This window comes from Kribbella catacumbae DSM 19601 (genome assembly GCF_000372465.1).
In the GTDB taxonomy this organism is placed as follows: Bacteria; Actinomycetota; Actinomycetes; order Propionibacteriales; family Kribbellaceae; genus Kribbella; species Kribbella catacumbae.
This window is the reverse complement of sequence record NZ_AQUZ01000021.1, coordinates 55,555-110,822: the sequence shown is the minus strand read 5'-3', so window position 1 is coordinate 110,822 and position 55,268 is coordinate 55,555. Positions and strand designations below refer to the sequence as shown.

General features: G+C 66.9%; 58 protein-coding genes and 1 riboswitch (2 of these 59 only partly in view). Of the genes, 36 read left to right on the top strand and 22 right to left on the bottom strand.

Annotation, left to right across the window (positions count from 1 at the left end; all coding sequences use genetic code 11):
• The 3 genes in view from A3ES_RS0122125 to A3ES_RS0122115 are tightly spaced (each overlapping or abutting the next) and all read left to right on the top strand, a layout consistent with a single transcriptional unit that may run on beyond the window.
• Positions 1-617 carry the 3' portion of an NAD(P) transhydrogenase subunit alpha gene (locus A3ES_RS0122125; protein WP_020389031.1) on the top strand. Its footprint begins 508 nt before the window's first position, so only the last 617 of its 1,125 coding nucleotides appear in the window; its start codon lies off the left edge, out of view; the stop codon is at positions 615-617.
• Positions 614-919 carry an NAD(P) transhydrogenase subunit alpha part 2 gene (locus tag A3ES_RS0122120; protein WP_020389030.1) on the top strand — a complete coding sequence of 102 codons (306 nt, stop codon included), beginning with the start codon at positions 614-616 and terminating at the stop codon, positions 917-919. The genes A3ES_RS0122125 and A3ES_RS0122120 overlap by 4 nt, the downstream gene beginning before the upstream one ends.
• Positions 916-2,286 (top strand): NAD(P)(+) transhydrogenase (Re/Si-specific) subunit beta, encoded by a 1,371-nt coding sequence (locus A3ES_RS0122115; protein ID WP_020389029.1) that lies wholly within the window; start codon positions 916-918, stop codon positions 2,284-2,286. Before A3ES_RS0122120 ends, A3ES_RS0122115 begins: the two co-directional genes overlap by 4 nt.
• On the opposite strand, the gene A3ES_RS0122110 is transcribed toward A3ES_RS0122115, so the two are convergent.
• The 5 genes from A3ES_RS0122110 to A3ES_RS0122090 are packed head-to-tail and all read right to left on the bottom strand — an operon-like array spanning position 2,273 to position 8,659.
• Positions 2,273-4,045: an ABC transporter ATP-binding protein gene (locus tag A3ES_RS0122110; RefSeq protein WP_020389028.1), complete on the bottom strand. Its 1,773-nt coding sequence runs from the start codon at positions 4,043-4,045 to the stop codon at positions 2,273-2,275. The two genes, A3ES_RS0122115 and A3ES_RS0122110, sit on opposite strands and share 14 nt — an antisense overlap.
• 1 nt (position 4,046) lies before the next feature.
• Positions 4,047-4,967 carry an ABC transporter permease gene (locus A3ES_RS0122105; RefSeq protein WP_020389027.1) on the bottom strand — a complete coding sequence of 307 codons (921 nt, stop codon included), beginning with the start codon at positions 4,965-4,967 and terminating at the stop codon, positions 4,047-4,049.
• Positions 4,964-5,959 (bottom strand): ABC transporter permease, encoded by a 996-nt coding sequence (locus tag A3ES_RS0122100; protein ID WP_020389026.1) that lies wholly within the window; start codon positions 5,957-5,959, stop codon positions 4,964-4,966. Before A3ES_RS0122100 ends, A3ES_RS0122105 begins: the two co-directional genes overlap by 4 nt.
• A gap of 1 nt (position 5,960) precedes the next feature.
• Entirely contained in the window at positions 5,961-7,643 is a 1,683-nt protein-coding gene (locus tag A3ES_RS0122095) for an ABC transporter substrate-binding protein (RefSeq protein ID WP_020389025.1), read from the bottom strand.
• 23 nt (positions 7,644-7,666) lie between these two features.
• Entirely contained in the window at positions 7,667-8,659 is a 993-nt protein-coding gene (locus A3ES_RS0122090) for a LacI family DNA-binding transcriptional regulator (RefSeq protein ID WP_020389024.1), read from the bottom strand.
• A gap of 49 nt (positions 8,660-8,708) precedes the next feature.
• On the opposite strand from A3ES_RS0122090, the gene A3ES_RS47975 reads away from it, so the two are divergent.
• Complete coding sequence (locus tag A3ES_RS47975) at positions 8,709-11,300, top strand: beta-galactosidase (RefSeq protein WP_157630667.1); 2,592 nt, start codon at positions 8,709-8,711, stop codon at positions 11,298-11,300.
• Between the two features lie 2,989 nt (positions 11,301-14,289).
• On the opposite strand, the gene A3ES_RS0122075 is transcribed toward A3ES_RS47975, so the two are convergent.
• Complete coding sequence (locus tag A3ES_RS0122075) at positions 14,290-15,273, bottom strand: helix-turn-helix transcriptional regulator (protein WP_157630666.1); 984 nt, start codon at positions 15,271-15,273, stop codon at positions 14,290-14,292.
• A 269-nt stretch (positions 15,274-15,542) separates the two neighbouring features.
• Between A3ES_RS0122075 and purF the strand changes: the two genes are divergently transcribed.
• Positions 15,543-17,105, top strand: coding sequence for an amidophosphoribosyltransferase (gene purF / locus A3ES_RS0122070; protein ID WP_020389020.1), 1,563 nt, complete (start codon positions 15,543-15,545; stop codon positions 17,103-17,105).
• A gap of 26 nt (positions 17,106-17,131) precedes the next feature.
• The gene (gene purM / locus A3ES_RS0122065) at positions 17,132-18,223 is read left to right on the top strand and encodes a phosphoribosylformylglycinamidine cyclo-ligase (protein WP_020389019.1); all 1,092 of its coding nucleotides are present in this window, start codon (positions 17,132-17,134) and stop codon (positions 18,221-18,223) included.
• A gap of 268 nt (positions 18,224-18,491) precedes the next feature.
• Here the strand turns inward: purM and A3ES_RS0122060 are convergent, their stop codons facing one another.
• From A3ES_RS0122060 to A3ES_RS0122050, 3 genes are all read right to left on the bottom strand, one after another.
• Entirely contained in the window at positions 18,492-18,680 is a 189-nt protein-coding gene (locus tag A3ES_RS0122060) for a DUF3073 domain-containing protein (protein ID WP_020389018.1), read from the bottom strand.
• Positions 18,681-18,896: 216 nt separating this feature from the next.
• Positions 18,897-19,712, bottom strand: a complete 816-nt coding sequence (locus A3ES_RS0122055; protein WP_020389017.1) for an ABC transporter permease — start codon at positions 19,710-19,712, stop codon at positions 18,897-18,899.
• A gap of 130 nt (positions 19,713-19,842) precedes the next feature.
• Positions 19,843-20,730: an ABC transporter ATP-binding protein gene (locus tag A3ES_RS0122050; protein WP_020389016.1), complete on the bottom strand. Its 888-nt coding sequence runs from the start codon at positions 20,728-20,730 to the stop codon at positions 19,843-19,845.
• 143 nt (positions 20,731-20,873) lie between these two features.
• Here A3ES_RS0122050 and A3ES_RS0122045 point away from each other — a divergent pair, with 143 nt between their 5' ends.
• Together A3ES_RS0122045 and A3ES_RS0122040 are read left to right on the top strand one after the other, a co-directional pair.
• Positions 20,874-22,019: a sensor histidine kinase gene (locus A3ES_RS0122045; protein ID WP_020389015.1), complete on the top strand. Its 1,146-nt coding sequence runs from the start codon at positions 20,874-20,876 to the stop codon at positions 22,017-22,019.
• 66 nt (positions 22,020-22,085) lie between these two features.
• Positions 22,086-22,742 (top strand): response regulator, encoded by a 657-nt coding sequence (locus A3ES_RS0122040; RefSeq protein ID WP_020389014.1) that lies wholly within the window; start codon positions 22,086-22,088, stop codon positions 22,740-22,742.
• A gap of 122 nt (positions 22,743-22,864) precedes the next feature.
• On the opposite strand, the gene A3ES_RS52720 is transcribed toward A3ES_RS0122040, so the two are convergent.
• Positions 22,865-23,725, bottom strand: coding sequence for a C40 family peptidase (locus tag A3ES_RS52720; protein WP_020389013.1), 861 nt, complete (start codon positions 23,723-23,725; stop codon positions 22,865-22,867).
• Positions 23,725-23,918, bottom strand: a riboswitch (cyclic di-AMP (ydaO/yuaA leader). Its footprint overlaps the gene before it by 1 nt.
• A 260-nt stretch (positions 23,919-24,178) precedes the next feature.
• Positions 24,179-25,141: a threo-3-hydroxy-L-aspartate ammonia-lyase gene (locus A3ES_RS0122030; RefSeq protein ID WP_020389012.1), complete on the bottom strand. Its 963-nt coding sequence runs from the start codon at positions 25,139-25,141 to the stop codon at positions 24,179-24,181.
• 88 nt (positions 25,142-25,229) lie between these two features.
• Here A3ES_RS0122030 and A3ES_RS0122025 point away from each other — a divergent pair, with 88 nt between their 5' ends.
• On the top strand, positions 25,230-25,592 hold the full coding sequence (locus A3ES_RS0122025) for a YciI family protein (protein WP_020389011.1): 363 nt from the start codon (positions 25,230-25,232) through the stop codon (positions 25,590-25,592).
• A 75-nt stretch (positions 25,593-25,667) separates the two neighbouring features.
• Here A3ES_RS0122025 and A3ES_RS0122020 read toward each other — a convergent pair whose 3' ends face one another.
• Together A3ES_RS0122020 and A3ES_RS0122015 are read right to left on the bottom strand one after the other, a co-directional pair.
• Entirely contained in the window at positions 25,668-25,853 is a 186-nt protein-coding gene (locus tag A3ES_RS0122020; protein WP_020389010.1) for a YegP family protein, read from the bottom strand.
• Positions 25,854-26,052: 199 nt separating this feature from the next.
• On the bottom strand, positions 26,053-26,772 hold the full coding sequence (locus tag A3ES_RS0122015; protein ID WP_020389009.1) for a TetR/AcrR family transcriptional regulator: 720 nt from the start codon (positions 26,770-26,772) through the stop codon (positions 26,053-26,055).
• An 85-nt stretch (positions 26,773-26,857) separates the two neighbouring features.
• On the opposite strand from A3ES_RS0122015, the gene A3ES_RS0122010 reads away from it, so the two are divergent.
• Entirely contained in the window at positions 26,858-28,285 is a 1,428-nt protein-coding gene (locus tag A3ES_RS0122010; RefSeq protein WP_026163101.1) for an MFS transporter, read from the top strand.
• 22 nt (positions 28,286-28,307) lie between these two features.
• Here the strand turns inward: A3ES_RS0122010 and A3ES_RS0122005 are convergent, their stop codons facing one another.
• From A3ES_RS0122005 to A3ES_RS0121995, 3 genes are all read right to left on the bottom strand, one after another.
• Positions 28,308-28,775, bottom strand: coding sequence for a class I SAM-dependent methyltransferase (locus A3ES_RS0122005; RefSeq protein WP_237745021.1), 468 nt, complete (start codon positions 28,773-28,775; stop codon positions 28,308-28,310).
• Between the two features lie 156 nt (positions 28,776-28,931).
• Positions 28,932-29,198, bottom strand: a complete 267-nt coding sequence (locus A3ES_RS0122000) for a DUF6247 family protein (RefSeq protein ID WP_020389006.1) — start codon at positions 29,196-29,198, stop codon at positions 28,932-28,934.
• A gap of 18 nt (positions 29,199-29,216) precedes the next feature.
• On the bottom strand, positions 29,217-29,963 hold the full coding sequence (locus A3ES_RS0121995) for a phytanoyl-CoA dioxygenase family protein (protein ID WP_026163099.1): 747 nt from the start codon (positions 29,961-29,963) through the stop codon (positions 29,217-29,219).
• A 70-nt stretch (positions 29,964-30,033) separates the two neighbouring features.
• Here A3ES_RS0121995 and A3ES_RS0121990 point away from each other — a divergent pair, with 70 nt between their 5' ends.
• Complete coding sequence (locus tag A3ES_RS0121990; RefSeq protein WP_020389004.1) at positions 30,034-30,879, top strand: helix-turn-helix domain-containing protein; 846 nt, start codon at positions 30,034-30,036, stop codon at positions 30,877-30,879.
• On the opposite strand, the gene A3ES_RS0121985 is transcribed toward A3ES_RS0121990, so the two are convergent.
• Positions 30,872-31,714: a TolB family protein gene (locus tag A3ES_RS0121985; protein WP_026163098.1), complete on the bottom strand. Its 843-nt coding sequence runs from the start codon at positions 31,712-31,714 to the stop codon at positions 30,872-30,874. The genes A3ES_RS0121990 and A3ES_RS0121985 overlap by 8 nt on opposite strands.
• A 192-nt stretch (positions 31,715-31,906) precedes the next feature.
• Between A3ES_RS0121985 and A3ES_RS0121980 the strand changes: the two genes are divergently transcribed.
• The 4 genes from A3ES_RS0121980 to A3ES_RS0121965 all read left to right on the top strand — a co-directional run bounded on the left by A3ES_RS0121980 (position 31,907) and on the right by A3ES_RS0121965 (position 36,178).
• Positions 31,907-33,007: a serine hydrolase domain-containing protein gene (locus A3ES_RS0121980; RefSeq protein ID WP_040455220.1), complete on the top strand. Its 1,101-nt coding sequence runs from the start codon at positions 31,907-31,909 to the stop codon at positions 33,005-33,007.
• A gap of 161 nt (positions 33,008-33,168) precedes the next feature.
• Positions 33,169-35,367 (top strand): RNA polymerase recycling motor ATPase HelR, encoded by a 2,199-nt coding sequence (gene helR, locus A3ES_RS0121975; RefSeq protein ID WP_051084769.1) that lies wholly within the window; start codon positions 33,169-33,171, stop codon positions 35,365-35,367.
• A 43-nt stretch (positions 35,368-35,410) separates the two neighbouring features.
• Positions 35,411-35,779 (top strand): HNH endonuclease, encoded by a 369-nt coding sequence (locus A3ES_RS0121970; RefSeq protein ID WP_040455218.1) that lies wholly within the window; start codon positions 35,411-35,413, stop codon positions 35,777-35,779.
• On the top strand, positions 35,780-36,178 hold the full coding sequence (locus tag A3ES_RS0121965) for a YkvA family protein (protein ID WP_020388999.1): 399 nt from the start codon (positions 35,780-35,782) through the stop codon (positions 36,176-36,178).
• Between the two features lie 30 nt (positions 36,179-36,208).
• Here A3ES_RS0121965 and A3ES_RS47970 read toward each other — a convergent pair whose 3' ends face one another.
• The gene (locus A3ES_RS47970; RefSeq protein ID WP_020388998.1) at positions 36,209-37,057 is read right to left on the bottom strand and encodes a carbon-nitrogen hydrolase family protein; all 849 of its coding nucleotides are present in this window, start codon (positions 37,055-37,057) and stop codon (positions 36,209-36,211) included.
• Between the two features lie 349 nt (positions 37,058-37,406).
• Positions 37,407-37,766, bottom strand: coding sequence for a mycothiol transferase (locus tag A3ES_RS56165; protein WP_237745020.1), 360 nt, complete (start codon positions 37,764-37,766; stop codon positions 37,407-37,409).
• A 353-nt stretch (positions 37,767-38,119) separates the two neighbouring features.
• Between A3ES_RS56165 and A3ES_RS0121950 the strand changes: the two genes are divergently transcribed.
• Positions 38,120-38,332: a hypothetical protein gene (locus A3ES_RS0121950; protein WP_020388996.1), complete on the top strand. Its 213-nt coding sequence runs from the start codon at positions 38,120-38,122 to the stop codon at positions 38,330-38,332.
• Between the two features lie 35 nt (positions 38,333-38,367).
• A complete protein-coding gene (locus tag A3ES_RS0121945) occupies positions 38,368-38,880 on the top strand; it encodes a DinB family protein (RefSeq protein ID WP_040455216.1) in 513 nt (170 codons plus the stop codon).
• 78 nt (positions 38,881-38,958) lie between these two features.
• Here the strand turns inward: A3ES_RS0121945 and A3ES_RS0121940 are convergent, their stop codons facing one another.
• Positions 38,959-39,498: a GNAT family N-acetyltransferase gene (locus A3ES_RS0121940; protein ID WP_020388994.1), complete on the bottom strand. Its 540-nt coding sequence runs from the start codon at positions 39,496-39,498 to the stop codon at positions 38,959-38,961.
• 126 nt (positions 39,499-39,624) lie between these two features.
• On the opposite strand from A3ES_RS0121940, the gene A3ES_RS54165 reads away from it, so the two are divergent.
• The 5 genes from A3ES_RS54165 to A3ES_RS54160 all read left to right on the top strand — a co-directional run bounded on the left by A3ES_RS54165 (position 39,625) and on the right by A3ES_RS54160 (position 44,845).
• Positions 39,625-40,044 carry a hypothetical protein gene (locus A3ES_RS54165; RefSeq protein ID WP_157630665.1) on the top strand — a complete coding sequence of 140 codons (420 nt, stop codon included), beginning with the start codon at positions 39,625-39,627 and terminating at the stop codon, positions 40,042-40,044.
• A gap of 391 nt (positions 40,045-40,435) precedes the next feature.
• Positions 40,436-40,714, top strand: coding sequence for a hypothetical protein (locus A3ES_RS0121925; RefSeq protein WP_020388991.1), 279 nt, complete (start codon positions 40,436-40,438; stop codon positions 40,712-40,714).
• Positions 40,715-40,728: 14 nt separating this feature from the next.
• Entirely contained in the window at positions 40,729-41,703 is a 975-nt protein-coding gene (locus tag A3ES_RS0121920) for an MvdC/MvdD family ATP grasp protein (protein WP_020388990.1), read from the top strand.
• Positions 41,700-42,803 carry a methyltransferase domain-containing protein gene (locus A3ES_RS0121915; protein ID WP_020388989.1) on the top strand — a complete coding sequence of 368 codons (1,104 nt, stop codon included), beginning with the start codon at positions 41,700-41,702 and terminating at the stop codon, positions 42,801-42,803. The genes A3ES_RS0121920 and A3ES_RS0121915 overlap by 4 nt, the downstream gene beginning before the upstream one ends.
• 626 nt (positions 42,804-43,429) lie before the next feature.
• Positions 43,430-44,845 carry a hypothetical protein gene (locus A3ES_RS54160; RefSeq protein ID WP_157630664.1) on the top strand — a complete coding sequence of 472 codons (1,416 nt, stop codon included), beginning with the start codon at positions 43,430-43,432 and terminating at the stop codon, positions 44,843-44,845.
• A gap of 25 nt (positions 44,846-44,870) precedes the next feature.
• On the opposite strand, the gene A3ES_RS52715 is transcribed toward A3ES_RS54160, so the two are convergent.
• Both A3ES_RS52715 and A3ES_RS0121905 read right to left on the bottom strand, forming a co-directional pair.
• On the bottom strand, positions 44,871-45,548 hold the full coding sequence (locus tag A3ES_RS52715) for an HAD family hydrolase (RefSeq protein ID WP_157630663.1): 678 nt from the start codon (positions 45,546-45,548) through the stop codon (positions 44,871-44,873).
• Positions 45,545-46,396: a GntR family transcriptional regulator gene (locus A3ES_RS0121905; protein ID WP_020388987.1), complete on the bottom strand. Its 852-nt coding sequence runs from the start codon at positions 46,394-46,396 to the stop codon at positions 45,545-45,547. The genes A3ES_RS52715 and A3ES_RS0121905 overlap by 4 nt, the downstream gene beginning before the upstream one ends.
• Positions 46,397-46,569: 173 nt before the next feature.
• Here A3ES_RS0121905 and A3ES_RS0121900 point away from each other — a divergent pair, with 173 nt between their 5' ends.
• The 14 genes from A3ES_RS0121900 to A3ES_RS47955 all read left to right on the top strand — a co-directional run.
• On the top strand, positions 46,570-46,896 hold the full coding sequence (locus A3ES_RS0121900; protein ID WP_020388986.1) for a hypothetical protein: 327 nt from the start codon (positions 46,570-46,572) through the stop codon (positions 46,894-46,896).
• Positions 46,897-46,987: 91 nt separating this feature from the next.
• Positions 46,988-47,236: a DUF6284 family protein gene (locus tag A3ES_RS0121895; protein ID WP_020388985.1), complete on the top strand. Its 249-nt coding sequence runs from the start codon at positions 46,988-46,990 to the stop codon at positions 47,234-47,236.
• A complete protein-coding gene (locus A3ES_RS0121890; RefSeq protein WP_020388984.1) occupies positions 47,233-47,700 on the top strand; it encodes a DUF3307 domain-containing protein in 468 nt (155 codons plus the stop codon). The genes A3ES_RS0121895 and A3ES_RS0121890 overlap by 4 nt, the downstream gene beginning before the upstream one ends.
• Positions 47,697-47,939, top strand: a complete 243-nt coding sequence (locus tag A3ES_RS0121885; protein WP_020388983.1) for a hypothetical protein — start codon at positions 47,697-47,699, stop codon at positions 47,937-47,939. Before A3ES_RS0121890 ends, A3ES_RS0121885 begins: the two co-directional genes overlap by 4 nt.
• Positions 47,936-48,151: a hypothetical protein gene (locus A3ES_RS0121880; protein ID WP_020388982.1), complete on the top strand. Its 216-nt coding sequence runs from the start codon at positions 47,936-47,938 to the stop codon at positions 48,149-48,151. Before A3ES_RS0121885 ends, A3ES_RS0121880 begins: the two co-directional genes overlap by 4 nt.
• Positions 48,148-49,110 carry a hypothetical protein gene (locus A3ES_RS0121875; RefSeq protein WP_020388981.1) on the top strand — a complete coding sequence of 321 codons (963 nt, stop codon included), beginning with the start codon at positions 48,148-48,150 and terminating at the stop codon, positions 49,108-49,110. The genes A3ES_RS0121880 and A3ES_RS0121875 overlap by 4 nt, the downstream gene beginning before the upstream one ends.
• A gap of 17 nt (positions 49,111-49,127) precedes the next feature.
• Positions 49,128-51,377 carry an ATP-binding protein gene (locus A3ES_RS0121870; protein WP_020388980.1) on the top strand — a complete coding sequence of 750 codons (2,250 nt, stop codon included), beginning with the start codon at positions 49,128-49,130 and terminating at the stop codon, positions 51,375-51,377.
• 246 nt (positions 51,378-51,623) lie between these two features.
• Positions 51,624-51,884, top strand: a complete 261-nt coding sequence (locus A3ES_RS47965; protein WP_020388979.1) for a hypothetical protein — start codon at positions 51,624-51,626, stop codon at positions 51,882-51,884.
• 20 nt (positions 51,885-51,904) lie between these two features.
• Positions 51,905-52,186 carry a hypothetical protein gene (locus A3ES_RS0121860; RefSeq protein WP_020388978.1) on the top strand — a complete coding sequence of 94 codons (282 nt, stop codon included), beginning with the start codon at positions 51,905-51,907 and terminating at the stop codon, positions 52,184-52,186.
• Positions 52,186-52,626, top strand: coding sequence for an RRQRL motif-containing zinc-binding protein (locus tag A3ES_RS0121855; protein WP_237745019.1), 441 nt, complete (start codon positions 52,186-52,188; stop codon positions 52,624-52,626). The genes A3ES_RS0121860 and A3ES_RS0121855 overlap by 1 nt, the downstream gene beginning before the upstream one ends.
• 25 nt (positions 52,627-52,651) lie before the next feature.
• Positions 52,652-53,530, top strand: a complete 879-nt coding sequence (locus A3ES_RS0121850) for a bifunctional DNA primase/polymerase (protein ID WP_020388976.1) — start codon at positions 52,652-52,654, stop codon at positions 53,528-53,530.
• Positions 53,527-54,837 (top strand): DUF3631 domain-containing protein, encoded by a 1,311-nt coding sequence (locus A3ES_RS0121845; protein WP_020388975.1) that lies wholly within the window; start codon positions 53,527-53,529, stop codon positions 54,835-54,837. Before A3ES_RS0121850 ends, A3ES_RS0121845 begins: the two co-directional genes overlap by 4 nt.
• Positions 54,838-54,869: 32 nt before the next feature.
• Complete coding sequence (locus tag A3ES_RS47960) at positions 54,870-55,076, top strand: helix-turn-helix domain-containing protein (RefSeq protein WP_020388974.1); 207 nt, start codon at positions 54,870-54,872, stop codon at positions 55,074-55,076.
• Positions 55,073-55,268, top strand: the 5' portion of a protein-coding gene (locus A3ES_RS47955) for a tyrosine-type recombinase/integrase (RefSeq protein WP_020388973.1). Its footprint extends 1,016 nt past the window's final position; only the first 196 of its 1,212 coding nucleotides appear in the window; it begins with the start codon at positions 55,073-55,075; its stop codon lies beyond the right edge, outside the window. The genes A3ES_RS47960 and A3ES_RS47955 overlap by 4 nt, the downstream gene beginning before the upstream one ends.

Genomic DNA, 55,268 nt, shown 5'->3' with positions numbered 1-55,268 from the left:
GCGCGGGCGTCGCCGGTCTGCAGGCGATCGCCACCGCCAAGCGGCTCGGCGCGGTCGTGAAGGCGTACGACGTCCGTACCGCCGCCGCCGAGGAGATCGCCTCGATGGGCGCGCAGCCGATCGAGCTCGAGCTCGGCACGCTGGACGGGCCGGGCGGCTATGCGCGCGAGATGACGGAGGAGCGCGCCCAGTTGCAGCGCGACCTGCTCGCGCCGTACATCGCGGGCGCGGACGCGTTGATCACCACGGCCGCCGTACCGGGCCGGACCGCGCCGATGCTGGTGTCGCGGTCGATGGTCGAGCAGATGAAGCCCGGCTCGGTCGTCGTCGACCTGGCCTCGGAGTCCGGCGGCAACGTCGAGGGCTCGGTGGCCGGGACCGAACTGATGATCGGCAACGCGCTCGTCTGGGGCGGGGCGAACGTGCCCAGCCAGATGGCCGGACCGGCCAGCCGGCTCTACGGGCAGAACATCGCCAACCTGATCGCGCTGATGACCCGGGACGCGGAGTTCAACCCGGACTTCGACGACGAGATCGTCCGCGGCTGCTGTGTCACCCACGACGGGACCGTGCTGCACGAGCCGACCCGCGAGCTGCTGGAAGGACCGAGGGCATGACCGAGACCATCGCACTGCTGACCATCTTCGTGCTCGCGGCGTTCGTCGGCGTCGAGGTGATCAGCAAGGTCTCGTCGACCCTGCACACCCCGCTGATGTCCGGCGCGAACGCGATCCACGGAGTCATCCTGGTCGGCGCCATCATCGTCACCGGCCAGGCCGACTCGGCGCTGGTCGTGGTGGTCGGGTTGCTGGCCGTCGTGCTGGCGACGATCAACATGGTCGGCGGCTTCGTCGTCACCGACCGGATGCTCGAGATGTTCCGTGGCCCCGGGGGTCGTAAGAAGGAGCTGCACAAGTGATCGACACCTGGGCCCAGATCGGCTACCTGATCTCGGCGGTCTGCTTCATCGTCGCGCTGAAGGCGCTCTCGTCGCCAAAGTCGGCGCGCGGCGGCAACCTGCTCGGCGCCGCCGGCGCAGTGCTCGCGGTGATCATCACCTTCGTCGCCTACAAGCCGGACCACCTGGTGCCGATCCTGATCGCGCTGGCGGTCGGCACGGTCGCGGGTGTGGTCGGTTCGCGCCGGGTGCAGATGACCCATATGCCTCAGCTGGTGGCGCTCTTCAACGGCGTCGGCGGTGGCGCGGCCGCACTGGTCGCGCTGATGGAGCTCGGCGAGGTGCACGACGGCCAGACGATCGCCTCGATCGCGGTCGCCTTCACTGTCGTCGTCGGTGCGATCAGCTTCTCCGGCTCGGTGGTGACGTTCGCCAAGCTGCAGGAGCTGATGACGACCCGGCCGGTGACCTTCCCGGGCCTGCCGGTGCTGTTCATCGCCGGCATCCTCGGCAGCGTCGCGCTGTCGGTCTGGCTCGTGTCGGACCCGCGCGTGTGGGTCGGCGTGCTGCTCTGCCTGGTCGGTCTGGCCGTCGGCGTGATGCTGGTACTGCCGGTCGGTGGCGCCGACGTACCGATCGTCATCTCGCTGCTGAACGCTTTCACCGGTCTGACCGTCGCTGCCGGCGGTTACGTGCTCGGCAACACGCTGCTGCTGATCGCGGGAACGCTGGTCGGCGCGGCCGGTACGTTGCTGACCAAGCTGATGGCCGACGCGATGGGCCGCTCGGTCTTCAACATCCTCTTCGGTGCCGTCAAGGGTGGTTCGACGCTGGGTGGCGGTACCGCGTCCGAGCGCCCGGTCATCTCCGGTGGCGCCACGGACGTGGCGATCCTGCTGGGGTATGCGCAGAAGGTCATCATCGTGCCCGGCTACGGGCTGGCCGTCGCGCAGGCCCAGCACACTCTGCGCGACCTCGTCGAGGAACTGCAGAGCCGCGGGGTCAAGGTCGACTACGCCATCCACCCGGTCGCGGGCCGGATGCCCGGCCACATGAACGTCCTGCTCGCCGAGGCCCAGGTGCCCTACGAGCAACTGCGCGAGATGGACGAGATCAACGGCGACTTCAAGTCCACCGACGTCGTCCTGGTCGTCGGCGCCAACGATGTCGTCAACCCGGCCGCCCGCAACTCCCCGAGCGCCCCGATCTACGGCATGCCGATCCTGAACGCCGACGAGGCCCACCGGGTCATCTTCCTCAAACGCTCCATGCGCCCCGGCTTCGCCGGCATCGAGAACGAACTCCTCTACGACCCCAAAACCACCCTCCTCTTCGGCGACGCCCGAGACTCCCTCACCAAACTCCTGGCCGCCGTCAAGAACGTGTGACCGGGTTGGGGATCGCGTCCAGAAGTTCCTGGGTGTAGGTGGCCTGCGCGTTCTGGATGACCTGGAGCGTGCGGCCGCGTTCTACGACCTGGCCTTCGTTGAGGACCAGGACCTCGTCGGCAAGGAGGCGGGCGCTGAGGAGGTCGTGGGTGATGTAGAGCATCCCGAGCTGGCGGGTCCGGACCAGGTTGTCGAGGAGTTCCAGGATCTCTGCCCGGATCGAGACGTCGAGCATGGAGATGGGCTCGTCGGCGACCAGGATGCGGGGTTCGGGGGCCAGCGCCCGGGCGATGACCACTCGCTGCCGTTGGCCGCCGGAGAGTTGGTGGGGGAGTTTGTCCAGGTACTGCGACGCCGGGTGCAGGCCGACTGTTTCCAGCAGTTCGCCGGCGCGGGTGCGTGCCTGAGCCTTCGACAGGCCCAGGTGGTTCTGGAGTGGCCTGGAGAGCGCGTACGCCGGTGTGCGGGTCGGGTTGAGCGCGGCGAACGGGTCCTGGAAGACGAGTTGGGTGTGGCGGCGATAGGCGCGCAGCTTGCGGCCGCGCAGGGATCCCACGTCCACTCCACCGGTGAAGGTGACCGAGCCTGAGGTCGGGCGCTCCACGCCGGTGACCAGCCGGGCGATGGTGGTTTTGCCGGACCCGCTCTGACCGACCAGCGCTGTCACCTGACCCGGCCGCAGCTCGAACGAGACCCCGTCCACGGCTCGCTTGCCGCGGTACTCCTTCGCCGCGTCCGTGACCGTCAGCACGGGATCCACCGCAGGCGCCTCAGCCCGTACTGCGACGAAGCTCCGGGCCCGGCGGGCATCGACCAGGCCGGCTCGTTCCACCAGCAAGCAGCGGGCCGTCCCCGCACCGGCCGGGAGCAGTTGCGGATGCTGGGTCGAGCAGTCGTCGATCGCGACCGGGCAACGGGCCGCGAATCGGCAACCCACCTGTGGGCGCGAAAGGTCCGGCGGCCGGCCGGGAATGTAGTCCACGCTGATCTCGGTCGCCCGCGGATCGGCGTACGAGCCCAGCAGGCCTTGGGTATAAGGGTGGAGCTGAGCAGACATCATCGCTCGCGCCGGCTGGTCCTCGACGAGCTCGCCCGCGTACATCACCATCACCCGGTCGGCCATCTCCATCACCGTGCCGAGGTCGTGGCTGATGAAGAGGACCGCGAACCCGAGCTGGGACTGCAGTTCGCGCAGCCGTTGCAGGATGTTGTGCTGGACAACGACATCGAGTCCGGTGGTCGGCTCGTCGAGCAGGACGAACTTGGGCTCCAGGGCCAGCGCGAGCGCGAGAGCGACGCGCTGCTTCATCCCGCCGGACAGTTCGTGCGGGTAGCGCCGCAGCACGTCGGCGTCGAGGGAGACCAGGTCGAGCAACGTCGCCGGATCGCCTTCGCGACCGTGCGCGGCGAAGGTGTCGGCGAACTGGGCACCGATCGTGATCACCGGGTTGAGCGAGTTCATGCTGCTCTGGAAGACCGTGGAGATCTTTGCCCAGCGCAACGGCCGGATCTCCTCCTCCGAGGCCGACGTGACGGCGACCCCGTCGAAGCGCACCGACCCGCCGCTGACTGCCGCGGGCTTGTCGAGCAGCCGCAGGATCGCGTTGCCGAGCGTCGACTTGCCACTGCCCGACTCGCCGAGCAGCCCGACGAACTCGCCGTCCGCGATCTCGAAGCTGACTCCGTCGACCGCGCGGACCGGCGTACCGTCGCGTGGGCTGTAGGTGACGGACAGGTCGTCCACCTCGAGCAGAGCCATCTCAGTCCTCCCGCAGATGAGGGTTGCTCAGGGCATCGACCCCGAAGTTGATCAGCGTCAGCGCCGTCATCAGCCCGGCGAAGGCGACACCGGGTGCGATCAGCCAGGCCCACTGGCCGGTCAGCATCGCGCCGCCGGTGTTGGCTTGGTTCAGCATCGTGCCCCAGCTGGTGGTGGTCGGGTCGCCGAGGCCGAGGAACGCCAGGCCGGCCTCGCCGCCGATCGCGCCCAGGCAGGCGCCCATGAAACCGACGACGACCAGCGACGTCATGTTCGGCAGGATCTCGCGGACGATGATCCGCGCGGTCGAGTCGCCGGCGAACTTGGCCGCGGTGATGTAGTCGCGGGTCCGCAGCGTGATGATCTGCGAGCGCTTCAGCCGGGCGCCGTAGGCCCAGCCGGTGATGCTGATGACGAAGATGATCAGCCACAGACCCTTCACCGGCGCGTATGCCGCCAGCGTGATCATCAGCGGCAGCACCGGAACCACCAGCGCGAGGTTGATGAAGAACGAGAGCACCTCGTCGACCAGGCCGCGCAGGTAGCCCGCGGTGAGGCCGACCGCCAGTCCGATCACCGTCGAGAGCGTGCCGGCCGCGAGGCCGACCAGCAGGGACGTGCGCGCGCCGTACACGAGCTGGGACAAGACGTCCTCGCCTTGGGCGGTGGTTCCCAGCCAGTTGCTGCCGTTGGGACCGACGGACGCGGTGAAGCTGTTGTCGCGCGGCGCGTACGGAGCGAGCACGGGTGCGAGGAGGGCGACGAAGACGAAGACCGCGAGCATCACCAAGCCGATACGGCACTTGCGGTTGCGCCAGAGAATGACGAACCACCCGGGCACTTTGGTGGCCCTCGCCGCTTCGACGGCGGCGACCTCGGCCTGCTCGGTGTCAACGGGCTGGATCGGCAGCGACGTGGTCATCCGGCCTCCTCCCGCCGGACGCGCGGATCCAGTACGCCGTACAGCAGGTCGGCGAGCAGGTTCGCGATCAGCACACCGACCGTGATGAACAGGAACAGCGCCTGCATCAGCGGGTAGTCGCGGTTCGAGACGGCCTCGAGCATCATCCGGCCGAGGCCCGGGTAGTTGAAGATCGACTCGACCAGGACAGTGCCGCCGAGGATGCCGCCGAGCGCGATCGCGAAGCCGGTGACGTTCGGCAGGACCGCGATCCTCGCGCCATAGGTGAGCGCGACGCGGCGACGCGGCAGACCTTTGGCACGGGCGAGCCGGGCGTAGTCCTCGCCGAGCGTCTGGACCATGTTGTTGCGCATCCCGATGATCCAGCCGATCGGGCCGACGATCAGCAGCGAGACGGCCGGCAGAATGCTGTGCTGGAAGGCGTCGGAGAAGAACAGCCAGTTCCAGCCGGGATCGCTGCCGCCGCCGTACCCGCCGCCGGTGGGGAACCAGTTGAGCGTGATCGCGAAGACGTAGATCAGCACCAGCGCGAGCCAGAAGAACGGCAACGTGCCGACGAAGGTCGACCCCAGCGTGATCACCGAGTCGACCCGGCTGTTGCGCCGGTACGCCGCCCACGCGCCGAGCAGGGTGCCCGCGACGAAGGACACGACCTGTGTGACGCCGACCAGGATCAGCGTCCAGGGCAGGCCCTGCCCGATCATGTGCGTGACCGAGTACGGGAAATAGGTGTAGGAGATGCCGAAGTCGCCTCGGGCCACCGCCGCCAGATAGTCCCCGTACTGCGTCAGCAGGTTGCCGTCCGGCGTACCGAGCATCTTCCGGATCGACTCGACCTGCGCCGGGTCGATCGCCTGGCTCTGGCCACCCAGCCGGGACACGATCGCCTCGGCCGGGTCGCCGGGCTGGAGCCGCGGGATCAGGAAGTTCAGCGTGATCGCGGCCCACAGCGTGGCGAGGAAGAACCCCGCGCGCCGGAGGAAGTAGCGCACGTCAGCTGCCGGCCGGCTTGAGGTTGGTCAGCACCAGCAGGTTGTCAGTCGGTGCGGCGTACGGGTTCTTCTCGTCGGGCCAGCCGACCGCCTTGTCGGTCTGGTACTGGAACCACTTCGCGCCGTACCAGAGCGGGATCATCGGGACCTGGTCCACCATCACCTTGGTCAGCCCCGCGACGGCCTGCTTCTGCTCCTCGTCGCTCGTTGCCAGCCGCAACTGGTCGAGCAGCTTGTCGGTCGCCGGGTCGTTCCAGCGAACGAAGTTGCTCGCCGCCTTCTGCCCGATCGGCGCGCTCTGGTCGCTGCCCAGCGGCTCGGAGAAGTTGCGGAACATGTTGCAGGACCCACCGTGCACGCCGAAGAGCAGGTCGTACCGGCCGACCGCCCGGTCGCTCTCGTAGGTCGGCGGGTTGGGCGTCTCCATCGCGACGTCGAAGCCGAGGCTCTTGAGGTCCTTGACGATGATCTGCGCGGCCGAGACCCAGTCGACGTAGCTGCCCGGCACCTTGAAGGTGAACTTCAGCGGCTTGCCGTCCTTGCCCAGGCGCTTGCCCTGGGCATCCTTCTTGTAGCCGGCCGCGGTCAACGCCGCGTCTGCTTTCCCGGCGTCGTAGGAGATCCGGCCCTGGTCCTGGAGATCGGCAGGCAACCACTTCTCCTGCCCCGGCACGACGAGGCCGGTCTGGCTGGCCTTCTCGACGTAGCCGAGCTGGGACTTGGTGACGATCTCGTCGCGGTTGAACGCGGTGGTCAGCGCCTTGCGGAACTCCACGTCGCTGAACGGCGCCTTGGTCAGGTTGAGGTAGACGCTGATCGAACCGCCCGGCGGGTACCAGTAGTGGTTGATCTTCGGGTCGCGATCGACGAACGCCTTCTTGATGTCCGGTACGAACATCGCGTTCGTGTCGTACTCGCCGCGGCTCAGCTTCAGTTGTTCGACAGCGCCACCCGCATCGGCTTTGTGGAAGCGGATCTCCTGCACCTGGACCTTGCTTGCCTGCCAGTAGTCCGGGTTCCGCTCGATGGTGAGCTGCTGCGGGTTGAACGACTTCACCTTCATCGGACCCGTACCGACCGGGTTCTGCGCGTTGACGAACTTCACCGGGTCGGCCTGCTGCGACCAGATGTGCTCGGGAACGATGTAGACGTTGGTGATCAGCGTGAAGGTGGAAGCGCCGGGATCCTTGAACTTGAGGGTGACCGTGCTCGCGTCAGTGGCCTCGACCGCCGACAGGTAGCGCCAGACGCCCTGGGTATCGAGCGCCGAGTGCTTGTGCAGCAGGTCGAAGGTGAACGCGACATCCTTGCTGGTGAAGGGTTTCCCGTCGTTCCACTTCACGCCGTCGCGGAGCTTGAAGGTCAGCGTCTTGGGGTCGGTCCACTTGTACTCGGTGGCCAGCCACGGCTTCGGCGTACAGGAGAAGTTGTCGTAGAGCATGAGCTTCTCGAAGACATAGTCGACGGCGCCGAGCCGGGTGGCCTCGAGGTACGGGTTGTAGTTGGCCTGCGGGGCGGTGCCGCCGCCGAAGTCGCCGTAGTCGAGGAAGTTGACCATGCCGTTCGCCGCAGCTGGGCCGGAGCCGCCGCTGCCATTGGTCCCGCTGGTGCCGGTGCAGGCGACGAGGGTGCAGGTCGTCGCGAGCGCGACGATCGCTGTCCGGAGGAATGATGGGCGGTTCATGCCTTGCTCCTGTCTGTCAGGCGCTAGCGGCAGCCGCAGCTGCCCCGCAGTACCAGTTCGGTGGCGAGCACGGTGTCCATCACCGCGCCCGGCTCGCCGAGTCCGGAGAGCAGCAGGCGGGCGGTGACCGCGCCGAGTTCGCGAATGGGCTGCCTGATCGTGGTCAGCCCGGGCTGGACGAGGGAGGACATGGCGACGTCGTCGAAGCCGGTGATGGCGACGTCGCCGGGGATCTTGAGGCCGCGGCCGAGGGCGCCGATCAGGACGCCGAGCGCGGTCTCGTCGTTGGCGCAGACGATCGCGCGAGGCGGGTTGGCCCTTTCGAACAGCTCGCCGGCCGCGATCACGCCGTCGGACTGTTGCAAGCCGATCTTCACCGGCGTCTTCGGTGCGGGCACCCGGGCGTCGCGATGCCCTTGCCTGAAAGCTTCCCAGCGATCGGTGACGTCGGGTGAGCCGTCGGGGTTGCCGACGAACGCGAGCCGGCGATAGCCGTGGTCGACCAGCAGATGCCGGGTCAGCTCTGCCACTCGGGAGTTGTCGGCGCGCACCGCGGGGATGCCGTCGAGCGGCCGCCCGGCGAGCACCACGACCGGCACGTCGGCGGCCAGCCGGCGTAGCGTCTCCTCCTTGATCGTGCCGCCGTGCACCGCGATGCCGTCGACCCGCGCGGACATCGCCAGGACGTCGTCGTCGGCCGCCGCGCGCCGGTGCGTTCCGACGATGTGAACGCTGGCGCCGGTCTCCATCGCCTCGTACTCGAAGCCCTGGATCAGCTCGGAGAAGTACGGCCCGGCCAGGCCGGGGAAGACGATCGCCACCGCGCCGTGTTTCTGCTCGGCCAGGGCACGGCCGAGCTGGTTCGGCCGGTAACCGTGCTCCTCGATGACGCGCAGGACACGCTCCCGGGTCTCGGGGCTGACCTGCCCGGTACCGCGGGAGACCCGCGACACCGTGGCGATCGAGACGTTCGCGATCTCGGCGATCTGGCGCACCGTGAGCCTCTTGTTGCTCATCCGCGACCTCCCGCCGTAACGTTGCAGTAACCGGTTTCAGCGACCATATGTGAGGAACCAGACCAGCGGCAAGGGCACGGGTGTCGCGGTCGGTGGAGAGGCACACATGAGCGATCCGTACGACGTCCGCCTGGCTCGGCGCCGCCTGCTGGTGGACGGGCAACCCGTGCTGATGATGTCGGGGGAGGTGCACTACTTCCGGCTGCGCCGGCCGGACTGGGCGTCCCGGTTGGATCTGCTGGTGGCCGCCGGCTGCGATGCGGTGGCGACGTACATGCCGTGGCTGGTGCACGAGTTGCCCGATGGCTCGCTGGACCTGGCGGGGCGGACTTCGCAGTACCGGGACCTGGCGGGATTCCTGGATCTCGCTGAGGAGAAAGGGTTGCGGGTGATCGCCCGCCCGGGGCCGTTCGTGATGGCCGAACTGAAGAACGAGGGGTTGCCGTTCTCGGTCTACTCGTTTGAGGTGGAGTCCGTCGGGTGGAATGGGGCGGCTGCTCCGACCCGGGATGTGGATTACCTCGCACCGGCGTACCTGGCGTCGGTACGGCGTTGGTATGCGGGCGTGATGCCCTTGCTGGCTTCACGATTGGCGACTGTGGGCGGGCCGGTCGTCGCCGTACAGCTGGACAACGAGATCGGGATGCTGTCCTGGGTGACGAACTCGCCCGACCTGACCGAAGCCGCAGTCGGGGAGTTTCTTGCGTGGACTCGGGAGAAGGGGATTCTGCCTGGGTTGGACGCCGCCGGGGTTCGGACGCCTCCTGCGGGCTCGCTCGAACTTCATCACGAACTGTCCGTCTTCCAGCGCGATCGGTACTCCCGCTACGTCGCCTTCCTTCGCGCCGAGGCAGAGTCGCACGGAGTGCGTGGCGTGCCGTTCCTGATCAACCTGCACGGGACGGGAAACGGTCGCGGCCGGACGTATCCGATCGGGATCAGCCAGCTCTATCCGACGTACTCGGGCCAGCCGCAGATGACCTCGGGATCTGACCACTACCTGGGTGATCTCACCGTCGAGAACGTCGCGGATCTCTATGTGGGCAACGCTTTCATGGCCGCCGTTCACGACTCCGACCAGCCGCTGACGTCGCTGGAGTTCGAGGCTGGTCTGGGTGACTACGGTGAAGACCTGAGCCGCCAGGTCCCGCCCTCGGCGCTGGCCTTGAAGACTCGGCTCTGTGTTGCCCAGGGCAACCGGTTGATCAACTACTACCTGTTCGCCGGCGGGCACAATCCGCCGCTGGACGTCCCGGCCGGTGACGGGAACGACCGGATCGCCTTCACGGGTGAACGCCACGGTTTCAGCGCTCCCGTGGGACCCGAGGGACAGCTGAACCCGAGCTATCAGGTTCTCGCCGAGACGGTCTCCGAACTCCGCGCCATCGGCCCGCTGCTGGCCGACATGGACGAGGAGTACGACGACCTCGCGCTGGGGTTCGTGCCGGACCACTACCTGACGGAGTACTGCCACCCGGGGGACGCGGTACGGCGTGAGGTGGTCGCCGACCTGGAGCGGTTCCGCGGCATGGGTTCGCGAGACATAGTCGCCCGCGCGCTGCTGCTGGCCGGCTTCTCCTTCCCTGCGATCAACCTGCAAGCACCCCTCGACACCTCCCGCGCGATAGTCCTGGCCTCTGCCTCCACCTTGGCCGCCTCGGTCCAGCAACGCCTCGCCGACTTCGTCCACGCCGGCGGCCGCCTACTGCTGGCAGGCGTCCTCCCCACCCGCGACGTCGACGGCACCCCCTGCACCACGCTCGCCGACGCCCTCGGCGTACACCCCGGCCCCCTCGTCAACGCCACCCCGCACTTCTTCCCCTCAGCCCGCACCAAAACCTCCCCCGAAGTACGAGTCAGCACCCTCCAGCCCCTCACCCCAACCCCAACCGAGCCACCCACCCGAACCCCAACCGAACCGCCCACCCGAACCTCAGCCGAGCCACCCACCCGAACCTCAGCCGAGCCACCCACCCGAACCTCAGACGGAAGGCTCGCCCGGACCTCGGACGACATGCTCGCCCGGACCTCGGACGACATGCTCGCCCGGACCTCGGGCGAGGTGCTCGACTGGACCTCGGACGAGGTGCCCGACCGGACCTCAGACGAAGGGCTCGACCGGACCTCGGAAGACATGCCCGACCGGACCTCAGACGAAGGGCTCGACCGGACCTCGGAAAACATGCCCGACCGGACCTCAGACGAAGGGCTCGACCGGACCTCAGACGACATGCCCGACCGGACCTCGGGCGAGGTGCTCGACTGGACCTCAGACGAAGGGCTCGACTGGACCTCAGGCGAGGTGCTCGTTCGCGATACCTCGACGGGGGCCGCTGTGGGTCTTGACCTTCGCGCCGGAGCGGGCCGCGCGATCGTGCTCAGCTGCGACTACCCGGCCCACCTCGACTTCTGGACCGGTCTGCTCGCCCGCCTCGAGGTCCACCCACGCCACACCCACGACGCCCCGCACCCCGGCATCGTGCTCACCTCGACCGCGACCCCCGACGGCCAACGGCTCATCCACGTCCTGAACGTCAGCCCGATCGACCAGTCCCTGACCATCCACCACAACGGCCACCCCCTCTTCGACGGCACCCGCCTCAACCTCCCGGCCCGCACCGGCCGCACCCTCCCCGCCTAGCTTCGGCGCCCCCGAGGTACCGGGTGTGTGCCATAGCCCTTACCCGCCACCGCGCGGACGCGGAGGCCATCAATCCGGCGCCCGCCCCGCTCCCGCGAGCGCGGTATCCCCGGCGGGGTTGGGGTATTGATGGGCTGGGGCTCCGGACGCCCACCACTCACCAACCTCGGTCCACGGTCCAGCCACCGCTCAGCCGCAGCGTGTCCGCCCTGCCCGGCCGCTAGTTGCTGAGTGCTGGCCGTCCGCGAGCCTCGCCCGCCGCCCTGAGTACCGGGTGGGCGAGGTTCGCGACCCCCTTCCCGGTACCGCGCGGACGCGGAGGCCATCAATCCGGCACCCGCGGCGTTCCCGCTAGCGTGGCACCCCATCCCGGGTTGGGGTATTGATGGGCTGGAGCTCCGGACGCCCACCACTCACCAACCTCGGTCCACGGTCCAGCCACCCCTGACCCGCAGCGTGTCCGCCCTGCCCGGTCCTAGTTGCTGAGTGCTGGGCGTCCGCGAGCTTCGCCCGCCGCCCTGAGCGCCGGGTGGGCGAGGTTCGCGCCCCCTTTCCCGGTGCCGCGCGGACGCGGAGGCCATCAATCCGGCACCCGCCCGCTCCCGCGAGCGTGGCACCCCATCCCGGGTCGGGGTATTGATGGGCTGGGGCTCCGGACGCCCACCACTCACCAACCTCGGTCCACGGTCCAGCCGCCGCTCACCCGCAGCGTGTCCGCCCTGCCCGGCCCTAGTTGCTGAGTGCTGGGCGTCCGCGAGCTTCGCCCGCCGCCCTGAGCGCCGGGTTGGCGAGGCTCGCGACCCCCTTCCCGGTACCGCGCGGACGCGGAGGCCATCAATCTGGCACCCGCCCGGCTCCCGCGAGCGCGGCACCCCACCCCCGGGCCGGGGTATTGATGGGCTGGAGCTCCGGACGCCCACCACTCACCAACCTCGGTCCACGGTCCAGCCACCCCTGACCCGCAGCGTGCCCGCCCGCCCGGCGGCTAATTGCTGAGTGCTGGCCGTCCGCGAGCCTCGCCGGCCGCCCTGAGTACCGGGTGGGCGAGGTTCGTGCCCCCTGTCCCGGTGCCGCGCGGACGCGGAGGCCACCAATCCGACACCCGCCCGGCTCCCGCGAGCGTGGCACCCCACCCCGTGCCGGGGTATTGATGGGCTGGGGCTCCGGACGCCCACCACTCACTAACCTCGGTCCACGGTCCAGCCACCGCTGACCCGCAGCGTGCCCGTCCTGCCCGGCGGCTAGTTGCTGAGTGCTGGCCGTCCGCGAGCTTCGCCCCGCCGCCCTGAGTACCGGGTGGGCGAGGTTCGCGACCCCCTATCCCGGTGCCGCGCGGACGCGGAGGCCACCAGTCCGACACCCGCGGCGTTCCCGCGAGCGCGGTATCCCGGCGGGGTTCGGGTGTTGATGGGCTGGGCGTCCGGGGACGTTGCCGCCTAGCGCTCGGAGTACCGGGGGTGGCGGCTGGCGCAGTACGGCGCGGATGTGGAGGCCATCAATCCGGCACCCGCGGCGTTCCCGCTAGCGTGGCACCCCATCCCGGGTCGGGGTATTGATGGGCTGGAGCTCCGGACGCCCACCACTCACCAACCTCGGTCCACGGTCCAGCCACCCCTGAGCCGCAGCGTGCCCGCCCGCCCGGCCGCTTAGTTGCTGAGTGCTGGCCGTCCGCGAGCTTCGCCCCGCCGCCCTGAGTACCGGGTGGGCGAGGTTCGCGCCCCCCTATCCCGGTACCGCGCGGACGCGGAGGCCATCAATCTGGCACCCGCCCGGCTCCCGCGAGCGCGGCACCCCACCCCCGGGTCGGGGTATTGATGGGCTGGGGCTCCGGACGCCCACCACTCACCAACCTCGGTCCACGGTCCAGCCACCGCTCACTCGCAGCGTGTCCGCCCGCCCGGCCGCTAGTTGCTGAGTGCTGGGCGTCCGCGAGCTTCGCCCGCCGGTGGGGCTGGGCTGGTGGGATGGAGGTGCGGGTGTCTGGCGGTGACCGACCTTGGTTTGGGGGCGGCGGATGCTGACCTGCCGAGGGCGGTGGGGGAGCTTTGGGAGGCCGGGTGGTGCCAATGCACCCATGCGGCCTCTGGGGGTGCGTTGACCCGGGTGGGGGGTGAATTAGGTTCGTTGGTGAAGTGGAGTGGACCACTTCGCTCGGCCGTGGTGATTGCTCGCGGCGAATTCCGCCCCAGACAATGCCAGCCGCTAATGCGGTCTCATTGTCATGCCTGAAAACCGGGGATGCGCATGATCGTAGAACGTATGGTGTATTCACCGGCCGCCGTCCTCGCGACCGTACTGCTTTCCCCTGATCGTGCTCGGCCCCGGCCAGCACTTTTCGGTCACCATCGAACGATGGGCCGGCTCAGCGCTCTTCTGCCGCGATCACAACCCTTTGGCAGCTTCCGGCCACCAGCCCGACTGGCGCCTTGAACCGGTCCAGTCCGTTATTCCCTGCCCGTTTTTCCAGTGACGCAAGGATTGGTCTAGTCCGTAAATCACCGAACCCATCCCCGCTGAGCCGCCCGCACTCCCAGCCCGAACCGCCCCGAAGCGCCCGCCTGCTCACTCAGCTTCGCCGCCATCCGCCGCACGGTCCGCAAACGAAACCCCCAACTTCCGCCCCGCCCGCTCATCAGTAGCCCCCTGCACCAGCAACTGCAAGAACTCCGTCTCCACAGCGCTGAGCTCACCTGGCGACGGTGGTTCCGTCAAAGACGATCATTTTCATGGGCAGGTTGGGTGCGGCCCTTACCCGGCCCCCGTTGTCGTGAATCCAATGAATGTAGTCGGCGGCACCTTTGCCGCCGACGCCGGCGGCCAGATAGATAACGCGGAAATCCAGCCCATTCTTGAAAACAGCCGCATCGGGTGAATCATCGCCGGTCGACCGAGCTATGTCGTCCTTGCTGGCAAGATTGAAATACCACCCTGATTTCTCGCGCCGGAATTGACTGGTGAAGCCCAGTGACTCGAATAACTGTGGTCTCCGTCAGACCCAGCCGCGTTTGGCGGCGGCTACTCCCAGTTCGAAGCGGCTGGTGGCGTCGAGGCGTTCGGAGAGGTTGGCGGTGATGCGGCGGGCGGTGCGGAGTGAGATGCCGAGGAGGCGGGCGACCTGCTCGTCCTTGGCGCCGCCGGCCAGCAGGCGTAGTACCTCGGCCTCGTGCGGAGTAAGAGGGCTGTTGTTGTCGCGGTCCTCGGGGGAGAACATCTCCGATGCCCGCGCCCAGTAGGCGTCGAAAAGCGCGAGCGCGACCGCCATCACGCCCGGGCTGCGGTGGATCACCGCGCCGGCCGTCGGGTTCTCCGGGTCCATCGCCATGATGGCGATCTCCTGGTCCAGGATGAGCAGCCGCATCGGCAGGGTCGGAGTCGCCCGTACTTCGCCGCCGAGGCGGTGCAGGGTGGCGGCGTAGTCGAGGCCCGGCTTGGAGACCGTCATGCTCTGCAGATAGATGGTGCGCATCTTCAGCCCGCGCTCGAGCAGCGGCATGTCGGGGGAGTACTCGATCGGGTGGATCGTGTCGTCGATGTGCGCCGGGATCATCCCCCAGAAGGACTCCTTCGCCTTCAGGCCCAGCTCCTCGATCCGCCGGGACGCGTTCGCCCGGCCCTTGAGCACCTCGACGTCGCCGCTGCTGCGAGCGGTGAGCAGCTCGTTGTACTGCTCAGCGATGACGTCGGCCGAGGACTCCGCCTGCTTGAGCTCGCCGAGCATCCGGTTCAGCTCGCCGCGGCGCCGCTCGGCCAGCACGGTCAGCCCGACCCGGGGGTGGACCGCGTGCTCGGCCTCGGGGTCGGCCCAGGTCGGGACCAGCAGGTCCAGTTTGCGGAGCTGGCCCATCGTCTCCAGCACCTCGGCCATTGGCCGCTTTACCAGTGCCGCAATCTGCTCCGGTGTGCTGTCCGGGTGGCTGAGGAGGGCGTGGTAAACCGCGAAGGTGGCATCATCCACTCCGAGCGGTTCTAACACGGCAGTTCACTCCTTCAGCCCCTGTTCGGAACCGACCATATACAGAATGCGTCGACAATGAGCGTTTGTTTGGTTGATGCCGATTATTTCGAAGGGACGAACCGTGATCAAGAAGTGTCTTACTGTAGTCGCCACTGCTCTGCTACTCACAGCGATCGCCGGTATTTCGGGCGGGCTGAGCGCCAACTCGCAGCCCCAGGCCGGGCGGGGCGATCCCGAGTGCCACACCGCGGCTCTTTGCTGGTAGCCGGTCCCGTAGACTGCTGTGCGTGGCTCGTGGCGATGGTCGGCTGACTCATGATCTTGACCCGCAGGATCTAGGCCCGCAGGACGCTTGTGGCGTCTTCGGAGTCTGGGCACCGGGGGAAGAGGTCGCCAAACTCACCTATTTCGGGCTCTACGCTCTGCAGCACCGAGGGCAGGAGTCGGCTGGCATCGCGGTCAGCAACGGCAGTCAGATTCTGGTCTACAAGGACATGGGTCTGGTCAGCCAGGCTTTCGACGAGGCGACGCTGGCCTCCCTCAAGGGATACATCGCGGTCGGTCACTGCCGGTACTCGACGACCGGATCGAGCGTCTGGGCCAACGCCCAGCCGACCTTCCGGTCGACCGCGACCGGCTCGATCGCGCTAGGGCACAACGGCAACCTCACCAACACCGGTGAACTGGCCGCGAGCCTCGACGGCAGCGGTGACCTCGATCTGGGGCTGGACGTCGAGGTCGAGCACGCGAAGGCGAACGCCAAGCACGGCGCCTCCTCCGACACCGACATCCTCACCTCGATGCTGGCCGGCTACCCGGACCTGACCATCGAGCAGGCGGCCGCCAAGGTGCTGCCGAAGGTCAAGGGCGCCTTCAGCCTGGTCTTCATGGACGAGTCCACCCTGTATGCCGCGCGCGACCCGCAGGGCATCCGCCCGCTGGTGCTCGGCCGGCTCGAGCGGGGCTGGGTGATCGCCAGCGAGACCGCCGCGCTCGACATCTGCGGTGCGAGCTTCATCCGCGAGGTGGAGCCGGGCGAGATCGTCGCGATCGACGAAGAGGGTCTGCGCTCCACCAAGTTCGCCGAGCCGGACCCCAAGGGCTGCCTGTTCGAGTTCGTCTACCTGGCTCGCCCGGACACCCAGATCTCCGGCCAGCGGATCTACTCCACCCGGGTCGAGATCGGTCGCCGGCTGGCCCGGGAACACCCGGCCGACGCCGACCTGGTGATCGCCACCCCGGAGTCCGGTACGCCGGGCGCCATCGGGTACGCCGAGGAGTCGGGTATCCCGTACGGATCGGGTCTGGTCAAGAACGCGTACGTCGGCCGGACCTTCATCCAGCCCAGCCAGACCATCCGCCAGCTCGGCATCCGGCTCAAGCTGAACCCGCTGCGCGAAGTGATCGAGGGCAAGCGGCTGGTCGTCGTCGACGACACCATCGTCCGCGGCAACACCCAGCGCGCCGTGATCAAGATGCTGCGCGAGGCCGGCGCGAAGGAGATCCACGTCCGGATCACCGCGCCGCCGGTGAAGTGGCCGTGCTTCTACGGCATCGACTTCGCCAGCCGCGCGGAACTGATCGCGAACGGCCTGAACACCGACGAGATCTGCCGTTCACTCGGCGCCGACTCGCTCGGCTACATCGACCTGGACTCCCTGGTCGAGGCCACCACGCTGCCGAAGGACCAGCTCTGCCGCGCGTGCTTCGACGGTGTCTACCCGGTCGAGCTGCCGAGCCCGGAGCACCTGGGCAAGCACCTGCTCGAAGTACCGGTGAGCACTGATGCCGACGGCCTGGCCACGGTGTCCGGTGGCGCCGGCGCCGCGGATGCCCTGTCCCGGCCGTGACGGCTGCCCCCACAAAGGAGAACAACGTGAGCGAGGGCGCGAGCTACGCGGCCGCCGGAGTCGACATCGAGGCCGGTGACCGGGCCGTCGAGCTGATGAAGGAATGGGTGGCCAAGGCGACCCGCCCCGAGGTGGTCGGCGGGCTCGGCGGGTTCGCCGGGCTGTTCGACGCCAGCGCGCTGACGGCGTACCGGCGGCCGTTGCTGGCGACGTCGACGGACGGTGTCGGTACCAAGGTCGCCATCGCGCAGAAGATGGACCGGCACGACACGATCGGGTTCGACCTGGTCGGCATGGTCGTCGACGACCTGGTCGTCTGCGGCGCCGAGCCGCTGTTCATGACCGACTACATCTGCACCGGCAAGGTGGTGCCGGAGACGATCGCGCAGATCGTCAAGGGCATCGCCGAAGCCTGCGTCGAAGCCGGTACTGCGCTCGTCGGCGGCGAGACGGCCGAGCACCCCGGCCTGCTCGAGGCCGACGAGTACGACGTGGCCGGCGCCGCGACAGGAGTCGTGGAAGCCGACGAGGTGATCGGCGCCGACCGGGTCCGGGCCGGCGACGTGGTGGTCGCGATGGCGTCCTCGGGGTTGCACTCGAACGGGTACAGCCTGGTCCGGCATGTGTTCTTCGACCGGGCCGGCTGGCAGCTCGATCGGGAGGTGCCCGAGCTCGGCGGCACTCTCGGTGACACTCTGCTGATCCCGACGCGGGTCTACGCGAAGCACTGCCTCGAGCTGATCCAGGATCTGAACGCCACGGATCTCGACACCGAGGGGAAGCCGTTGCACGCGATGTCCCACATCACCGGTGGCGGCTTCGCGGCGAACCTGGGTCGCGTCATCCCCGACGACCTTGCGGTCCGGATCGACCGGTCCAGCTGGACGCCGGCACCGATCTTCGGCCTGGTCGGCCAGTTGGGTGGCGTCCCGCCGCTCGAGCTCGAGAAGACGCTGAACATGGGCGTCGGGATGGTCGCGATCCTGGACCCGGCCGCAGCCGACCGCGCGATCGCAGTACTGGCTGAGCGTGACATCCCCGCGTGGGTGTGCGGCGAGGTCAGCACGGCAGCCGACGGCAAGACAGGCGTCAAACTCCAAGGCACCTACGCCAGCTGACACGGCACGAGCGGTGCCGCGCTAGCTCATGCAGGGCAGGCGCGTTACCGCGCTAGGTGCTGTAGAGCCGACTGATCACTCGCGGCGTTCGGACGATCCGCGGCCTCGGGGTACTCCCGGGAGCCGACGGACCGTCCGGTCGTCAGCGCGTAAAAGGGCAGGTCGACATCACCTGCACTGCCGTGTGGTGGAACTCGCCGGTCGAAGCACGGGACGACCTGCCGACGCGCACTAAGCGCGGAGGCAGGTCATCCGGAGTGCTGCAGCTTTACCGACGGGGGTGGTAGTCGTCGGCGTCATCGCCGACGTCTGTGTCGTTGTTGCCGTTCGCAGAGGTACCGCCCTCGTCCCCGCCGGACAGCTCTTTCTTGAGCTGGTCCAAGTCGGTGTCCCAGGTGCGGTACTTCAGGTCGCGTGCGACCTTCGTCTGCTTGGCCTTTGCACGGCCGCGCCCCATAGCGTCGACCCCCTCGCACAAGTCAACCGGGTACGCAGCGTGGCGCCCACGGATCAGTCGTCAGTAATCGTGCTTCTAGGTTACCCGGAGCCGGAGCCCAACACACGCACGACCCCCTGGCTGGACCTCCGAACAGGTCCGATGACAGGCCGGAAGGCCTGACCGATCCCCTCAAACCGGCCAGGCCTCCCGCGTCTTTGACCCCTTACCGGGGTGCTACTTCACCTCGCGACGTGAGCTTGCCCACAGTCCCACGATCGTCGGCAGGACGATCCAGATCCCGATCGCGGTGAGCGTCTCGGGCACCATCCCGTGCAGGTCGCGCTCGGCGATCCGGCCGAAGGCGCCGAACACGTCCAGCCAGTCGGCGTTGCTCTTGAACAGCGCCGGGCCGGCCAGCGTCCAGGCGGTCGGGGCGACGAAGAAGACCAGGATGGCGACCGCGGTCTGGGCGATCACCGCACCGAAGGCGGCACCCATCACGACGTTCAGGGCGGTGGTCAAGTAGGCGCCGGCGAGGGCGCCACCGAAGCCGGCGTACGACGCTCCGTCGCCGCTCAGCGAGCCGCCGAGGGCAGTGCCGGCCAGGGCGAGCACGACCGTCACGCTCAGCACCACGACGCTCAGCAAGATCGCGGAGACGAACTTGGCCAGTTGGACCCGGATCCGGCGCGGCGACAGTGTGAACGTGGTCAGCGCGGTCCGCTGGGTCCACTCGCTCGTCATCGCCATCACGCCGATCACCGGCAGCAGCAGCATGACGCCCGTCGACGCGGCCGCCAGGTAGCTGTCGAAGGTCTGCTTGCCGTCGTTGAGGTGGGTGAGCTGCCAGGTGAGTGCGGCGAGCGCCAGGGCGAGGATGCCGAGGATCAGGAACCGGCCGCTGCGGGTGTTGACGGATTTACGCAGCTCGATCGTGACGAGCTTGAGGAAGGACTGGCCACGCGCGGGAGGCAGCGAGGTGGCGACAGCCGCCCGGTGCTTACCCGGAACCGCCGCGGCGACCGGTGAGGTGATTTCTGTGACAGCCATGGTGATGAGCTCCAGGAAGTGGAAGAAAAAGAAAGGGAAGGAAGGAAAGCGGAGTGAGCGAGAGGCGACGGGCGCGGAAGGTGGGGTGGGGGCGGAAGAAGCCGGGTGGGGCAGCGGTGGTGAGGCTGGGTCAGGCGGCAGCGGCGGTTGGGGAGGTCAGCTGGAAGAAGAGTTCCTCGAGACCGGCGCCGTCGCTTTCGCGGAGTTCCAGGAGGATCTGTCCGGCGGCGGCCGCGGCGCGGCCGACCTGCTCGGCGGTGGCGTCGACTCGCAGCGCACCGTCGTACAGGGGCTCCACGCTCAGTCCGGCCGCGGTCAGGGCCTGGTTCAGCCCGTTCGGGTCGAGGCCCCGGACGAGCGTGCCACTACCGGCCAGCAGCTCCTCCAGCGAGCCGTCCGCGACGATCCGGCCGCCGCCGATGACGACCAGCCGGTCCACCGTCGCCTGGACCTCGCCCAGCAGGTGGCTGGACAGGATCACCGTTCCGCCGCGGGAAGCGAAGTCCTGCAGCAGCCCACGCATCCACCGGATGCCCTCGGGGTCCATGCCGTTGGCAGGCTCGTCCAGAATCAGCGCGGCAGGGTCGCCGAGCAGCGCGGCCGCGATGCCGAGCCGCTGCCGCATCCCCAGCGAGTACTGACCGACGCGGCGCTTCGCGGCCGGCGTGAGACCGACGGCTTCCAGCATCTCGTCCGCCCGGGTGCTCGGTACGCCGAGCAGCGCCGCGTTCAGCAGCAGCGTCTCCCGGCCGGTGCGACCCGGGTGCTGAGCGGCGGCGTCCAGCATGACGCCAACGACGCGTCCGGGGTTCGGCAGGTCGGCGTACTTCTTGCCGGCGATCGTCGCCCGGCCGGAGCTGGGCGGGGTGAGTCCCGTCAGCATGCGCAGGGTGGTGGACTTGCCGGCGCCGTTCGGGCCGAGAAAGCCGGTGATGCTGCCTGGCTCGACGGTGAAGGAGACGTCGCTGACGGCCGTGGTGCTGCCATAGCGCTTGCTGAGGTTCTCGACGGTGATCATGACCGCTACTCTTCCGGCCTTGGCCACCTCGCCACATCGACCGACCGGCTGCACTCACCCCCTACTTAAGTCGTCAGGGACGCGCCCCGAACCCCACCGGAAGAGGGACGTAAGTCCTGACGCCACGCCACTACGCTGGCTGAATGCAACGGTTGCGGCGCTGGTATGCCTGGTTCGTCCGGCATGCCCCGCGCTTCCGCGACCTGATGTACGTCGGGTTCAGCCTGCTCACGATCGTCCTGCAGGCCACCTCGAACGGCCAGCCGGGCTGGCGCGGCAGCGACTGGGTGGTTCTCGGTGTCGGCGTGGTCGCCTCGCTGGCGCTGTGGTGGCGCCGGCGGTATCCCGTCACGGTCACGATCATCGCTGTACTGGCGATGGGCACCGTCGGGATCTTCATGCCGATCGGCCTCGCGCTGCTGACCCTCGCGATCCGTCGCCGCGATCTCACGCTGGCCATCCTGACCGTCGCCGGGTATGTCGCCTACGTGGTCGGAAACCGGTCCGGCAGCAGCAATGACACCATCGCGTGGATCTTCACCGGGCCCTTCGTGATCGGCACCTGGGTCGCGGTCGGGGCCTACATCGGCGCCCGCCGGGACCTGATGGTGTCGCTGCGGGACCGGGCCGAGCGGGCAGAGTCGGAGCGCGAGCTGAGAGCCGAACAGGCCCGGCTGGGCGAGCGGGCCCGGATCGCGCAGGAGATGCACGACGTGCTCGCCCACAAGGTGTCGCTGATCGCGCTGCACGCCGGTGGGCTCGAGGTGAACCCGGCCGTCGGCCCGGAGAAGGTGGAGAGCTCGGCCGGCCTGATCCGCGAGACGGCCAGGCAGGCGATGGAGGACCTCCGCGAGGTTCTCGGCGTACTGCGAACCGACCTCAGCCAGGACGGTGCCGACCTGGCTCCGGTACCGCGGGCCGCGGACCTGGCCCGTCTGGTCGAGGCGTCGCGGGCGGCCGGAGTACAGGTGCGGAGTGAGTTGACCCTGCCGGACGACGTACCGGCTCTGGTCGGGCGGACTGTCTATCGGGTCGTCCAGGAGGGGCTGACCAATGTGCACAAGCATGCGCGCGGCGTTTCCACCGAAGTACTGGTGCACGGCGCGCCCGGGACCGGCGTGACGGTACGGGTGACGAACGTGCGGCCGGTGGCGGCTGATTCACTGTTGCCGGGTTCCGGCGCGGGGCTCGTCGGGCTGCGCGAGCGGGTGACCCTATCCGGCGGGCGGCTTGACGCCGGACCGACCCAGGACGGCGGGTGGCGGGTCGAGGCTTGGCTTCCCTACTGACCGGGGTGGTGGGGTGGGGTCAGAGATGGCAGAGTCCGATGGCAAAGAAGGCAAAGAAGGAGATCGATGACGCGGCTGCTGATCGTGGACGACGAAGCGCTGGTCCGCGCCGGGCTGAAGATGATCCTGGAGTCGGCCGACGATCTCGAGGTGGTCGCCGAGGCCGACGACGGCGCGGACGCGGCCGCGATGGTTCGGCAGCACCGGCCGGACGTCGTCCTGATGGACATCCGGATGCCGCGGCTGGACGGGCTGGCCGCGACCCGGCAGGTCCAGGAGCTACCCGACCCGCCAAAGGTCATCGTGCTGACGACATTCGATCTGGACGACTACGTGTTCCGGGCGCTGCAGGCCGGAGCGAGCGGCTTCCTGCTCAAGGACACGCCGCCGCGCGAACTGGTCCAGGCGGTCCGGGTGGTGGCGGACGGCGACGCGATGCTCTCGCCGGCGGTGACGCGGCGGTTGATCGGGCACTTCGCGGCGGATCCGCGGACGGACCGGCAGCGAACGGCGCGGGAGCGGCTGACCGCGCTCACCGACCGGGAGCGCGAAGTCCTGGCGGCGGTCGCGCGCGGCCTGTCGAACGCCGACATCGGCCGGGAGCTGTTCATGAGCGAGGCGACCGTGAAGGCCCACGTCTCGCGGGTGCTGGTGAAACTCAACGCCACCAACCGGGTCCAGGTCGCGATCCTCGCGCACGACGCCGGCCTGCTCGACACCTAATGCGCCCTAGACATGGGACAACCGGCCGGGGCGTCGTCGGAGGGGTGGGGGCGACGACGCCACGGCCGGTTGTCAGGTCAGCGGCCCGAGGGGGGAGTCGGGGTCACTGACGTGGTGGAACCTCAGGCGCGGCCGAAGGCCACGCTCTTGGTCCAGATCTTCGCCTTGGCGATCGGCTTACCCGGCTTGGACGAGTGCCACAGCATGTTCTTCCCGGCGTAGATGCCGACGTGGTAGACGCCGCCACCACCGTTGCGGAAGAACACCAGGTCACCGGGCTTGGCGGCCGAGCGGCTGATGTGCTTCGTCGCGCTGTACTGCTGACGCGACGTACGAGGCAGCTTCTTGCCGGCCTTCTTGTACACGTAGCCGGTGTAGCCGGAGCAGTCGAAGCCACTGGTCGTCGTGCCGCCGTAGCGGTACGGCGTGCCCTTGAGCTTCGCAGCCTCACGCAGGACCTTCGCGCGGAAGGTCGTGGTGGTGCTCGATCCGCCCTTCTTGCCGTAGAGCACACCGTGCTTGGCGGCCCAGGTCAGCCGGTTCCAGGTGGGCTTGCTCATGTAGCCGGTGGACTTGATGCCCCAGGAACGCTGGAACTTCTTCACCGCGGCCACCGTGCTGTTGCCGAAGTAGCCGTTCTGCGGAAGGCGCAGGGTCTTCTGAACGTATTTGACGGTCTTGCCCGAGTCGCGGAAGCGAATCAGGGGGCGACTGGCGATGCTCGTGTTGCCGCGAACCTGAGCGGCGGTGAGCGTCGTGGTGGTTGCTGCTGACGCGGTCTGCGGCGGGGCGACCACGCTGATCGCGGCTCCACCACCGACTGCGAGGCCGACCGAGAGGACGGCTGCCGCGGCGCGCGGGGCGGACGCGGACTTACTTACCTTGCGATGCTTTGCCAACGTGCGACCGGTGGGCCGAGTACTGGCATCGCTGGTCAGACTGACGGCGCCATGAAGCGCTGTCCGTCGGGCAGTGACGGGCATGGTTGTCTCCCGACGCCTGTGAAGTTAGCTGTCGGGTTCGGGCTGAGAGTCATTAGCCCGGTCCGCTCCCGCGGACTTCACCCCAGGGACCCGACCACTCACGGTCGGGACCCAACTTCCTGGGTCCCCCACTCCTGCCATGTGGTGTTCGAGGGGAGCGGGTGTGCCTGGCAGGACTCGGCGTTGACACACTCGCAGTTCGGCGCATTTGTCGAACCGCCGACGACTGTATAACAGAATGATCACGACGCAAACCCTCAGATCGGCAGAGGCCCTCTGGAAAGGCCCTGAATGGCTCTCTGACGGCTCAGGGACCTGTGGTGAACACCAGGTGTCCTGGGGGCATCTGAGCGTGGCTCAGGCGGCCGCACAGCAGATCCGGGTGACCTGGGTCACAGAGGCCGGTGGCTCTGTGTGACAACGGGCACAGTGCGTGCCCAGGCGCCCCTCAGCTCAGGCCTTCGCGAGCAGTTCCAGCCACCTCTCCAGGCCCACGTTCCCGCCTGACACGACCACTCCGACGCGCTCGGGCAGGTTCTGGATCCGCCCGGTCAGCAGGGCCGCGAGCGCACAGGCGCCACTCGGCTCGGCGACGATCTTCAAGCGCTCGAAGGCGAACGTCATCGCTGCCCGGATCTCGTCGTCGCTGACCAGCTCGACGCGGTCGACCAGCCGCTGGACGATAGGAAAGGTCAGCTCGCCGGGGCTGGCGATCGCCTGACCGTCAGCGATCGTCCGCGGTACGTCGATCTCTACCCGCTCGCCGGCGGCCAGCGATCGGGCTGTGTCGTCACCGGCGGCCGGTTCGACCCCGATCACGCTGATCCCGGGCGACAGGGCGGTCGCGGCCGTCGCGCAGCCGGCGATCAGGCCGCCGCCACCGATCGGTACGAACAGAGCGCCGAGCGGCCCGACCTCCTCGATCAGCTCCAGCGCGACCGTGCCCTGCCCAGCCATCACGTCGTAGTGGTCGTACGGCGGAATCAGGGTCAGCCCGCGCTCCTCGGACAGCTGTTTGGCGAGCGCGGCGCGGTTCTGGGCGTACCGGTCGTACGTCACCACCTCGGCGCCGTACCCGCGAGTGGCCGCCATCTTGGTCGGCGGCGCGTCCTTCGGCATCAGGATCACCGCGGAGGTCCCGGCCAGCTGGGCCGCGAGCGCGACCGCTTGGGCGTGATTGCCCGACGAGTACGCCGCGACCCCACGCTGGAGTTGCTGCTCGGTCAGGCGGCTGATGGCGTTGAAGGCGCCGCGGAACTTGAACGCACCGACCCGCTGGAAGTTCTCCGCCTTCAGGAACACCTCGGCCCCGGCCCGCTCGTTCAACGTGCGGGAGGTCAGCACCGGCGTACGGTGTGCGAAACCCTTGATCCGTCCGGCCGCAGCCTGGACGTCCGCGAGAGTCAGCTCAGTCATGCCGCGACGCTATGTCAAAGTGGCGGGGCCCGCTCCGTACTGATGACGAGAGGCTCCCGATCGGGAGCCGACGGCGAAGGAGAGATCCGTGAAATACCTGGTTGTGCTGAACATCAACCCCGACGTCCTGAGCGCGCTGACCGAGGACGAGCAGCAAGCGATCTTCAGTGGGCACGAGAAGTTCCTGCAGATCGTGCAGGAGTCCGGTGAGTTCCACAGCACGGTCGCGCTGGCCGAGCCGGCCAAGACGTCGGTGGTCAAGGTGCGCGACGGCGTACCGGCGGTGACGGACGGGCCGTTCCTGGAGGCCAAGGAGTTCCTGGCCGGCTACTACCTGCTGGACTGCGAGACCCCGGAACGCGCGCAGGAGCTGGCCGCGATGATCCCGGACGCGGGGATCGAGGGTCTCGGCGTCGAGGTCCGGCCGGTCATCCACGAGCTGGGGCTCTGACCCGGTCCGGAGACGACGGAACGGCAGGAGCTCCGCTTCGGGGAGTTCCTGCCGTTCCGTTGCGTTACCAGTGAACTAGGAAGTCTGGTCGTCGACGTTCGCGTCGCCGGCGTTCTTCTTGATCGACTCGATCCCGTTCAGCGCGGCCGCCTTGGTCTTGTAGCTCTCGCTGCTGGTGGCGATCACCTCGCCGTTGCCGGCCTTCAAGCGGAACCGGTACTGGCCCGACTTGTCTTCGTACAGCTCGAACTTGCCCGCCATGAACAAACCTCCCGTGTGATCGTCTGACAACGCTTCGGAGCGTAGACCTCACAGCCCGCCAGCGGGAGCCCCGACATGCGACGGCTCCGAGAACGAGGCGGTCGCCGTCTCGGCCTGTCTGAGCGCAACGACAGGCAGTAGTAGGCCGCCGCTCCTATCCGACCGCTCAGCCTGCCGCCGGATAGCACTGATCAAGGCACTACTTCCTGTCCTTCGGTCCGCCGACCCCCTCTGCCAAGCGAAGTGTCCTTGAGATCCTGACGCCGCGGATCCCCGCGACGACGAGGTCGATACCCAAGGCGTAGTACCGGTCGGTCGATGCCGGGCAGATCAGAGTGTCGGCCGCCCCGGTGATCAGTGGATAGCGATGTGGCGACAGCGCGGCCAGTGACGCGCGCTTGGCGCGGAGGGCGTCCTCGCGGGCGATCGGATTGGTGTCCTCGTTCGCGCCCGGCTCGGTCGTGACCAGGGTGATCAGTGAGCAGAGTGACTGTCTGCCGACCTCGGCCGCGTCGTCGACGGAGAAGCCGCCCTCGGTCAGCAGTTCCATCGTCCGCTCGGCCAGTGCGAGGCCGGGCTCGCCGATGAGGATCCGGTACAGCGTCAGACCGGCGACCTTCGGGTGCGGCCGCAACGCTTCCACGAAGGCGGTCAGCAGCGCGAGCAGCTGGACGTCCCAGCGATCGCCGGTCGGCTTCGGCAGTTCGATGTCGGCGAGGATCCGGTCGCCGATCGCCGCGAGCAGGTCGTCCTTGTCGCTGAAGTGCCGGTAGAGCGCCATCGGCGTCACCTCGTGCCGCTGCGCGAGCTTGCGGATGGTGACGGCCTCGAGGCCCTCGGCATCGGCGATTTCGAGCGCGCTGGCCGCGAGTTTGTCCGGGTCGAGCCGCTTGGCGGTCTGGCTGCTGGTGGGAGGCACGTTGACAAGTTTACAACGTAGACCTAACGTCTACCACGTACGCATACAACGTATACATACAATGTAGACATCCTGTGAGGTAGGCATGCGACGCAGTCCCTGGGCAACACTCGCGGTGTTGGCCCTAGCGCAGTTCATCGTGGTGCTCGACGTGACGATCGTGAACGTCGCACTGCCCGACATCCAGGCGGACCTGAACTTCTCCGCCGACTCCCTGCAATGGGTGATCAACGCCTACACGCTGCTGTTCGGCGGCTTCCTGCTGCTCGGCGGCCGGATGGCTGACCTGCTCGGTCCGCGCCGGGTGTTCGTCGCCGGGCTGGTGCTGTTCGGCGTCACCTCGCTGGTCGCCGGGTTCGCGAACTCGCCCGAGTTCCTGATCGGTGCCCGCGCAGTACAGGGGCTGGGTGGTGCGTTGCTGTCACCCGCGGCGCTCGCGATTCTGACCGTCACGTTCGCGCACGGTCGCGAGCGGAACATCGCGATGGGCGTCTGGGGAGGCCTCGCCGGCCTCGGCGGCACGCTCGGTGTGGTGGCCGGTGGGCTGCTGGTCGACGCGCTGAGCTGGCAGTGGGTGTTCTTCGTGAACGTGCCGATCGTGATCGCCCTGGTCGCGCTGATCCCGGTCTACGTCCGCGACACCCGGCACAACGAGAACGGCAATCGCGCCTTCGACACGGCAGGCGCAGTACTCGGTACTGCGGGTCTGCTGGCGGTCGTGTACGGCGTCGTGCGGTCGGAGCCCAAGGGCTGGGGTTCGGGCGAGGTGGTCTTCTTCCTTATCGCCGGTGTCGCGCTGCTCGCTGCGTTCGTGATGGTGGAAGCGCGGTCGAAGGCGCCGCTGGTCCCACTGCGGTTGTTCCGGTCGCGGGCGCTGAGCGTGTCGAGCGGGGCGCTGGCTTTGAACGGCGCGGGCTTCCTGTCGATGTTCTTCCTGACTGCCATCTACCTGCAGCAGGTGCGCGGCGACTCCGCGCTCGAGGCGGGCGTGCACTTCCTGCCGATGGGTGGCGCGGCGATCATCGGCGCGGTGCTTGCCTCCCAGCTGGTCCAGAGGGTCGGCACACGCACTGTGCAAATGGCCGGGGCCGTGCTCAGCGTGATCGGACTCCTGTTGCTTTCGCAGGCCGACGCGACCGGCAGCTACACGAGCCAACTGCTGCCGGGCTTGATCATCTTCGGCTTCGGCATCCTCGGCGTCGGCGTACCGGGGCAGATCACCGCGGTCTCCGAGGTCGAGCACCACGAAGCGGGCGCTGCATCGGGTGTCGTCAGCGCGATGTACCAGGTGGGTGGTGCGCTTGGGCTGGCGATCGTCACCACGCTGTCAATCACCCGTACTACGGACGCGCTGGCTAGCGGTGTGCCGCAGCAGCAGGCGTTGGTCGACGGCTTCCAGCGAGGGTTGTTGGTGGCGGCGGGCTTCGCAGGGCTCAATGTCCTGCTGACGTTGGCGTCGCCGCAGTTGCAGCCGAGCTCAGAGCAGCTTGCTGAGGCTTCAGCCGCTGCCTGATGGTTGGCCTCCGCCGCTGCCGCTAACGGTTCGCCGTATAGATGGCAGCGGTGGTGGCGCGCCGGCCGGGCGGCTCCCAGGTGGTCGCGACGACGTTGGTGAACCCGGCACTCTCGAGTTCGGCGGCGAGGCCGGGCGGCGACCACTTCTTGTGCACCGAGATGAGCAGCCTCGCGGTCGGCTTCATCACCCGCCGGATCTCGGCGTACGCCGCCTGCCGGTCCTCCCACAGCTGCACGTTGTTGACCGACATGACCACACTCGCCGAATGATCCGGCTGATGCGTGTCGGCCGCGTCCCCGCGAATCAACTGGACCTTCCCGGCTTCGATCAGCTCACCACAGCGAGATCGCGCCGCCAGCAACATCGTGTCCGACGGATCCACCCCCACCACGATCCCGGCGTACTTCGCCGCAGCCACCAGCCCCACCCCGGGCCCCGGCCCCAACACCAGCACATGCTCCTTGCCCCGCAACCCCGCCAACTTCACCAAATGCTTCTCGGTCGGCCCATTCCCCCGAGCCATCAACCACCCCCCAACCCGCCCCCAAACCCCCTCAGGCAGCCCAAACCCCTTCCCCGCCACCTTCGCCCCAAGATCACCCATACCCCATCTCACCACGCCCGCAGCCCGCCGCCACGGCAATCAGCCGGGCCGGATCACGTGGTCCGCTGAACCGAACTCGTCGCCGCGGCCCTCCCTGGCAGCTTGTGCGGCTTCCTCGAATCCAGGCTTGGAGTACGCCACAGCCCGAAGTCTCCAGAGATGCAAGACCTCACAGAGTTGCTGAAACCGCCGTACGTCGTGAGCGGCCTCCAGGGCACCTCGATACTCACCCAGGAACTGTTCGTGCCACCTCGCCGGCAGCACACGCAGGATCTCCTCCGGGTCGTCAGGCGGTCGCGTGTTCACAACCTGAGACTACTTAGCTCACCGGGCGGGTTGGGGGAAGGTTTCGCTGTCTAGTGGGGTGCCGGGGTGGAGGTTTAGGGGGTCGGTTATGGGGTGGGGGCGGCCGTTGTATTGGGTGGTGGCGTCCATGTAGATGGTGACGTGGGCGAGGCGGGCGAGGTCGGTGCGGTTCGGGAGTGCCATGTGGCCGGTGTAGCTGTTGTGGAAGGTGCAGTCGCCGGCTCGTAGGGGGACTGTCACGCGCGGGATCCAGCGCAGTGACGGGTCGAGCTGGAAGAGATCGTCTTCGTCGTGCAGGTTCTGCGGCTGCAGGCTGGTCTGGTGCTGACTGCCGGGCAGGAACGTCATGCACCCACGCTCCGGCGGCACATCCACCAGCGCGATCCACGCGGACAGCGAATGCCGGTCATTCAGGTGCGGCCAGTACGGCCGGTCCTGGTGGAACTCGGTCGCCGCGTTGTTATGCGGTTCCTTCACGAGCAACTGGTCATGCCACACCCGAACCGGTACGCCGGCCAGCTGCTCAGCCACCCGAGCCACCTGCGGATGCAGCGTCAGCTCACGCCCGACTCCATCGTGCTGCCAGACATTGACGAGCTGCTTGAAGACACCACCCTTCTCCAGACTCTCCTCGCGATGCCGTTCCAGGTACGCCGTCGCCGCGGCCCTGAAGCGCTCGACCTCCTCCTGACTCAAGATCCCCGGCACTCGGACGAATCCGTTCTGCCGGTACTCCGCCACAAGCTCATCCGTGATGGTAGACATGAGTCCAGATTGGCTGCCTGGGATGCATGGAGGCTAGGCGGATCACGGCCAACACTCGTACGATCCCGACATGCCGGAAACCCTCCACGAGCACGCGCTCTTCGCCGGGAGCCCGGTGCTGGGCGCAGTACACCGCTTGACGGATGGCGTCGCCGCCCACACCCACGACTTCGTCGAGCTCGCCGTCGTCGGCCCAGGGGAGGGCCGCCACCTGACCAGCCGTGGCGAAAGCCCTGTCCAGCATGGCGATGTCATCGTGCTCCGCCCCGGCGCTTGGCACGCCTTCGCGGGCTGCACCGGCCTCACCGTCGCGAACTGCTGCGTCTCGACCCGCGCCCTCCGCGCCGAATTGGCCGGCCTTCGCGAGTTCCCGGCGTACCGGCGCTTGCTCTGGACCGAGCCCTTCGCCACCGGCTCGTACGGCGTACGTGTTGCTGCTGTTGAGCCGGCCGCAGCCACTGACGCGATCGCCGCAATCGCTGCCCTGGAAGGCCATCTGCGTTCCGGCGGCGGACCGGGTCGCCTACTCGGGCACCTGGTGACCGTACTGGGCATGATCGCCGACGCGCGATCCCCTTCCGAGGCATCGGTCGCGCCTTCGCATCCGGCCGTCGCCGCCTGCATCGCCCAGCTCGAGGCCGATCCCGCAAAGCCTTGGCGGCTGGACGATCTCGCGACCTCGGTCACCCTCGACCCGGCGTACCTCGGCCGCCTGTTCCGCAAGTCGACCGGCCTGTCCCCACTCGACTATCTCGCCCGCCTCCGAGCCGAACGCGCAGCCGCTCTGCTCGCCAACTCGCCACTCCCGATCGCCCGGGTAGGTGCCGAGGTCGGCTGGCCTGATCCGACGTACTTCGCGCGCCGCTTCCGCGCGATCTCGGGCCTCACGCCCTCGGAGTACCGCTCGGCTAGCTGATCGGATAGGCGACGTACGCGAAAGCAGAACCATCCGGCGACCAGCTCGGCACGTTCATCGTGCCCTGCCCGCCAAAGAGCGTCGCCACTTCCCGGATCTGCCCGTCCGCGTCGAGCAACCGCACCCGCACGTCATCGACATCGGCGGGATGCCCCGAAGTCCCCGGCGGGAAACTCACATACGCGATCATCGACCCATCAGGCGATGGATGCGGAAACCAGTTCACCCGCTCGTCAAAGGTCAACTGCTCCACGAGTTCGGCCTTGATCCTGAACAACTGCGCATGCCCCGCCCGCTCGGAGTTGAAGTAGATCCAACCGTCAGACCCGTACTCCGAACCGTCATCCGCGAACTCGTCATCGGTGATCTGAACATCATCCCCACCATCGGCCGGCACCGTGTAGACATTGGTGATCCGCTTGCCGTCCTTGCTCTCCAACCCGATGTACGCCAGCCGGCTCCCATCAGGCGAAACCCCATGCAGGTAATGGTGAACCCCATGGTCATTGCTCACCCGCCGACCGGCCCCGCCAGCCATCGGTACGGCGTACAGGTGCCCGTCCTCCGCCGACACGTAAACAGTCGCGCCATCCGGGCTGATCACGTGATCGTTGTTGATCTCCGGCACCCCACCGAGCTCGATCCGCTCGAGCTCGCCGCCCTTCACCGGTACCCGGAACAATCCACCATCCCCGTTGACGACAAGCGAATCGCCAATCCAGTTAGGTGCCTCGAACAACAACTCCGAAGACGCGTACACCAGCCTCCGCTCACCCGTAGCCACCTCGACCACGTAAAGCTCAGCCGTCTGCCCCGCTCGCAATGTCCTAGCCACGCGCCCAACCCTAGCCGTCGCCGTTGGCCGCCAAGGCGAGCCGAAGCCACCGGCACAAACCCCTCCTCCAAAGGCAAGAAAGCCAGAATAGGTTCCCCCATTCGGTTCCCCGGGAGGAGCAAGGGCGTTCCCGGATGTTTGGTCCCTCTCACTCGGCAAGGCTGATGGCTCATTGTTTATGGGAGGCCGGGGATGAAGCGAGCGCTTCGGGTATTGGTGGTTGCGTCGACGGCGTCGGCGGTGATTGCGGCACCAGCGGCTGCTGTGCCGGCGGAGAAGCCGGATCGCGCCGGGCTGCAGAGACAGCTGGACGGCATCGTTGCCGCCGGCGCGGTGGGTGTACTGGCGGAGGTGCGTGACGAGCACGAGGTGTGGCGTAGTACGAGCGGTGTTGCCGAAAGGAACACGACGCGGCCAGTGCCAGTCCAGGGCCGGTTTCGGGTGGGCAGCATCACGAAGACGTTCCTCGCCACCGTGGTCCTGCAACTGGTCGACGAGGGGCGGCTGCGGCTGGACGACACGGTTGAGACGGTGCTGCCGGGAGTCGTCCCCGACGGCCACCGCATCACCGTGCGCCACCTGCTCAACCACACCAGCGGTCTCTACGACTACAAGCGCACGCTGCCGAAGCCGACGGACCCGGCGTTCCTGGCCGACCGCTACCGGACCTGGACCGCGACCGAGCAGATCCAGCGCGCGCTGGCCCACCCGCCGGCTCCCTGGCCGCCGGGTTCGGTCTTCGACTACTCGAACACCAACTACCTCCTGCTCGGCCAGATCGTCGAGAAGGTGACCGGCCACTCGTATGGCGCCGAGATCAAGCGCCGGGTGATCTGGCCGTTGCGGCTGCGCGATACCGCAGTACCGGGGACGTCGCCGTGGATTCGCGGGCCGCACCCGTACGGCTACCTGCCGACCCAGCAGGGTCTCGTCGACTTCACGGAGATGAACCCGTCGCTGTTCGGCGCCGCCGGCGAGATGATCTCGACGACCAAGGATCTCAGCCGTTTCTTCGCCGCTCTGGTCGGCGGTCGGCTGCTCCGGGCTCAGCTCCTCGACGAGATGAAGACGCCGGGCGACAAGAAGCGGCGGTACGGGCTCGGGCTGGCCTGGCTGGACACCACCTGCGGGGTTCGGGTGTACGGCAACGACGGCGATGCGCTGGCGTACCAGGCCTGGTCGTTCTCCACCGAGGACGGGACCAAGCAGGTCACGGTCGCACTCACGCCCGACCACCGCGCTGATCTTGACGACGCCGTCGAGGCCATCGTGGACAAGGCCGTCTGCGCCTGAGAACTTCGCCTACAGTTTCCGCCCGAACGGACGAATGGCAAGGGATCTACTTCCCTTGCCATGTCCAATTTATAGCGCACGGGGGGACTTGCCGCAATCCCCCGGTCGTCCCGCACAATCGTCGATCGATGCCAAAATCAACGAAAAGTGGGGGCGCGAGAATGAGGGCGTTGTCGTCGACGGACGGACTGCTGTCCGACGGAGCAACTGACGTGAAACCCAGCGCGTTCGACCTTCCCGACCAGCTCGCCGCGAAGGCCGCCCCGGCGCTGATCGCCAGGGACGAGCAGCACTTCGCCGCCATCGCGGCGAGCCTGGAGCAGTCGATCGCCGACCTGTCCGACCGTCTCGATGACGCGCGCAAAGCGCCTGGCGGCTCCGGCCAAGAGGCGCTGGACCGCGACCTGGAGATCCACCGGCTGACCACGCGCCTGCGCACCCTGCGACGCTTCGGGCTGGACCTTTGCCTCGGCCACATGGTCAGCGCCGACGACTCCGAGCCCGTGTACGTCGGACGGCTCGGCCTCACGGACAGCTCGGGTAGCCGGCTGATGATCGACTGGCGTTCGCCCGCGGCCGAGCCGTTCTTCGGAGCGACTCACGCCAACCCGATGGGGCTGGCGAGCCGCCGCAGGTATCGCTGGACCCGCGGCCGGATCAGCGACTACTGGGACGAGGTGTTCACCGCGGACGGGTTCGAAGGGCACGCAGCCCTCGACGACCAGTCCGCCTTCATCGCCAGCCTGGGCAGCAACCGGTCGCCGCGGATGCGGGACGTGCTCGGCACCATCCAGGCCGACCAGGACTCCATCATCCGCGCCGGCTCCCGTGGGGCGCTCGTCGTCGACGGCGGCCCGGGTACGGGGAAGACCGTCGTCGCGCTGCACCGTACGGCGTACCTCCTGTACTCCGATCCGCGCCTCGACCACCGGCGTGGCGGCGTACTGTTCGTCGGTCCGCACCAGCCCTACCTGGCCTACGTCTCCGACGTCCTCCCCAGCCTCGGCGAGGAAGGCGTGCAGACCTGCACGCTGCGAGACCTCCTCCCCGAGGGAGCCTCCGCTCCGGACGAAACCGACCCGGCGGTGGCGCGGCTCAAGTCGTCCGCGGACATGGTGAAGGCGATCGAGCCGGCCGTCAGGCTCTACGAAGAGGCGCCGACCAAGGGCATGATCGTCGAGACCCACTGGTCCGACCTCTGGCTCAGCCCCGCCGACTGGGCCGAGGCGTTCGGATCGGCAGACTCCAGTACTCCGCACAACGAGGCGCGCGACCAGGTCTGGGAAGAGCTGCTCACGATCCTGCTGGACAAGCACCAAGCGGAGTACGAGGACGACGACGTCTCGATCGACCTGGTGCGCAGATCCCTTCAGCGGAACGAGGAACTGGTCGATGCCTTCGGCAAGGCATGGCCGCTGATCGAACCGACCGATCTCGTCGGGGACCTCTGGTCGGTGCCCGCCTACCTGCGGATGTGTGCTCCCTGGCTCAGCCCGGAGGAGGTCAAGTCGCTGCAGCGCGCGAATCCCCAGGCGTGGACGGCTTCCGACCTTCCGCTCCTGGACGCGGCGCGGCAGCGACTCGGCGATCCGGAGGCGTCCCGACGCAAGCGCAGGCAAGAGGCCGCCGCCGCGGTCGAACGCGAGCGCATGGCCGATGTGATCGACAACATCATCCAGGCCGATGACGACAACGAAGGCTGGGTGCCGATGCTGCGCGGGAAGGATCTCCAGGAGAGCCTGGTCGACGTGACCGTGCTGCCGACCGCGGACCCTGATCTGCTCGCCGGTCCGTTCGCGCACATCGTCTTGGATGAGGCTCAAGAACTCACCGACGCGGAGTGGCAGATGCTCCTGCTCCGCTGCCCGTCCCGAAGCTTCACCATCGTCGGCGACCGCGCCCAGGCCCGGCACGGTTTCACCGAGTCGTGGCAGGAACGCCTCGAGCGGGTCGGCCTCGACCAGATCAACCTGGCCTCACTCACCATCAACTACCGCACCCCGGCGGAGATCATGGCGGAGGCCGAGCCGGTCATCCGAGCCGCCCTCCCGGACGCCAACGTCCCGACCTCCATCCGCACCAGCGACCTCCCCGTCACGCACGGATCCATCGCGGACCTGACCTCGATCCTCGACACCTGGCTCGCCAACCACACCGAAGGAATCGCCTGCGTCATCGGCGACTCGACGTTCGAGGCGACCTCCCGGGTCCGCTCCCTGACCCCGGAGCTATCGAAGGGCCTCGAGTTCGACCTGGTCGTCCTCATCGACCCATCGCGCTTCGGCGAGGGGATCGAAGGAGCAGTCGACCGGTACGTCGCCATGACCCGGGCAACCCAGCAACTCGTCATCCTGACCTAGCGATCTCCCGGTTGCGGCCGCCATTGCGCAGTACGCTGCGGCAATGGCGGTCAACCGGAGCCGTAAGGCCAGGGCAGCCCGTAAACGCAAGCGCCGGATGGACAGCGTCGAGCATGACCTCACCGACGAGCAATGGATCGCGCTCAAGACGGCCTGGTCCGGCTGCGCGTACTGCGGCGTCCTCGACCGGCCGCTCCAACGTGACTGCGTACTCCCGCTGTCACGGGGCGGCCGCTACACACTTGCCAACATCGCCCCGGCCTGCGACTCCTGCAACGCCAGCAAGTGCAACGACGAAGTCACCGGCTGGCTCAGACGCAAGCGCCTGGACGAACGAGCCTTCCTCGAACGCCACTACGAAATCCAGACCACTCTCGCCTCGCAATTCCCGCCCGAGGCCGACACTGGGTGAGTGGACTTCTCGCTGCTGATCGGAGTTGCCGGAGGCATCTTGCTCCTCTGGCTGATCCTGATCGTCGCGCTCTGGCTAGGCAGACCTGACGACCTACGAATCAAAGACGCCCTGCGACTACTACCAGACCTGCTCCGCATGCTCCGCCGGCTCGCGACCGACCCGGCACTACCTCGCGGCGTCCGCCTCCGGCTGTGGCTGCTGCTCGCGTACCTCGCCCTACCGTTCGACCTGGTCCCAGACTTCATCCCCGTGATCGGCTACGCGGACGACGCGATCATCATCGCCCTCGCCCTACGCTCGATCACCCGCAGCGCCGGCCCAGAAGCCCTGACCAAACACTGGCCAGGCACCTCAGACGGCCTCACCGCAGTACGGCGCCTTGCCGGCCTGGTATGAGGGGCACCGGAGTGCCCCTCACACCGTTGGTCAAGCGTTGATGCGTGCGCGAGTCCTGCGGCGGAAGTCGCGACCGAACTGGGTCACGTCATCAGTCTGCAACTCGATCACCGCGACGCCCGGCGTACCGTCCGCCGGGCCCTCGAGCACCCAGTCGCCCCTCGGGTCGATCACGCCCGAATAGAGGCCTGCCCCAGGGTTGGCCGGGGCTGCCAGGCTGACCCAGCAGGTGTTGTTGGCGGCGGTACCGCGGGCCTGCACGCCTACCTGCTTGTTCCGCGGGACGCCGGTGGTCGCGTACGACACCAGTACTACGTCGACGTCGAGCCGGTCGTACTCCGCGAAGACCTCCGGGAAGAGCACGTCCAGGCCGAGTGCTAGGCCGAATCGCCAGCCGTCGACCTCGAAGGTCCCTGGCCCCTCGCCAGAGGTGTACATCCAGGTGACCTTGGTGGTCGACAGCATGCGTTCGTCGTACCGGCTGACGATTTTGCCCTGGTCGGACACGACGTACATGCTGTTGTGCGGTCGCGTCGGGGCGGGCAGTTGGTGCACCGACGGGATCACGGTCCAGATCCCGAGCTCACCCGACAGTACGGCGATCCGGTCGAGTTCCTCCTGGAGCACCGCCCACTCGGCCTTGGTCCAGTCGGAAGGGCCGACCTCGTCCGGGCCGAGTTCGGACATCACGTACTTGCTCGGGAAGCAGATCGCCCCCTCGGTGAAATGAATCAGGCGGGCGCCCGCCGCGGCCGCGTCCTTCATGAACCGGCGGACCTCCGCCGCGCTCGCGCGCAGCCCGTCGGCATCGGTGGGATCCTCGCGAACCGTCGACTGGGCGACGGCGATCCGCAGGGTGGTCTGGGTATTTTCCGGCATGTCTTCTCCTGCTGGAGTCGGACGGAAGTGCCGGAGGGCAGCCGTATAGGACTCGCCCGTCTTGGCGGCGCGGGCTCGAACCCGTCGCTTGAAGTTCCTGTGCGCTGTCATCTGGCCTTCCACGCACTCGCACGCGATCCCCCAGCGACCCCGCCCGAGGCAGTTGACCAGGACGAGCGACCCGAGATCCGAAATCCCTTTGCCTTCTCCACAAGACCAGGCTGGGGCCAGTCAACGAAGGTGAGGCGCGGGCCGCGCCGAGCACCCATCTTTCCCGATGTCCGCCCGGGCAGTCAATCACCGCTCACCTGCTCACGCCTTTTAGTTGCTCCAGGCCCCTACTCGTGGGCTAGGCAACAGCTGCTTTGGCGGCTCGCTCGATCTCAGCGCGCCGGGCCTCCAGGACCGCCGGATCGGGTTGCGACTTCGCGCGTGCGGCCATCGTTCCCACCGACCCGTCGAGATGCTCGCGCAAGATGTCGGCATGCCCCGCATGCCGGCTGGTCTCACTGAGCATGTGAGCCAGGATGTTGAACAACTTCACCTCGGGGTTCGGCCACCAGGGCGCATGCCCGGGCGCATCGAAGGCGAGGGCAGTGATCGTCGCATCCGAGTGCTCCCAGACACGGCTGTAGCGATCGACGATCTCCTCGCGTGTCTCGTGCTCGGTCGCCCACAGGTCAGCACCGCGTTGCCCCACATGTCCCACCGGGGCGAGGTCATCGCTCGTAGCCCCAACCCTGCCACGCCCCACCGACAGAAACGGTGGCCGGTACGATACGCAAATTGAGGGGGTCCTTTCGTTGACTGCGTTGACCAGGTGACCACGGAGTACGGCGTTCCTGGACCTCCTGCTTTGCGTAACGCGACGCGATACCTGTTCTGGCTGCTGGGCCGTCAGCGTCGCCAGGCCGCCCTGCGATCGTTCCTCAGCATCGTTTGGTTTGTCGGCCTCGCCCTGACCCCGTACCTGCTGGCACGCGCCACAGACGCTGCTTCCGACCAACCGGCGAACTCTTCAACGCCTACGACGGCGACGAGGACGGCGCCTCCGCCGAGGTGGTGGGGTGGACGAACACCGGCCGCAGCGGCGTCTGCACCAACAGCAGCGGCTACCTCACCTGGCGCGGCGGCACCACCAACGTGTTCGCCAACCCGTGCGACCCACCCGACATCAACGAGGGCGTAACCGTCTACTGGAAAGCCTGCTTCCACGACCTATCAAAGGGCGACCCCCGAGTCTGCGTCGACCAGCCAAGAAGCCACTCAGCCTGACCCGTGGTGTCGTACGTCGGTCGTATTGTCGGTGCATGGTGTTTACGTCGCCTGTGGAGCGGGCCATGCCGAATCGTCTGGCTGACGAGCGCGATGCGCTGACACAGCAGCTCGACTTCCACCGCGCCACGCTGCTTCGCAAGCTGGAAGGGCTCGATGGCGAGCTGCTGCGCCGGCCGATGACGGCGTCTGGACTCAGCCTGCTGGGGTTGGTGAAACATCTGGCCGTGACGGAGCATGGCTGGTTCCTCAAGATCTACGGAGGGTTGCCTGAGCCAGATCTGTTCTCGACCGACACTGACCCAGATGCGGAGTTTCGCGTCGGTCCCGATGAGACGGCTGACGCCCTGGTCGGGCAGTACCTACGGACCTGCGAGCGGGCCCGGGCCGTCGTGGCCGCTGGCGGGCTGGACGACGTGGTCACGACGCCGTGGGGAGCGGAGGTCAACTTGCGGGCGATCTTGGTCCATATGGTCCAGGAAACCGCGCGGCACAACGGTCACGCCGATATCATCCGAGAGGCGATCGACGGCACCACAGGCCATTGAAGGCCGTCTCACAACTGGGTCAGAGCCACTCGTTGATCGCGACGATGTGGAGTGTGGCGAGATCTCGAACGCCGACCTCTACCTCGGGTCGAGTACGCGCGTCATCCAGATCGAGTTGCCGCGTTCGGCGTCCTCGGTGACGCGGTCGCTTCGGTAGAAATCGAGCTTCTCGAGGACGCGGAACGAGGGTGCGTTCCATTCCCGCACGGTCGCCCAGAGTCGTCGACGTCCGGTTCGAGTCGCTGCTTCGATGACCGTACGGGCGGCTTCTGTCGCGTAACCATGGCCGTGAGCTCGTTGTGCCAGCTCGTACGCGATCTCAGGTTCGTCGAGAGATCCCTGGCCGACAGTCAATCCGCAGTACCCAATGAACTCACCGGTGTCTCGCAGCTCGATCGGTAGCAACCCGAGCCCCGGATCCGCCGCGAGCGGATTGTTGAGGAGCCAGCCGCGGATCTCCTCGACCGTCGGGCGTCCCTCGGCGTCGATCCGCCGTACCGATCGTGGATCCCGCTCAAGCCACAGCCCGCGGTACTCCTCGGCATCCGCCGGCACCCATCGCCGCAACCGCAGCCGCTCGGTCACCAGCTCCGCCGGTAGATCCTCATAGGTTCCCACCCGACTAACCTAACCTGCGCCGGCCAAGACGGTGGTGCACACCGTTCTACGGTCATAGCTACCGTTCTAATCCTGTAAGACAAGCGAGTTGCACCCATTCGCATTGAGCGCGAAAAGAGGACCAGAATGACTACCCCGCCCGAGTCGCCTGCGTACGCAACTATTCGCGAGGGGATTGGCCTACGCGAACAGGGCCGCTCGCCTGAAGCGAAGGCCCTCATGGAGCCGCTGGTCGGCGATGTCGAAAGTGGAGTCGATGCGTACGCCAAGGTCTTCCTTGCTCACTCGCTGGCTGATGTGCAGGAGCGCCCCGAAGACGAACTCGCGTGGGACCTCCGAGCGCTCGCTTTCATGGATGAGTTGACTGACCAACAAGCCATCGAGAGAGGAAATCCTGGGGGCAAGAACGCCCTCCTGCCGTCCCTGCATCTGAACTTGGCCGTGGACTATCGACGCCTCGGTGATGATGCCAACGCTCGTCGGCACTTTGAACTGGGGCAGGCGCACATAAACTCGCTTCCGGACGATGATGCCTCCCCTCGGTGAACAGTCGATCAGGCTTGCCGTTCACCGCTTTCACCACACCGGACTAGTGCCACAGATACCAACTCACCGTAACTGATGGTTCGCTCAACGTGTCGGGAAAGCCGGCGGTCGCGAGTTTGGATGGAAGTGATGGTGAGGCCGTCGTGAATACACAGATGCAGGTGCTGGCCTTGGTGGCCGCGGTCTTGGCCGTGGGGATGGTGATCGACGTGGTGCGCGATCTGAGAGGCCGTCGATGGCGGCTCTGGAGCACTGCGCTTCACCAATGAGCCGTTGCCGCCCACAGCTCTCAACGATCCGGAGCAGGTTCCTGATCACCCACCGATTCCGCTCGAGCAGCGGCTCTGGCCGTTGACCGTGCTCTGAACCCTCAACCCGCCAGGAGAACACTATGTGGCAAGACCAGGACCGCTTTCCGCTCAGCAGGACTCAGGTTGCGGAGACCACCGCGGATGAGTTCGTTCGCCCATTCGGGCTGCGCTTCGTCGACTACTCACCCGGGCGGCCGCGATTCAGCCGCCCGAAGGTCTCGCTCTGTCAGGAGCGGCAGGTTGGACTCGTCGATGGGCGGGTGGCAACCGAGGTGATGCCGGTCGCGGCGTCCATGACCCAAACCGAGTCCGACGGCAAAGATGTGCTCGCCGTGGACTGGTGTGTCGACGACAAGTAGCGGGGACGATCCAGATGACCGAGCCCGCCCGGATCCTGGTGCTGACTCATGACGACGATCCCACCGCCGACGTCGTCTTGCACCAGCTCAACGTGAGAGGGACGCCGTTCGTGCGCTGCGATCCCGGAGACTTCCCCACTGGCCTCGGTCTCACGGCGAGGCTCGATCCGGGTGGGACGGCCTGGGACGGCTGGTTCTCTGGAGCGCCTCGCGAGATCGATCTTCAGGCCGTGCGTGCCGTCTATTACCGCAGGCCGTCAGAATTCCGGCTTGTGGGGAATGGATCGTCGTCGGAAGAGGCTTTTGCTCGCTCCCAGGCCAGACATGGGTTCTCAGGTGTCCTCAGCAGTCTTCCCGAAGCCGTCTGGCTCAATGGCCCGTCGGCCATGGCGGACGCACGGGTCAAGCCGCATCAGCTCGCCGTCGCGGCCCGTTCTGGTCTGCAGGTGCCGGCGACACTTGTCACCAATGAGCCTGAGGAGGTCAGCGATTTCGCGTGGTCGGTCGGTGGCCGGATCGTCACCAAGTCGTTGGCCACGATGGTGACGGTCGACGACGTACGTGGCAGTGGCGTTCTCTACACGGCTGAGGTCGCCGAGGAACTGTGGGACGACGCGGGCATCGCCACCACCGCGCATCTGTTTCAAGAACTCCTCGCCGGTGTCGACATCCGCCTGACTGTCGTCGCTGAGGAGTTCTTCGCCGCCGAGATCCGTCCTGTGGATCCCGGAGGGCCGGTCGATATCAGGGCTCACCATGAGAATGTCAGCTATCGAGTTGTCGAGGTGCCCGACGACGTACGCAGGGCAGTACTCGATCTGCTCCGCGAGCTGCGACTCACCTTCGCAGCTCTCGACTTCCGGGTCGTTCCTGGGCGTGGCTGGATCTTTCTCGAAGCCAACCCCAATGGACAATGGGCTTTCATTCCCGAGCTGCGAGATTCCATCGCCAGCGCGATTGCCGACTTCCTGGAGACCAGTTGCCGATGAGCGAGCCGACATCGAGCTTCGACAGCCGGGCATCTGAGTATCTGGACAAGATGGTCAGCGGACTCATTGCCGACGGCAACATCGCTGATCCTCGCTGGCAGGCGGCCTTCAGGGCAGTACCGCGCCACCTGTTCGTGCCGCGGTTCTATCGCAACGACCAGGAAGGCAGCTCGATCGTCGAGCTGGCGTCCGGGGATCATTGGATTTCGGCTGTCTACTCGGACATCCACCTCGTCACGACCGAGGATGTCAGGTCCTCCTCGACGGCGCCGAGTTTGATGGCGAGCATGCTCCAAGCACTCGAGCTGGTCGGCGATGAGCGGGTTCTCGAGATCGGTACCGGGACTGGCTACAACGCGGCGCTGCTCTCGGAGAGGCTAGGGCCTGACCAGGTGGTGAGTGTCGACATCGACCCTGATCTGGTCGCTCAGGCTCGAGAGCGGCTCGAGGTGGCGGGGTACCGGCCGTTTGTAGCGGTCGCCGATGGAGTGAACGGCTATCCGGATGCAGGGCCCTACGACGCTGTCATCGCGACATGTCGGCTCGACTACATCCCACCGGCTTGGCTTCAGCAGCTTCGACCGAGTGGAGTCATCGTGGCTCCACTGGGTGCGGGCGTCGCAGTACTCCGGAAATCGGCAACTGGTGATGAAGCTGCGGGGGAGTTCCTGCCAGCTGCGGCGTACTTCATGCCGCTGCGCCACCAGGCGGAGCCGACGGCAGTCGGTGAGCTGATCCAGATCGCGCTGAACGGAGCCGGTGTCAGGCGGCCGTACCGCTTCGACACCTCGATGTACCGCGACAACGAGGCTCGATTCTGGCTCGACCTGACGAATCCCGACGTCCGCGCGATGACGGTGGACGGCGTATCGGTGGTCATCCGCCCAGATGGCTCCTGGGCCCGCCTCGCCGACGCTCTGGTGGTCCAAGGCGGCCCCGGTGCCGTCTGGGATGACGTCGAGGCCGCGCATGGTGATTGGCTCGCCGCCGGTCGGCCGTCACGTGCGCAGTACCGGCTGAGGATCACCGATGCCGGTCAGGATGTCTTTCTTGCTGGTCGTTCTGGGCCGACGTACCGGTTGATGCCATTGCCCGACTGAGATGGTTGCGAGTACCTCACCCGGAGGAGCATGGAGAGTTGACGCTTGGGGCGGCTTCAGTGCGGGGTCGAGTTGCCTGGGCCGATGCGTGAGTACGGTCACGGCGACGACGGAGGGGCCGACGGTTTCGGTCGGGGTTCGCGTGAGCGCGCAGCGCGCGGCGGTACGCCGCAAGGCCGGCGGTAGCCGGCAAAGAAGGCCGGCGGTAGCCGGAGGGTGGGCGGGAGCGGGCCGAGCGGGCGGCGTGAGGAGCGGAGCGACGAAGGACGGCTGCGGAGCTCGCGTGGGAAAGAAAAATCCCTCCCCGGTGACGGAGAGGGTTGCTGTGGTCAGGGGCGGTCTCGAACCGCCGACCTTCCGCTTTTCAGTTCGACAGTGGTCCCCTGACGATTCCCCCGCGCCGTTGCCTGGCAGCCCCCGCCTTCGCATGCCAGCGGTCCCTGGTGCTGGCCGTTGCGGTACTGGTTGCGGTACGAACATGGTGCGTCAAAGCCGATCTTGAACGAGGCGTTGCAACTGATCTCTCAGTCAGACCCCCATCGGTTCAGCGGAGACCTGGTCGATCACCCGCGGGGCGCAGCCTTCAAGATCTTGGCAGCCCAGGTCTGGTGGGGCAGACTACGGAAATGCGCCTCATGCTTCTCGACTGCACCTTTACCTACCCGGGTGCGGATAGCTTTCGGTTCGCGTCAGATATCTCAATATTCGACTACGATGTGGTGATCTGGGATCCCGAGCATACGATCGATGGTCTCTACAAGCTGATGGGCGTCGGTCGATACGCTGGGAAGCCATCGCTGAATGAGTCGAATAGCGTTCACTACGCCGAATCACTCAAACGTCGACAGAAGGAATTTCGCGATTTCCTTAGCCTCGGGCGAACGTTAGTTGTATTCGGTTGCGGTCCGCAGATTATGTATGTTGATACCGGAAAGCGTGAGTACTCCGGGACCGGCAGAAACCGGGCATCCACTACGATCGTTCATCCCCTCGATCTCTGGACGGCTTGCCCGGCCGAGATCGAAATGATTCCGGGTCGTGGCGTTGATATCGAAGTGGCTAGTGAAGCTATACGAACTCTATGGCGGGAAACTAGCGGTTTTTGGGTATACCGCAGTGTGTTTGAATCCTTCACTGGAACTCCACTGCTGAAAATTGCCGGAACGGACAAGGTTGTCGCGGCAATGAGTGAGTTTGAATCTGGCGGCCGCCTCGTGATTCTGCCTAGTCCGTGGGTTGATGATCCGGAAGATGACAATGAATCCGGCTCGGATGATGAAAATGAAGGAGGCGGCGAGGAAGTCGCCGGAGATGATGATGATGAAATGCCCGACATCGTATCTTCGATGGTCTCCTGGGTTGAGAGTCTTGCGGTAGAGATCAATGACCTACCGCCTACATGGGTGGCTAGCTACCAATTTCCTTCTGAGATTGAGCGAGACAATTCGATAGCTGAGCTTGAGACTAAGAAGGCGCAGGTTTTGGCTGAGATTGACGAGTTGCAGGCGGTTCAAGCCGCCGAGGCTTTGTGGAAGCGACTCGGGACGGCTGACGGCACGGCACTGGAACTCCAGGTCTTGGCTGCATTTCGAGAATTTGGCTTCGAATCGGAAGAGGTAGAGCGTTTCCGCAGCGACCTTCGCCTAACCCATGGCGGGAACTTGTATGTTGTCGAAACCAAAGGTGCGACAAAGAGTGCTGCCGAAAAACACGCCGCTCAGCTCGAAAAATGGGTTGCCGCGGAATTGGAGAGTGGTCGCAGCGCTAAAGGGATACTCGTCGTGAACGCCTGGCGGGAGAAGCCGTTCGGGGAGCGCAATGAGCCGGTTTTTCCGCAACAGATGCTCGCCTACTGCGCATCTCGCGGACATTGCCTCGTCTCCGGCTTGCAGCTCTTGTGTATGGTGCGGGCGATTCACGGCGGCTCCGCTACTGCTGAGGAGATCGCCACGATACTGACTACGACAGTTGGCCCTGTCGACGGCTGGAGTGACCTCGGCGAGATCTTCGCCGCAGAACCGACGCCAATTTCCGCTGATTGAGAACGGTCGAGTATCACTGGGCTCTTTAGGCGATCGCTTCCGCCAGAGCGAGCATGGTCGTTAGGACGGCGTTGGCGCCAGCGGCTCTTAGAGCCTCCATTTTGCCAGGCTTATTTGCGTACCCGATCGTTGATAGGCCAGACGCCCGGCCAGCTTCAATATCGGTCGTCTGGTCGCCGATGAAGACACATGAGTTCGGATCGATGCCGAGGGCTCTGGTTGCTCTCTCGATGAGATGCGGGTTGGGTTTCATCAATGTCGGATCAGTAGGATTGCGGCCTTCTACATGTGCCACGCCTTCTGAGAGGCCAGCTCTCGCGAGGTATGCAGTTACGGCTTCCGAGTAATTGTTGCTGACGATTGCTACGAGCCGACCGCTAGACGTGCATGCAGCTATAGATTCGGCTGCGCCAGGTGTTGGGCGGGCTGTCTCTATCGCCATAAGTTCGGCCTTCTGAAGGCCCACCTCAAGTTGCTGGGCTAGCTCTGGATCTCCAGCTGCGGCTAGAAGCAAGTCGTGTGGGCTGGAGGCCTGCTCCAAAGCAGGCTCAAGCTCACCGCGCAGCTGGCGTGCCAGCTCTAGGAGTTCGCGGGTGATTTGTGAAGCTGGGTAGCCATCGAAGACGGAGCAGATTGGGCCGTCGAAGTCGAAGAGGACGGCTTCTGCAGAGCTGAGGATCTTGGTCAGGGGATCGGTGGTCACAGGTCGCGGACCTGGCCTAGCGTCTGCCAGAGACTGTCGAACCAGCGACGTGCTTGGTCGACGTACTGCGAGCCTGTTGCTCGGTCGTCGTCGCTGATGGAGTGGTGGAAAAGGACGGTGTCCTTGCCGACGGCATCGAAGGTTGAGACCGGTTTGCCATCGATTTCGACATCGCGCTCCACCACTGGATAGAAGCCGAAGAACACCTCTTCTTCGTTCAGGGCGTAGAGCTTGAACATCATCGGCAGGCTGATGACCCGCACTTCGGCTGCGACCTTGGAGACCAAGCCCAGCTCGCCAAGCTCCCGGATCGACTCAAGGATCTCTCCGGCCGACCGGTTCGCGATCTTCTCGACGCGTGCTCGCACGGCGGGGTCGTCACCGGGGTTCTTGCCCGCGCGCGAAGGCACGGCCATGGGCTGGGCGAGATCAGGCAGGAGCATCCGGATGGTGATCGACTGAGGGGTAAGGCGGCCCCGTCTGATGCGGTCGATGGGCTCCTCAAGAGCGCCTAGCAGTGTCTCGCCGGTTAGGCCGGCAAAGTCGATTGTGACTGAGTCGCGCTCGAAGGCCTTCTCGATGTGGGGACGTAGCCCCACCGCCTGGTCCGCCTGCTCGCGGACGTACACGCCGCTGCCGACGCGGGACACGATCAGACCTTCGTCCCGGAGGATCCGCAGCGACTGCTGGATGGTCATGCGGGCAACGCCGTACTGGGTGGCGAGGTCGTTTTGTGAGGGGAGTTTCTCCCCGGCCTTGAACTTGTGCGTGAGGATCGCCGCGCGCAACGCGTTGGCGACCTGCTTGTACGGCGGGCGCGGGTCAGTCGGGTCTAGCTGCTGCTCCATGGCCCTGATTCTACTACCTGACTAGGCAGGCTAGGCGAGCTGTCCCGAAACCCTTGACCTGGCTAGCCAGCCTATGTAACTTAGCCACATGGCGACCTGGCTAGCCAGGCTGGTCAGATCGAAATCGGCCCTACAGGTCCAGTCATCTCTGAGCAGGGAAGCAGGTTCACACGATGAGCAAGCAGATCTACCGCAACGGCAAGTTGGAGACGGTTTCGGACGCTGGGTGGCGTCGGACGGAGAGGGCCCGCCTTGAGCGTGCGGCGGCCAATCAAGAGGCTGAGCGGACCTTGGTCGACAAGGTTGAGAGCAAGAACGGCAAGACCTTTGTGACCACGCGCGACGGCCGAACGCACCAGGTCAAGGGCATCGGCAGCATCTCCGGCCAGATCGCGAGCTTGATCGTGGGCGGCAGCGGCCCGGTCCACACCGGCAGTGGCGATCAGATCGTCAACGGCAAGAAGACGCCGAAGAAGCCGAAGCGGAACCCGTGGTTCTGAGATTTCCCCTGACATGAGTGACGCCCCGGCGGTGGCTGCCGCCGAGGCGTCTGGGTCGCACCAATCCACTTTCCTGAAGGAGCACAACCCAATGAGCATCATCCACCTTTCGCCCGTCAGCGGCGAGGAGCCAACCGCGGCCGACCTGGCCAAGATTGAGCAGGAGTGGCCGCAGATCGCGGCCGACTTGGAGCTGCTGGACGCCGAGATCAGGGAGATCAACGATGGCCCAGCCGCCTCGGAGCTGGACCGGCGCCGTGTCCGCCGCGCTGAGCACCAGGTCCTGAAGGGCGCCCGTGAGCTGGCCGCCACCGACCGGGAGTCGGAGGACGTGGCATGACCGCCGCCTTTGCCGCCTATCTCGCGGCCCTCCTGACGGCTCACACGGTGGCCGACCACTGGATCCAGACCCACCATCAGGCCACCTGCAAGGGCAAGCCCGGCCGCGTCGGCGCGCTGGCCTGCCTTCGCCACGTCGCCACCTACACCGCCACCACTGCCCTGTTCGGCCTGCTGGTCTGGCAGGTGCTCGACCTGCCGTTGAGCTGGCTCGGCTTCCTGACCGGCCAGTTCCTGTCCGCCACTACCCACTACCTCGCCGACCGCCGCGTGTACCTGGAGCGGTTCGCCCGCTGGATCGGCAAGGCCGACTTCCTGCGGCTGGGAGTACCCCGGACCGGGACCGACCGCAACGGCAACGCCTACGACGACAACCCCTCACTCGGGACCGCCGGTTACTCCCTGGACCAGTCCTTCCACCACCTGTGCCTGTTCGCTGCGGCTCTACTGACGGTGATCCTGTGACCGGCCGCGCGGTGACCGTGGACGGCCTCTGGGCCGAGCGGCTCGGAGTCGAAGACCAGCAGGCGAGCAACGAGCTGGGCGCGCGGTTCGAGTTCCTGTCCGCGTTCGTGCTGGACAGCGGAGAGATGCCCCCCGCCGCGACCGCGGAGTTCGCGACCGCGTACGGCGACCTGCTGACGCTGGAATGGTTTCTCGCCGATGTCCGCCGCGCCCTCACCGGCGGGGAGGTGCAGCGATGAGCAGCGAGGACCAACAGCGCAAGAGCCTGCACAGCGCGCTACTGCGGCACTTGGACCAGGACGTCAATTTCACTGCCGGGTTTGTGGCGTCGTTCGTCGTGCGGGTGGTCCCGGTCGAGACGCTGGCTGAGCTGGTTGCCGGTTTGGACGGCGCCCGGCCGGTGCGCTGGACCGACACGGGCAGCGGCCCGGGTGTGGAGGACCGCGGATGAGCACGCTCGTGCAGACGGCTGACGCTACGCCGGCAAAGTCGGAGCTGTTGGGTGTGGACCGGTTGCGGACGCAGGCGGCCGAGGCGTCGCAGGTCCGGGCGCTGTCCACGCACCCCGATGTGGTGGCGCTGCGGGTTGAGTCGGTCCGTACCCAGGTTGACCGGTGTATGTGGGTCGGGATCGTGCTCGGACTGGCCTTCACGATGGTCAACGTTCAAGCGTTCGCCGCTCAGGGCGCCGCGCCGTGGTCGCTGCCCTGGTTCGCAGCCTGGCTACTCGACCCGATGGTCTCGCTCGTACTCATCGCCGTGTTGCGGGCAGAGCAGATCACCGCCCGGTACCAGGTCGCCGACCACACGAAGTGGATCAGCCGCACGAAGAAGTTCGCGTTCGCCGCGACCTACGCAATGAACACCTGGCACTCGTTCGTACCGTTCGATATCGCGGGGATCGTGCTGCACTCGGTTCCGCCGCTGCTGGTGTTCTGTGCCGCCGAAACCGCCCCGGTACTTCGGGACCGGCTGACCGAAGCCGTTTTGCGAGCCGAGAAGACTGCCGCCCTGGCCGACCCGGAGGGGGCATCCCTTCCGCTGGACACCACACCGGCCGCGACCGAGCCGCCTGCCGTCACCACCGGCCAGCAGGCGGCGCCTGAAACGCCCGACGCACCGCCCGCGACCAAAGCACCCCGCAAGCCAACCCAGGCCCGCAGGAAGCCCGCTAAGCCTGCTGGCCGCAAGTTGCTGGCCGACTACGTAGCCGACGCCCGCAAGGCGGTCGAGCCGGGCGCGACGGCCGACGAGATCACCCCGGCATGGGCCCGCCACACGACCGGCTGCTCTACGGGCCTGTCCGCCAAGGTCGCCGCCGCTGTCCGCGCCGACCTCACCACGATCACCGCCGAGACCACGACTGACGACACGGCAGCGACGGGCGAACCTGCCCGGCTCGCGGCCTGACCGATAGGAGCTGGCTGATGAGCAACGTGCACAAGCTTCACAACGACGAAGAATCCAATCAGGCAACGGATCTGGGCATTGTCCACGAGCCCGCCGAGCGGATCGACCCCGCCACCGCTGATGCCGACGTGATCGACGGCGAGGTGATCGAAGGGGAGGTGCTGTCCGAGGAGGAGTCGGCCGCGCTGGATGCCCGCTTGGAGACGCGCGGCGCGCTGGTGTTGCGGCGGGCGGTGACCGGCACGCAGGTGGCTAAGCGGGCGGTGGTGAAGGTGTCCACCCACGATCGGACGAAGACGGCGAGCAAGGTGGTGCTGCGGGAGTCGTTCACTGTCGTGCAGGGTGTGGAGTCGTGGGCGAAGCGGTTGTGGGATGCCTCGACTATGGGCACCTATCGGCGCCAGATCAAGGCGGCTGAAGCGGTCGGCGACCGCGAGGAGTTGAAGGAGTGGACCGACCGCAAGGCGATGGCCACCGAACGGCGCCATCGCCGGTTGATGGATCTGCCGAAGCTCGCGTGGGGTGTGCTCAAGGTCGGTATCGCTGCGGTGGTGGGTGTTCCGCTGCTGGTGCTCGTGATCGCGGTCCTCACCAAGGTCACCGGCAACGGGTCGTTCACCGGCGTATGGCTCGGGTTCTTCGGGATCATCGGGTTCACGATCGCTGCGGTCGCGTTCGTGTGGGGACTGTTCAGCATCGCGCTGCCGTTCCTGCTGGTGCTGGCCGCCTGGCGCGAAGGCAAACGCCGCGCTGAACCACCGCGCTGGCTGGTCACGACCGCCGATGCTGACATGGATGTTGCGATCGATGAAACCACGATCGCGAAGGCGCTGGAGGCGCTGCGCATCCCGGCCATTACCCAGTACCTGAAAGCCGGACTCAAGTTGCAGTTCATCACCCCCGCCCGGGTCGATGGGCGCGGCACGCACGCCGTGGTCCGGCTGCCTGCCGGTGTCACGGCGGAGAAGATCGCGCGGCGCCGTGGTGACCTGGCCACTGGTCTGCACCGGGCGGCTAAGGAGGTGTGGCCGACCACTGGCAGCGAGGCCGGGATCATGGATCTGTGGATCGCTGACAAGGGCGCGCTCGCTGAAGGTGCGGGCCAGTATCCGTTGCTGAGCGGTGGTCTGGTGGACGTGTTCAAGGGTGTGCCGGTCGGGAAGACGTTGCGTGGTGACGCGATGCTTGCGCCGATCCCTGAGCGGAACACGATGACGGGCGGTATGCCGGGTCAGGGCAAGTCGGCATCGGCGCGAGCGATCATGGCCGGTTGCGCGCTCGACCCGACCGCTGAGTTGCGGATCTGGGTGCCGGACACGAACTTCGACTTCGAGGTGTTCAAGCCGCGGTGCGCGTCCTACGTGATGGGCGCCGACGACGAGTCCATGAAAGCCATCCTTGACCAGCTCGTGAACGTTCATGAAGAGGTTCAGCGACGCGGACAGTTGCTGATCGACTTCGAGGTCCCGGCCGTCACCCGTGAACTCGCCTCAGCCGGTGTGGGGCTGCACCCGCTGATCTGCCTGCTCGAAGAGGCACACGTAGCGATCACCCACGAGACCTACGGCAAGGAGATCGCCAAGCTCCTCGTGGAGATCGTGAAGCTTGGCCGCAAGCGCGCGATTCACATGATCATCTCCACCCAGGCACCCACGCGGGATTCGATGCCGCGCGACGTGACGCGGAACTGCTCGAACGGCATCGCGTTCGCGGTCGGTGACCACGTCGCCAACGACGCGCTGCTTGGTCAGGGCGCTTATGCGGCAGGGCATCGGGCGACTGAGCTGATCCCCGGCACCGATCGCGGCACGGCCGTGGTCAAGGGCTTCAACGGCGAGCGGTCCGAGATCTTGCAGTGGTACTACCTCGACGTGTCCAAGGGCAACGATCAGGTCACCCCGATCATCAAGCGGAGCTTGGAGGCGATCGCCAAGCTCGGCAAGCCAGCGCCCGACTCCCGCCCGGTCGAGATCGTGACCCGCGACCTGCTTGCCGACCTGGACGAGGTGCTCGGCGACGACCCGGTCAACGTCGCCAACGTGCCCGCCCTGCTTAAGCGGCTCGCGCCGAGCTGGCCGCCGTACCAGTCGCTGACCGGCAAGGCGCTGCGTGAGCTGCTGGAAGCCGAGCACGGCATCAAGGTCCCATCGACCGGGAACCGCTACCCGATCGATCCGGCTACCGTCCGTAGCGCGATCGTGCGGCGGCAGCAGGACGCCGAGAGTGGGAACGACGATGCCGGCAACGCGGATCCGCTCGCGAGTTAACCCGGGTCACGGGGTCGGAGATCGCCTGAAACCGGCTCTGACCAGCGTATCTCCGGCCCCGGTTAACTCGCCTCACTCGCTAACTTTCCGCAGGTCAGAGCCACATTAGCCCCCGTTGAGCCGGTGAGTTACAGACCTAACCCGATCACCGGCAGCTAACTGACCCAACCCAACCGAACCCGACGACACCGCCAGGTGCTCGCCGTGGCCCGTCACACCCACTCTCGACTACAGAAAGTGACAGAGATGTCTGAGTCTGTACCGCCGCTCCTCGCGCTCGTCACCGCCGGATCGGTGCTCCTGCTCGCCTCGCTTGCCGTCGTTCTGGTGGCGCTCTACCTGGCCGGTTGCCGGATCTGGCCGTATGCCAACTGCCCGCGCTGCACCGGCTCCGGCAAGTCCGGCTCACCCACCCGCAAGTCGTTCCGCAACTGCCCTCGCTGCAAAGGCACCGGCCGCCGCATCCGGCTCGGCCGACGCCTACTTGACCGACACAGCAACCGCTGACCGAAGGAGCAACGCCCACCATGGCCACCACCCCACACAAGCCCGTTGCCAAGAGCAACCGCAAGCGCTCAGCCCTCCGCGATGCGTTCGCCGCCGACCTCACCGAGCTCAAGACCACCGTGGACGAACGGCGCGAATCCGGCTCGCACGAAACCCGCACACGATCGACCAGCCGCGACGAGTACAACGAAGCCCTGGCCGATCTCAACCGGTACTCCTCCGAGAACGAAACCACCGAAGCACAAGCCGCACGAGACCGGTTCGACCGCGCCGCCGCCAAGCGCCATTGGTGGAACCGCTGATGACCACACCGCTGATGGACAAGGCAAGTCTGCACCCGGCCGCGTCGCGCTGGATCACCTTGTGGAACGGCCAGCAGGCCATCGGCTGGGACCACCACGGGACACCAGTCTTCCGGTTCAAGTGGGCACCGGCCGGGCTCGCCACCCGCCGCCAGCTCCGCGCCATGCGGATGTGCCCGGGCGGGCAGGAACCCTACGCGTTGCTGGTGTGGCGCAACGGGCAGCGCTGGGCCTGGCTGTACCGGCTCGACCTCGCCCGCCCGTCGCGGGTGCCGTCACCGGCTCAGCTCAACGCCTTGGACAAGGCCATGGAAGCGCGACGCCGCTGCAAGCTCTGCGGCCAGGTAGCCGCGTACTGCATCCCCACCAGCGATGGCCGCTGTGTCGAGTGCATGACCGGCGACTACCGCAACGCCACATCCAACTCCTACGCCGCCTGAAATCCCTCGAGGGGAGATCACACCGATGAACGACATCCTGACCGCTGCACTCGCCGCCGCTGGACATGGCTGGCCGGTGTTCATGCTGGCCCGGTCCAAGCGTCCCGTTGCCAACTGCGCCGCCTGCCGCACCGCCACCGACCATGACCCGACGACCTGCGGACACCTGACCTGCCACGGCTTTTACGCCGCTTCGACCGATCCGCACCGCATCACAGCGATTATTGCCGCTGTCCCGTACGGACAGCTCGCCGTCCGCACCGGCTCTGTGTCCGGGCTCCTGGTGGTCGATGTTGATCCGGCGCACGGCGGAACGGCGAGCATGACCCAGCTCGTGGCGGAAGGGCTGTTGCCGCGCACGCTGCGGGTTGTCACCGGCTCTGGTGGACAGCACCTGTACTACCGCCACCCCAGCCAGCACATGCCGTCACGCCCCATGCCAAGACGGCCGGGGATCGACATCAAAGCCGATGGCGGTTACGTCGTCTTGCCACCGTCGATCCATCACCGCACCGGGCTGCCGTACCGATGGGCGACCAACAGCGGGGCCGACGTGATGGAGGTGCCCCCCGCTCTCATCGCCGCCTGCCTGCCCCCTATGCCGGCCGAATCGTCCACCCCGCAAACCAGCCCAGCCACAACAGAACCGGGCGGGGGCATCTCCCACCCGGACAAGCTCCTAGACGCCCACCTGGACGCCGTACGCCGCGCACCCAAAGGCAGGCGCCGCACCACCTTGTACGGCGCCGCTAGAGGCGTTGCGCGGATGGTCGCGGCCGGAGTCATCGAACAGGCCGACGCCGTCACCGCGCTGACCTACGTGGGACACCAAGCCGCCCAAACCGACCGGGACATCAGGGCCGCCATCGCTGGCGGTTTCCGTGACGAAGGGATTGCCGCATGACCAGCTCGACCGAGACCACAGCCGAGCCGATCGATGGCGCGGAGCTGCTGGACGACGTGGCCGCGACCATCACCCGCTACGTCATCCTGCCCAGTACGTCCGCGCTGACGGCGGTTGTGTTGTGGGTCGCTGCGACGCACGCCGTACCGGCCTGGAACTGCGCCCCGCGGTTGGTGATCCGGGCACCGGAACGGCGCTGCGGGAAGTCGCGGCTGCTGGACACCGTCGAGGGCATGTCACACCGGCCGCTGATGACCGTCAACGCATCCCCGTCAGCCGTCTACAGATCCATCGGCGTCGCGCCGAGTGATCCGCCGACCCTGCTGATCGATGAGGCCGACACCATCTTTGGCCCCAAGGCAGGCGACAACGAAGACCTACGCGGCCTGCTCAACGCCGGTCACCAGCGCGGCCGCCCGGCACTGCGCTACGACGCCGGTTCACGGTCGGTGGAGAAGATCCCAACGTTCGCCATGGCCGCACTCGCGGGCATCGGCGCGATGCCAGACACGATCGAGGACCGGGCAGCCGTCATCCGCATGCGTCGCAGGGCGCCCGGTGAGCAGGTCGCGCCGTACCGCGTCGGCCGCGACGGGCCCGAGCTGGACGCGCTACGGCAACGGCTCAACCAGTGGCTCAGCCCTCACATTGAGATGCTGCGGAACGCGACCCCGGACATGCCGCTGGAAGACCGCGCTGCTGACACCTGGGAACCGATGATTGCCGTTGCCGACCTCGCGGGCGGCCAATGGCCCCGGGCAGCCCGGAAAGCGGCTGTGGCACTCACCAGCGACCGCGACGCCGGTGACGAGACTTCGATTCCGACCCGGCTGCTGGCCGACTGCCGGACAGTCTTCCAAGACGCCGACGCGCTGCCAACCCAAGACCTGCTGACCCGGCTCAAGGCGCTCAGCGAGAGCCCTTGGGCAACGATCGGCAAAGACGGACTCAGCGGGATGAAGCTCGGCAACCTGCTGCGCGATTTCGAGATCCGCAGCGACACCATCCGCTTCCAGACCGGGCAAGCCAAGGGCTACTACCGCAGCGATTTCGCCGACGCCTGGAACCGCTACTGCCCCGAGCCAAAACCAGCCGGTGGGGAAGCCGTACCAGCCGTACCAGCCGTAACTTCCCAGGTCAGCCCCGAAGAGGCTTCCACCACCGGTACGGCTCAAGCCGTACCAACCAACCAAGCCTCCTCGACCCTGACCTGCGAAGACGAGGCTGGTACGGCTGGTACGCCTTGGGTCCCCAGAGCTGTTCCCGACTTGATCGACAACACCCACCCGAACCGCGAAACCGCATGAGCACGCCCAGACAGGACGGAGCTGTACCTCAGATGAGCATGGTTCAGATCGCTGACGCGGACCGGCTGTTGATCACTACGGACGACGCTGCCGCACGGCTGGGCATTCACCGCTCGACTCTCTATGACCTGATCCGCAGCCGGAAGCTGAAGACCGTGAAGATCGGTGCTCGGCGGTTGGTGCGGGTCTCGGCTCTGGAGGAAGCAATTCAACTGCTGGAAGAGGAGACCGCAGCATGAAGGCCGCGAACGGTGACGGATCGATCTACTACCGCGCCAGCAAGGACCGGTGGTACGGCGCGGCCTACGTGCTGCAAGCCGATGGGACGACCGCCCGGAAGGAGGTTTCATCCAAGGACCGTGACGTGGTGGTTCAGAAGCTCCGGAAACTGCAAACGGACTCGGACCAGGGAATCCCGGCTGAGGCGACGA

What these genes read in the sequence shown, in the direction of transcription:
- A3ES_RS0122120 (WP_020389030.1), top strand. Translation starts at nt 614, where the DNA reads ATGACCGAGACCATCGCACTGCTGACCATCTTCGTGCTCGCGGCGTTC.
- A3ES_RS0122110 (WP_020389028.1), bottom strand. Translation starts at nt 4,045, where the DNA reads ATGGCTCTGCTCGAGGTGGACGACCTGTCCGTCACCTACAGCCCACGC.
- A3ES_RS0122105 (WP_020389027.1), bottom strand. Translation starts at nt 4,967, where the DNA reads ATGACCACGTCGCTGCCGATCCAGCCCGTTGACACCGAGCAGGCCGAG.
- A3ES_RS0122095 (WP_020389025.1), bottom strand. Translation starts at nt 7,643, where the DNA reads ATGAACCGCCCATCATTCCTCCGGACAGCGATCGTCGCGCTCGCGACG.
- A3ES_RS0122090 (WP_020389024.1), bottom strand. Translation starts at nt 8,659, where the DNA reads ATGAGCAACAAGAGGCTCACGGTGCGCCAGATCGCCGAGATCGCGAAC.
- A3ES_RS0122060 (WP_020389018.1), bottom strand. Translation starts at nt 18,680, where the DNA reads ATGGGGCGCGGCCGTGCAAAGGCCAAGCAGACGAAGGTCGCACGCGAC.
- A3ES_RS0122055 (WP_020389017.1), bottom strand. Translation starts at nt 19,712, where the DNA reads ATGGCTGTCACAGAAATCACCTCACCGGTCGCCGCGGCGGTTCCGGGT.
- A3ES_RS0122050 (WP_020389016.1), bottom strand. Translation starts at nt 20,730, where the DNA reads ATGATCACCGTCGAGAACCTCAGCAAGCGCTATGGCAGCACCACGGCC.
- A3ES_RS0122045 (WP_020389015.1), top strand. Translation starts at nt 20,874, where the DNA reads ATGCAACGGTTGCGGCGCTGGTATGCCTGGTTCGTCCGGCATGCCCCG.
- A3ES_RS0122040 (WP_020389014.1), top strand. Translation starts at nt 22,086, where the DNA reads ATGACGCGGCTGCTGATCGTGGACGACGAAGCGCTGGTCCGCGCCGGG.
- A3ES_RS52720 (WP_020389013.1), bottom strand. Translation starts at nt 23,725, where the DNA reads ATGCCCGTCACTGCCCGACGGACAGCGCTTCATGGCGCCGTCAGTCTG.
- A3ES_RS0122030 (WP_020389012.1), bottom strand. Translation starts at nt 25,141, where the DNA reads ATGACTGAGCTGACTCTCGCGGACGTCCAGGCTGCGGCCGGACGGATC.
- A3ES_RS0122020 (WP_020389010.1), bottom strand. Translation starts at nt 25,853, where the DNA reads ATGGCGGGCAAGTTCGAGCTGTACGAAGACAAGTCGGGCCAGTACCGG.
- A3ES_RS0122010 (WP_026163101.1), top strand. Translation starts at nt 26,858, where the DNA reads ATGCGACGCAGTCCCTGGGCAACACTCGCGGTGTTGGCCCTAGCGCAG.
- A3ES_RS0121995 (WP_026163099.1), bottom strand. Translation starts at nt 29,963, where the DNA reads ATGTCTACCATCACGGATGAGCTTGTGGCGGAGTACCGGCAGAACGGA.
- A3ES_RS0121990 (WP_020389004.1), top strand. Translation starts at nt 30,034, where the DNA reads ATGCCGGAAACCCTCCACGAGCACGCGCTCTTCGCCGGGAGCCCGGTG.
- A3ES_RS0121980 (WP_040455220.1), top strand. Translation starts at nt 31,907, where the DNA reads ATGAAGCGAGCGCTTCGGGTATTGGTGGTTGCGTCGACGGCGTCGGCG.
- helR (WP_051084769.1), top strand. Translation starts at nt 33,169, where the DNA reads ATGAGGGCGTTGTCGTCGACGGACGGACTGCTGTCCGACGGAGCAACT.
- A3ES_RS0121970 (WP_040455218.1), top strand. Translation starts at nt 35,411, where the DNA reads ATGGCGGTCAACCGGAGCCGTAAGGCCAGGGCAGCCCGTAAACGCAAG.
- A3ES_RS47970 (WP_020388998.1), bottom strand. Translation starts at nt 37,057, where the DNA reads ATGCCGGAAAATACCCAGACCACCCTGCGGATCGCCGTCGCCCAGTCG.
- A3ES_RS0121945 (WP_040455216.1), top strand. Translation starts at nt 38,368, where the DNA reads ATGGTGTTTACGTCGCCTGTGGAGCGGGCCATGCCGAATCGTCTGGCT.
- A3ES_RS54165 (WP_157630665.1), top strand. Translation starts at nt 39,625, where the DNA reads ATGACTACCCCGCCCGAGTCGCCTGCGTACGCAACTATTCGCGAGGGG.
- A3ES_RS0121925 (WP_020388991.1), top strand. Translation starts at nt 40,436, where the DNA reads ATGTGGCAAGACCAGGACCGCTTTCCGCTCAGCAGGACTCAGGTTGCG.
- A3ES_RS0121920 (WP_020388990.1), top strand. Translation starts at nt 40,729, where the DNA reads ATGACCGAGCCCGCCCGGATCCTGGTGCTGACTCATGACGACGATCCC.
- A3ES_RS0121915 (WP_020388989.1), top strand. Translation starts at nt 41,700, where the DNA reads ATGAGCGAGCCGACATCGAGCTTCGACAGCCGGGCATCTGAGTATCTG.
- A3ES_RS54160 (WP_157630664.1), top strand. Translation starts at nt 43,430, where the DNA reads ATGCGCCTCATGCTTCTCGACTGCACCTTTACCTACCCGGGTGCGGAT.
- A3ES_RS0121905 (WP_020388987.1), bottom strand. Translation starts at nt 46,396, where the DNA reads ATGGAGCAGCAGCTAGACCCGACTGACCCGCGCCCGCCGTACAAGCAG.
- A3ES_RS0121900 (WP_020388986.1), top strand. Translation starts at nt 46,570, where the DNA reads ATGAGCAAGCAGATCTACCGCAACGGCAAGTTGGAGACGGTTTCGGAC.
- A3ES_RS0121895 (WP_020388985.1), top strand. Translation starts at nt 46,988, where the DNA reads ATGAGCATCATCCACCTTTCGCCCGTCAGCGGCGAGGAGCCAACCGCG.
- A3ES_RS0121890 (WP_020388984.1), top strand. Translation starts at nt 47,233, where the DNA reads ATGACCGCCGCCTTTGCCGCCTATCTCGCGGCCCTCCTGACGGCTCAC.
- A3ES_RS0121880 (WP_020388982.1), top strand. Translation starts at nt 47,936, where the DNA reads ATGAGCAGCGAGGACCAACAGCGCAAGAGCCTGCACAGCGCGCTACTG.
- A3ES_RS0121875 (WP_020388981.1), top strand. Translation starts at nt 48,148, where the DNA reads ATGAGCACGCTCGTGCAGACGGCTGACGCTACGCCGGCAAAGTCGGAG.
- A3ES_RS0121870 (WP_020388980.1), top strand. Translation starts at nt 49,128, where the DNA reads ATGAGCAACGTGCACAAGCTTCACAACGACGAAGAATCCAATCAGGCA.
- A3ES_RS47965 (WP_020388979.1), top strand. Translation starts at nt 51,624, where the DNA reads ATGTCTGAGTCTGTACCGCCGCTCCTCGCGCTCGTCACCGCCGGATCG.
- A3ES_RS0121860 (WP_020388978.1), top strand. Translation starts at nt 51,905, where the DNA reads ATGGCCACCACCCCACACAAGCCCGTTGCCAAGAGCAACCGCAAGCGC.
- A3ES_RS0121855 (WP_237745019.1), top strand. Translation starts at nt 52,186, where the DNA reads ATGACCACACCGCTGATGGACAAGGCAAGTCTGCACCCGGCCGCGTCG.
- A3ES_RS0121850 (WP_020388976.1), top strand. Translation starts at nt 52,652, where the DNA reads ATGAACGACATCCTGACCGCTGCACTCGCCGCCGCTGGACATGGCTGG.
- A3ES_RS0121845 (WP_020388975.1), top strand. Translation starts at nt 53,527, where the DNA reads ATGACCAGCTCGACCGAGACCACAGCCGAGCCGATCGATGGCGCGGAG.
- A3ES_RS47960 (WP_020388974.1), top strand. Translation starts at nt 54,870, where the DNA reads ATGAGCATGGTTCAGATCGCTGACGCGGACCGGCTGTTGATCACTACG.